Origin of the sequence: Nonomuraea sp. NPDC050556, from assembly GCF_044457355.1 — a bacterium.
Taxonomy (GTDB): domain Bacteria; phylum Actinomycetota; class Actinomycetes; order Streptosporangiales; family Streptosporangiaceae; genus Nonomuraea.
The window spans coordinates 1,576,994-1,634,537 of sequence record NZ_JBITGU010000001.1 but is presented as its reverse complement, the minus strand read 5'-3'; the positions used below and the strand labels follow the sequence as shown (position 1 = coordinate 1,634,537).

General features: G+C 71.1%; 45 protein-coding genes and 1 pseudogene (1 of these 46 only partly in view). 19 read left to right on the top strand and 27 right to left on the bottom strand.

Annotated elements, in window-relative coordinates:
- Window positions 1-24: 24 nt before the first annotated feature.
- Both ACIBG8_RS08275 and ACIBG8_RS08270 read right to left on the bottom strand, forming a co-directional pair.
- A complete protein-coding gene (locus ACIBG8_RS08275; RefSeq protein ID WP_397341903.1) occupies window positions 25-711 on the bottom strand; it encodes an alpha/beta hydrolase in 687 nt (228 codons plus the stop codon).
- A 33-nt stretch (window positions 712-744) separates the two neighbouring features.
- A complete protein-coding gene (locus ACIBG8_RS08270; protein ID WP_397341902.1) occupies window positions 745-1,476 on the bottom strand; it encodes a helix-turn-helix domain-containing protein in 732 nt (243 codons plus the stop codon).
- Window positions 1,477-1,610: 134 nt separating this feature from the next.
- On the opposite strand from ACIBG8_RS08270, the gene ACIBG8_RS08265 reads away from it, so the two are divergent.
- Window positions 1,611-2,549 carry a hypothetical protein gene (locus tag ACIBG8_RS08265; RefSeq protein WP_397341901.1) on the top strand — a complete coding sequence of 313 codons (939 nt, stop codon included), beginning with the start codon at window positions 1,611-1,613 and terminating at the stop codon, window positions 2,547-2,549.
- Here the strand turns inward: ACIBG8_RS08265 and ACIBG8_RS08260 are convergent.
- Complete coding sequence (locus ACIBG8_RS08260) at window positions 2,531-5,236, bottom strand: tetratricopeptide repeat protein (RefSeq protein ID WP_397341900.1); 2,706 nt, start codon at window positions 5,234-5,236, stop codon at window positions 2,531-2,533. The two genes, ACIBG8_RS08265 and ACIBG8_RS08260, sit on opposite strands and share 19 nt — an antisense overlap.
- A 170-nt stretch (window positions 5,237-5,406) precedes the next feature.
- On the opposite strand from ACIBG8_RS08260, the gene ACIBG8_RS08255 reads away from it, so the two are divergent.
- Complete coding sequence (locus ACIBG8_RS08255) at window positions 5,407-5,946, top strand: DoxX family protein (RefSeq protein WP_397341899.1); 540 nt, start codon at window positions 5,407-5,409, stop codon at window positions 5,944-5,946.
- A gap of 5 nt (window positions 5,947-5,951) precedes the next feature.
- On the opposite strand, the gene ACIBG8_RS08250 is transcribed toward ACIBG8_RS08255, so the two are convergent.
- The 4 genes from ACIBG8_RS08250 to ACIBG8_RS08235 all read right to left on the bottom strand — a co-directional run bounded on the left by ACIBG8_RS08250 (window position 5,952) and on the right by ACIBG8_RS08235 (window position 11,334).
- On the bottom strand, window positions 5,952-6,740 hold the full coding sequence (locus ACIBG8_RS08250; protein ID WP_397341898.1) for a type II CAAX prenyl endopeptidase Rce1 family protein: 789 nt from the start codon (window positions 6,738-6,740) through the stop codon (window positions 5,952-5,954).
- A 98-nt stretch (window positions 6,741-6,838) separates the two neighbouring features.
- Window positions 6,839-10,645 carry a HEAT repeat domain-containing protein gene (locus tag ACIBG8_RS08245; RefSeq protein WP_397341897.1) on the bottom strand — a complete coding sequence of 1,269 codons (3,807 nt, stop codon included), beginning with the start codon at window positions 10,643-10,645 and terminating at the stop codon, window positions 6,839-6,841.
- Window positions 10,627-10,941 carry a CU044_2847 family protein gene (locus ACIBG8_RS08240; RefSeq protein ID WP_397341896.1) on the bottom strand — a complete coding sequence of 105 codons (315 nt, stop codon included), beginning with the start codon at window positions 10,939-10,941 and terminating at the stop codon, window positions 10,627-10,629. Before ACIBG8_RS08240 ends, ACIBG8_RS08245 begins: the two co-directional genes overlap by 19 nt.
- Window positions 10,942-10,965: 24 nt before the next feature.
- The gene (locus ACIBG8_RS08235; RefSeq protein WP_397341895.1) at window positions 10,966-11,334 is read right to left on the bottom strand and encodes a hypothetical protein; all 369 of its coding nucleotides are present in this window, start codon (window positions 11,332-11,334) and stop codon (window positions 10,966-10,968) included.
- 137 nt (window positions 11,335-11,471) lie between these two features.
- Here ACIBG8_RS08235 and ACIBG8_RS08230 point away from each other — a divergent pair, with 137 nt between their 5' ends.
- On the top strand, window positions 11,472-11,924 hold the full coding sequence (locus tag ACIBG8_RS08230) for a hypothetical protein (protein ID WP_397341894.1): 453 nt from the start codon (window positions 11,472-11,474) through the stop codon (window positions 11,922-11,924).
- Window positions 11,925-12,087: 163 nt separating this feature from the next.
- On the opposite strand, the gene ACIBG8_RS08225 is transcribed toward ACIBG8_RS08230, so the two are convergent.
- Window positions 12,088-13,215, bottom strand: a complete 1,128-nt coding sequence (locus tag ACIBG8_RS08225; protein ID WP_397341893.1) for an MFS transporter — start codon at window positions 13,213-13,215, stop codon at window positions 12,088-12,090.
- A 32-nt stretch (window positions 13,216-13,247) separates the two neighbouring features.
- The gene (locus ACIBG8_RS08220) at window positions 13,248-14,159 is read right to left on the bottom strand and encodes an ArsR/SmtB family transcription factor (protein ID WP_397341892.1); all 912 of its coding nucleotides are present in this window, start codon (window positions 14,157-14,159) and stop codon (window positions 13,248-13,250) included.
- Between the two features lie 251 nt (window positions 14,160-14,410).
- Between ACIBG8_RS08220 and ACIBG8_RS08215 the strand changes: the two genes are divergently transcribed.
- The 5 genes from ACIBG8_RS08215 to ACIBG8_RS08195 all read left to right on the top strand — a co-directional run bounded on the left by ACIBG8_RS08215 (window position 14,411) and on the right by ACIBG8_RS08195 (window position 25,929).
- Window positions 14,411-14,794 (top strand): hypothetical protein, encoded by a 384-nt coding sequence (locus tag ACIBG8_RS08215; RefSeq protein WP_397341891.1) that lies wholly within the window; start codon window positions 14,411-14,413, stop codon window positions 14,792-14,794.
- A gap of 314 nt (window positions 14,795-15,108) precedes the next feature.
- The gene (locus tag ACIBG8_RS08210) at window positions 15,109-22,107 is read left to right on the top strand and encodes a fibronectin type III domain-containing protein (RefSeq protein ID WP_397341890.1); all 6,999 of its coding nucleotides are present in this window, start codon (window positions 15,109-15,111) and stop codon (window positions 22,105-22,107) included.
- A 165-nt stretch (window positions 22,108-22,272) separates the two neighbouring features.
- A complete protein-coding gene (gene xylB, locus ACIBG8_RS08205) occupies window positions 22,273-23,640 on the top strand; it encodes a xylulokinase (protein ID WP_397341889.1) in 1,368 nt (455 codons plus the stop codon).
- Window positions 23,641-23,642: 2 nt separating this feature from the next.
- Window positions 23,643-24,791, top strand: a complete 1,149-nt coding sequence (gene xylA, locus ACIBG8_RS08200) for a xylose isomerase (protein WP_397341888.1) — start codon at window positions 23,643-23,645, stop codon at window positions 24,789-24,791.
- Entirely contained in the window at window positions 24,778-25,929 is a 1,152-nt protein-coding gene (locus ACIBG8_RS08195; RefSeq protein ID WP_397341887.1) for an ROK family protein, read from the top strand. Before xylA ends, ACIBG8_RS08195 begins: the two co-directional genes overlap by 14 nt.
- On the opposite strand, the pseudogene ACIBG8_RS08190 reads toward ACIBG8_RS08195, so the two are convergent.
- The 10 genes and pseudogenes from ACIBG8_RS08190 to ACIBG8_RS08145 form a co-directional block, all read right to left on the bottom strand.
- Window positions 25,843-26,802: pseudogene (locus tag ACIBG8_RS08190) on the bottom strand (alkaline phosphatase family protein); the annotation flags it as partial. The gene ACIBG8_RS08195 and the pseudogene ACIBG8_RS08190 overlap by 87 nt on opposite strands.
- Window positions 26,763-26,927, bottom strand: a complete 165-nt coding sequence (locus ACIBG8_RS08185) for a hypothetical protein (protein WP_397343956.1) — start codon at window positions 26,925-26,927, stop codon at window positions 26,763-26,765. The gene ACIBG8_RS08185 and the pseudogene ACIBG8_RS08190, both read right to left, overlap by 40 nt.
- A gap of 4 nt (window positions 26,928-26,931) precedes the next feature.
- Window positions 26,932-27,225, bottom strand: coding sequence for a UbiA family prenyltransferase (locus ACIBG8_RS08180; protein WP_397341886.1), 294 nt, complete (start codon window positions 27,223-27,225; stop codon window positions 26,932-26,934).
- A 45-nt stretch (window positions 27,226-27,270) separates the two neighbouring features.
- Window positions 27,271-28,422: an inositol-3-phosphate synthase gene (locus ACIBG8_RS08175; protein WP_397341885.1), complete on the bottom strand. Its 1,152-nt coding sequence runs from the start codon at window positions 28,420-28,422 to the stop codon at window positions 27,271-27,273.
- An 8-nt stretch (window positions 28,423-28,430) separates the two neighbouring features.
- On the bottom strand, window positions 28,431-29,438 hold the full coding sequence (locus ACIBG8_RS08170) for a sugar phosphate isomerase/epimerase family protein (protein ID WP_397341883.1): 1,008 nt from the start codon (window positions 29,436-29,438) through the stop codon (window positions 28,431-28,433).
- Window positions 29,435-30,604, bottom strand: coding sequence for a Gfo/Idh/MocA family protein (locus ACIBG8_RS08165; protein WP_397341882.1), 1,170 nt, complete (start codon window positions 30,602-30,604; stop codon window positions 29,435-29,437). Before ACIBG8_RS08165 ends, ACIBG8_RS08170 begins: the two co-directional genes overlap by 4 nt.
- Window positions 30,601-31,668, bottom strand: a complete 1,068-nt coding sequence (locus ACIBG8_RS08160; protein WP_397341881.1) for an ABC transporter substrate-binding protein — start codon at window positions 31,666-31,668, stop codon at window positions 30,601-30,603. The genes ACIBG8_RS08165 and ACIBG8_RS08160 overlap by 4 nt, the downstream gene beginning before the upstream one ends.
- 26 nt (window positions 31,669-31,694) lie before the next feature.
- Window positions 31,695-32,672: an ABC transporter permease gene (locus ACIBG8_RS08155; protein ID WP_397341879.1), complete on the bottom strand. Its 978-nt coding sequence runs from the start codon at window positions 32,670-32,672 to the stop codon at window positions 31,695-31,697.
- Window positions 32,669-34,156: a sugar ABC transporter ATP-binding protein gene (locus ACIBG8_RS08150; RefSeq protein WP_397341878.1), complete on the bottom strand. Its 1,488-nt coding sequence runs from the start codon at window positions 34,154-34,156 to the stop codon at window positions 32,669-32,671. The genes ACIBG8_RS08155 and ACIBG8_RS08150 overlap by 4 nt, the downstream gene beginning before the upstream one ends.
- Before the next feature lie 252 nt (window positions 34,157-34,408).
- Window positions 34,409-35,713 carry an ROK family protein gene (locus tag ACIBG8_RS08145; protein ID WP_397341877.1) on the bottom strand — a complete coding sequence of 435 codons (1,305 nt, stop codon included), beginning with the start codon at window positions 35,711-35,713 and terminating at the stop codon, window positions 34,409-34,411.
- 356 nt (window positions 35,714-36,069) lie between these two features.
- Here ACIBG8_RS08145 and ACIBG8_RS08140 point away from each other — a divergent pair, with 356 nt between their 5' ends.
- The 6 genes from ACIBG8_RS08140 (at window position 36,070) to ACIBG8_RS08115 (ending at window position 45,732) form a co-directional block, all read left to right on the top strand.
- Window positions 36,070-37,323 carry an ROK family protein gene (locus tag ACIBG8_RS08140; RefSeq protein WP_397341876.1) on the top strand — a complete coding sequence of 418 codons (1,254 nt, stop codon included), beginning with the start codon at window positions 36,070-36,072 and terminating at the stop codon, window positions 37,321-37,323.
- Window positions 37,324-37,565: 242 nt separating this feature from the next.
- Window positions 37,566-42,710, top strand: a complete 5,145-nt coding sequence (locus ACIBG8_RS08135) for a ThuA domain-containing protein (RefSeq protein ID WP_397343910.1) — start codon at window positions 37,566-37,568, stop codon at window positions 42,708-42,710.
- Window positions 42,711-42,784: 74 nt separating this feature from the next.
- Window positions 42,785-43,420 carry a hypothetical protein gene (locus ACIBG8_RS08130; RefSeq protein WP_397341875.1) on the top strand — a complete coding sequence of 212 codons (636 nt, stop codon included), beginning with the start codon at window positions 42,785-42,787 and terminating at the stop codon, window positions 43,418-43,420.
- 58 nt (window positions 43,421-43,478) lie between these two features.
- On the top strand, window positions 43,479-44,465 hold the full coding sequence (locus ACIBG8_RS08125) for a hypothetical protein (RefSeq protein ID WP_397341874.1): 987 nt from the start codon (window positions 43,479-43,481) through the stop codon (window positions 44,463-44,465).
- Window positions 44,465-45,145, top strand: coding sequence for a hypothetical protein (locus ACIBG8_RS08120; RefSeq protein WP_397341873.1), 681 nt, complete (start codon window positions 44,465-44,467; stop codon window positions 45,143-45,145). Before ACIBG8_RS08125 ends, ACIBG8_RS08120 begins: the two co-directional genes overlap by 1 nt.
- The gene (locus ACIBG8_RS08115) at window positions 45,142-45,732 is read left to right on the top strand and encodes a hypothetical protein (protein ID WP_397341871.1); all 591 of its coding nucleotides are present in this window, start codon (window positions 45,142-45,144) and stop codon (window positions 45,730-45,732) included. The genes ACIBG8_RS08120 and ACIBG8_RS08115 overlap by 4 nt, the downstream gene beginning before the upstream one ends.
- Window positions 45,733-45,786: 54 nt before the next feature.
- Here the strand turns inward: ACIBG8_RS08115 and ACIBG8_RS08110 are convergent, their stop codons facing one another.
- Window positions 45,787-48,600, bottom strand: coding sequence for a BTAD domain-containing putative transcriptional regulator (locus ACIBG8_RS08110; protein WP_397341870.1), 2,814 nt, complete (start codon window positions 48,598-48,600; stop codon window positions 45,787-45,789).
- A gap of 55 nt (window positions 48,601-48,655) precedes the next feature.
- On the opposite strand from ACIBG8_RS08110, the gene ACIBG8_RS08105 reads away from it, so the two are divergent.
- On the top strand, window positions 48,656-49,294 hold the full coding sequence (locus tag ACIBG8_RS08105) for a DUF1345 domain-containing protein (RefSeq protein ID WP_397341869.1): 639 nt from the start codon (window positions 48,656-48,658) through the stop codon (window positions 49,292-49,294).
- 6 nt (window positions 49,295-49,300) lie between these two features.
- Here the strand turns inward: ACIBG8_RS08105 and ACIBG8_RS08100 are convergent, their stop codons facing one another.
- Together ACIBG8_RS08100 and ACIBG8_RS08095 are read right to left on the bottom strand one after the other, a co-directional pair.
- The gene (locus ACIBG8_RS08100; RefSeq protein ID WP_397341868.1) at window positions 49,301-49,669 is read right to left on the bottom strand and encodes a VOC family protein; all 369 of its coding nucleotides are present in this window, start codon (window positions 49,667-49,669) and stop codon (window positions 49,301-49,303) included.
- 83 nt (window positions 49,670-49,752) lie between these two features.
- A complete protein-coding gene (locus ACIBG8_RS08095; RefSeq protein ID WP_397341867.1) occupies window positions 49,753-50,220 on the bottom strand; it encodes a luciferase family protein in 468 nt (155 codons plus the stop codon).
- Between the two features lie 197 nt (window positions 50,221-50,417).
- Here ACIBG8_RS08095 and ACIBG8_RS08090 point away from each other — a divergent pair, with 197 nt between their 5' ends.
- Genes ACIBG8_RS08090 through ACIBG8_RS08080 form a run of 3 tightly spaced genes read left to right on the top strand, consistent with a single transcriptional unit; the run spans window position 50,418 to window position 53,093 of the window.
- The gene (locus tag ACIBG8_RS08090) at window positions 50,418-51,026 is read left to right on the top strand and encodes a TetR family transcriptional regulator (RefSeq protein WP_397341866.1); all 609 of its coding nucleotides are present in this window, start codon (window positions 50,418-50,420) and stop codon (window positions 51,024-51,026) included.
- Between the two features lie 10 nt (window positions 51,027-51,036).
- Window positions 51,037-51,891 (top strand): SGNH/GDSL hydrolase family protein, encoded by an 855-nt coding sequence (locus tag ACIBG8_RS08085; protein ID WP_397341865.1) that lies wholly within the window; start codon window positions 51,037-51,039, stop codon window positions 51,889-51,891.
- Entirely contained in the window at window positions 51,888-53,093 is a 1,206-nt protein-coding gene (locus tag ACIBG8_RS08080) for an MFS transporter (RefSeq protein ID WP_397341864.1), read from the top strand. The genes ACIBG8_RS08085 and ACIBG8_RS08080 overlap by 4 nt, the downstream gene beginning before the upstream one ends.
- Here ACIBG8_RS08080 and ACIBG8_RS08075 read toward each other — a convergent pair.
- From ACIBG8_RS08075 to ACIBG8_RS08065, 3 genes are read right to left on the bottom strand one after another with little or no spacing between them, the layout of a single operon-like run.
- Window positions 53,029-54,165, bottom strand: a complete 1,137-nt coding sequence (locus tag ACIBG8_RS08075) for an MFS transporter (RefSeq protein ID WP_397341863.1) — start codon at window positions 54,163-54,165, stop codon at window positions 53,029-53,031. The genes ACIBG8_RS08080 and ACIBG8_RS08075 overlap by 65 nt on opposite strands.
- Entirely contained in the window at window positions 54,162-55,313 is a 1,152-nt protein-coding gene (locus tag ACIBG8_RS08070; protein WP_397341862.1) for an acetyl-CoA carboxylase biotin carboxylase subunit family protein, read from the bottom strand. The genes ACIBG8_RS08075 and ACIBG8_RS08070 overlap by 4 nt, the downstream gene beginning before the upstream one ends.
- Entirely contained in the window at window positions 55,301-56,455 is a 1,155-nt protein-coding gene (locus ACIBG8_RS08065; protein ID WP_397341860.1) for an acetyl-CoA carboxylase biotin carboxylase subunit family protein, read from the bottom strand. The genes ACIBG8_RS08070 and ACIBG8_RS08065 overlap by 13 nt, the downstream gene beginning before the upstream one ends.
- Between ACIBG8_RS08065 and ACIBG8_RS08060 the strand changes: the two genes are divergently transcribed.
- Complete coding sequence (locus tag ACIBG8_RS08060) at window positions 56,436-56,900, top strand: hypothetical protein (RefSeq protein WP_397341859.1); 465 nt, start codon at window positions 56,436-56,438, stop codon at window positions 56,898-56,900. The two genes, ACIBG8_RS08065 and ACIBG8_RS08060, sit on opposite strands and share 20 nt — an antisense overlap.
- 15 nt (window positions 56,901-56,915) lie before the next feature.
- Here the strand turns inward: ACIBG8_RS08060 and ACIBG8_RS08055 are convergent, their stop codons facing one another.
- Window positions 56,916-57,425 (bottom strand): RICIN domain-containing protein, encoded by a 510-nt coding sequence (locus ACIBG8_RS08055; protein ID WP_397341858.1) that lies wholly within the window; start codon window positions 57,423-57,425, stop codon window positions 56,916-56,918.
- Window positions 57,426-57,500: 75 nt separating this feature from the next.
- Window positions 57,501-57,544, bottom strand: partial view of a hypothetical protein gene (locus tag ACIBG8_RS08050; protein ID WP_397341857.1) — the 3' end only. It continues 961 nt past the right edge of the window; only the last 44 of its 1,005 coding nucleotides appear in the window; its start codon lies beyond the right edge, outside the window; it ends in the stop codon at window positions 57,501-57,503.

The following is a 57,544-nucleotide window of genomic DNA, read 5'->3' as shown; positions in this document are numbered from 1 at the left end:
GCGGGTCAAGAGCGAGTCAAGGTTCTAGCGCAGGACACTCGTCAGGAAGTCGTCCAGCGCCTTCCTGACGCGCGCCTTGTCCGGGCCGTCGAGCAGGGACAGGGCGTGCAGCGAACCGGGCAGCATGAGCACCGTCTCTGGACCGTTGTGCGCGGCCGCGATCCTGCGGTTGGTTCCCGCGGGGAAGACCCGGTCCTCCTCGCTGCTGATCAGCAGGATCGGGCCGTCGAAGCCGCTGACGGACTCGATCGTCGCGAACCCCTCGCTGGGCGACGGGCCGCCGCTGACGGAGAAGACGCCGACGACCTCCTTCCCGAGCGTGGGGGCCACGCCGAGGCCGACCAGGGCGCCGCGGGAGAACCCGCCGAGCACCACCTTGCCCGCGCCGTCGGCGACGAGGGCCCGGGTGGCCGCGGCCATGGCCTGGTCGTAGGGCTGCTTCCAGTCGAAGACCGCGACCCGGTAGCCCTTGGCCGCCATCTCCCTGGCGAAGGGCAGCATCTGGCAGACGCCGCCGTTGGCCTGCGCTCCGGCGACGATGCCCCGGTCGCCCTTCCCGAGGATCAGTACGCCGTCGGCATAGCGGCCCTCGCCCGCCTCGACGCAGAACGGCGTGGGTACGGCAGAGGCCTTGGGGGCGGCGGCGGGAGCGGCCGGGGCGCAGCCGGACAACAGGGCGGCGGCGATGACCAGGGATGTCGTTGTTCTCACGCGGGCAAGCTAGGCGCAGGGGATCCGGGCGCTCTAGGAGAAAACTGACCGGGGCAGGCAACCGGCCAGCCGATGGAACTCCCGGTTGAGGTGCGTCTGGTCGTAGAAACCGGCCTCGGCGGCCACGGTGGAGAGCGCCGAGCCTGGTTCGCGCAGCAGGTTCACGGCGTGCTCGAAGCGCATCAGCCTGGCCAGCTCCTTCGGCGTGACGCCGATCTCCTCGCGGAACCTGGCGATCAGGTGGCGATGGCTCCACCCTGACTGGCGGACCAGTTCACTGACCGGCACCGCGCCGTTGCCCGCCCGGAGCAGGTGCCAGCACTGCAGCACCACCGGGCTGGGCCGGACGCCCTGGTCCAGAAGGCCCAGCAACGTCGTACGCAGCAGGGCGAGGCGGCTCTGCCAGGTCGCCTCGCCGTACAACCGCTCGGTCAGCGGGCCGAGCAGCTCGGACAGGTCGACCATCTCACCGGCCAGCTCGTGCATCGGCACGCCGAGGATGGCGTGCGCGGCCAGGGGAGCCAGCTCGAGGTGGATGCCGTGCTGGCGGCCGGAGCGTTCGACGAACTGCGGGCCGGACTGCAGCCCGGCGACGAAGGATCCGCCGGTCCGGCCGGACACGGCCAGCGGCGCCTCGAAATTGATCATCAGCGTGACGTTCCTGGACGGCAGCTCGCGCTGCCGGGTCGGTGTCGTGATCTCCTTGCTGAATCCCCTGCAGGTGACCACGCCCGGCACGCGCAACCCGAAGTCCTGATGAGCCACGCCCTGTAGCTTACGGATGGACGTGGTGAGGAGGCGACGGTTGACCGGACCCCCGTCGCCGTGCCGATCGACGGGGCGAGTCGTGGAAGCTCTCCCACCTGGCCGACCACGGGCTCTTCGACACGTTGTCGCAGGTGGTGGCGGTCGCGCCGGACGACCTGTGGGCCTTCGGCAGGACCGGGACGGACAGGAACGGCAGGCCGTACGCGCTCAGAGGGGACGGCGAGCACTGGACCCCGAGCCCGCTCCCCGAGCAGGCCAAAGGAGGCGTCCTGGACGCCGCGGCCTCGGGCCCCGCGGACGTCTGGCTGATCACCGGCAGCACGCGGAACCCGACCGTGTTCCGCGGGGACGGGAAGAGCTGGGCGGCACAGGACGGCCTGCCGTACGGCACGCGGATCGAAGCCCTGGACGCCACGCACGCCTGGGCGTACTGGCCCGGCGCGGTCGATCAGATCTGGTTCCACGACGGCGCGGCCTGGCGGCCGACGGCGCTCCCCGACGGGGTCGCCCTCCAGGCGTTCGACGCGACCTCGCCCGGCGACCTGTGGGCCGTGGGCTCCACCCCGACAGGCGTCTTCCGCTCCGACGGGAGCCGCTGGACCCAGGTGCGCCACCTCGACTGGGCGGCGAACGTCCTGGTCGCGGCCGCCCCCGACGACGTCTGGATCATGGGTAACCGCATCCCGCCCCCGGTGGAGGAGCGCGAGGTCGAGCCGCTCACCGTCCCGCTCGCCGCGCACTGGGACGGCCACTCCTGGCGTCAGATCGACCTGCCACAGCAGTGGCGGCCGCTGCGGGCCGTCGCAGACGGCCGCGGCGGCGTTCGCGTCCTGGTCGCACCCAACCCGCCCGACGACGACGCGGTCGCGCCCACCACGGCGATCCTCTCCCTGTCGGCCACCGGGACGGAGGAGGTGTCGGCGCCGATGATCTTCGGCGGCCGGGTCTCGCTCAACGGGCTGGCGGTGGTCGGCGACACGGTCTGGGCGGTGGGCGCGGCCTACCCCGCCTCGGTCACCCTGTCGGCGTCCACGTCCGTCGTCTACACGCGTCAGTCCAGGCGTTCGTAGAGGAGTTCCGCCTCCGCGCGCAGCGTTTCGTCGTCGAGCGTACGGCCCAGCTCCATCAGGCTGTGCGCCTGCCCGCGCGGCTCCCCGATCTTCTTGAACAGCTCCAGCGCGTCGGCCAGGTAGTGTCCCGCCCGCTCGGGCTCGCCCATCTTGCGGTGGGTCTGGCCCAGGTAGAGCAGGCAGTAGGCCAGCCCCGGCCGGTTGGCCGGTTCGGCGAAGGCCGTCCTGGCCTGGTGCAGCAACGCCAGTGCCGCCTCGTGCTCGTCCATCTGGGAGCGGACCGAGCCGAGCTCCAGCAGGCTCAGCGCCTCGCCCCTGCGATGGCCGAGCTCGCGGAAGGCGGCCAGGCTTCGCCCGTGGCAGGCCAGCGCCTCGGCGAAGCGCCGGTGACGCTGGTGCAGCAGGCCGATCTGGTTCGTGGCGGCGGCGGCCCCCGGCCGGTCGTCCAGCTTCTCGTGCAGTGCGAGGGCGCTGAGCTGGCAGTCCATCGCCTCCTCGTAGCGCCCCCGCAGCTCGTAGACGGCGCCGAGGTTGGTGAGCGTGATGGCGGCGCCCCGGTCGTCCGCAAGCTCCAGGCGGAGCGCGAGGCTCTGTTCGAGCAGGTCGCAGGCCAGGCCCGGCCGTCCCTGCCGGTGATGGGCCAGGCCCAGGTCGTTGAGCGCGCGGCCCTCCGCAGGGCGGTCGCCGAGCCGCCGGGCCACCTCCAGCAGCGCCGTACTCACCGTGCCCAGGTCCCGCCAGTGGCCGCCGATGACGAAGGGCCGGTACAGCGCCCTGGCCAGCGCGATCACGGCCGAGCCGTGCCGGACGGGGTCGGCGGACGCCTGCTCCACGGCGGCCAGCAGGTTGGCCCGCTCGTCCAGCAGCCGTCCCGGCCCGCGGGCGACGCACACGTAGTGCTCGAAGACCCTGGCCACGGCGGCTTCGCGGGCTTCGATCGGGATCGTGGTCGTGGACAGCTCGCGGGCGTACAGGCGCAGCAGGTCGTGCAGGTGGTAGCGGCCCGACGCGGGCGACTCCAGCAGGCCGATGTCGACCAGGCGCTCCAGGGCCCGGCGCGCCTCCTCCTGCGGCAGGTCCAGCAGCCGGGCGGCGGGGGCGAGGCCGAGGTCGTGCCCGTCGAGCAGCCCGACCAGGCGGAACGCCTCGTCGGCGAGCCGGTCGGTCGGGTCGGCGCCGCTCTGGAGCTCCTGGTAGGAGGCCAGAAAGCTGCCGCGGACGCTGGGCTCCAGGTCCAGCTCGTCGAGGCGGAGCCTGGCGTCGGCCAGCCGTACGCTCAGCTCGGCCAGCCGCCAGCCGGGACGGGCGGTCAGGCGCGCGCCGACGATCCGCAGCGCCAGGGGGAGATCGCCACAGAAGCGGGCCAGCTCGGCCGCTGCCTCGGGCTCGGCGGCGACCCGCTCCTGGCCCAGCAGCCCGCCCAGCAGGTCCACCGACTCGGTCGCCGACAGCGGGCGCAGGTGCAGGTGGTGGCTCGCAGGCAGGCCGGTCAGCACCTTGCGGCTGGTCACCAGCACGCCGCAGCCCGCGCCGCCCGGCAGCAGCGGCCCGACCTGCTCGACGCTGCGCGCGTTGTCGAGCACCACCAGCAGCCGCCGCGCCACCGTCGCCGACCGGAAACGCGCTGCCGCCTCCTCCACCTCGGACGGAACAGCGGCGGGCGCCATGCCCAGCGACCGCAGGAACCGGCCCAGCACCTCCAGCGGCCGCAACGCGGGCAGGTCGGGCGTGGCTCCGTGCAGGTCGACGTAGAGCTGACCGTCCGGGAAGTGCCCGGCCAGCCGGTGCGCGGCGTGCAGCGCGAAAGCGGACTTCCCGATCCCGCCCACGCCGTGCACGGCGAACAGCGGCCGGTCCTCGCCGGTCATGACGTCCTCGACCGCCCTCAGCTCCGCCGCCCGCCCGGTGAAGCGCCGCACGTCGGCGGGCAGCTCGCGCGGCTGTACGGCAGGCGTCTCCAGCCCGGGGTCGGCCCGCAGGATGGCCAGGTGCAGCTCGGCCAGGCGGCGGCCGGGATCGAGCCCGTGGTTCTCCGCCAGCCTGCCGCGCACTCCGGCGTACACCTCCAGCGCAGCGCCCGTGCGGCCCGAGCGGTGCAGGGCCAGCATGTGCAGCTCGGCCAGCCGTTCCCTGTCCGGGTGCTCGGCGGCCAGCCGCACCAGCTCGGCCAGCCGTTCCCGCTCGTGACCGAGGTCGAGCTCGGCGCTCAGCCAGTCTTCGGTCGCGGTCAGCCTGGCCTCTTCCAGCCCGGCGCAGAGCCGCTCGCGCAGGGTGGCGCTCAGGCTGTCGACCAGGACGGGGCCGCGCCACAGTCCGAGCGCCTGCTGGAGCAGCGCCGTACGTCGCTCGGCCGCCACCTCCTGACCCGCCTCGGCGACCAGCGTCTGGAAGAGGTTCGCGTCCACCTCGGCTGGCGCGGCGTCGAGCAGGTACCCGCCGCCCTTCGAGGTGATGGCGGCGTGCCCGGACAGGCTGGAGCGCAGCCGCGAGACGTGCGCGTGGATGGCCCGGTGGGCCTGGGCGGGCGGCTCGCCGTCCCACAGCAGGTCGATGAGGCGCTCGGTGGTGACGACCTTGCCGAGGGCCAGGAGGAGGATGCCCAGCACGGCCCGATCGCGTCGCCTGCCGATGGGGACGGGGCGGCCGGCGAGTTCCACCTTGAGGGGACCGAGGAGCCCGAACCACACGTGGCAACTGTACGGCAACAGCACGTGGTCAAACTGGGGCTTACCCGGAAGGTGTGGGGCAGTTCCTGAATGGGGGCACTGCCCCACATCGCCGGTGCATCGCGGATGTAGTAGCGCCGCGGGGGAGCCTTGGGACTGTCAGCACAACGGCACTCCGAAGGAGCACGGCGATGACCGTCACCCAGACCATCCAGGCCAGGACCCCGATCTTCACCCTGAACCGCGTGCTGTGGTTCCTCCAGGTGGTGTGGGGCTTCTTCTTCGCGGGCAGCGGCTTCGGCAAGGTCCTGCTGTTCGACGCCGCCCTCTACGCGGACGCGCCGCGGGCCGTCGCCTGGTACGCGGCGGTGCCGCAGCCGCTGATCGTCTTCATCGGGGTCGTCGAGGTGCTCGGCGGCATCGGGCTCATCCTCCCCGCGCTGACGGGCGTCAAGCCGAAGCTCACGCCGCTCGCGGCGGCCGGTCTGGCGCTGACGATGGTCCTCGCGTCGGGGTTCCACCTCATGCGCGGCGAGTACGCCCTGATCCCCGCCAACATCCTCCTGGGCGGCGTCGCGGCGTTCCTCGCGGTCGGACGGTGGAACCTGCGCCCGACCGCGTCTTCGCCGCTGACCACCCCGCGCCTGCTCGGCTCTCTCGCCGTGGTCGCCGTGATGGCCCTGCTGGTCTTCGCCCCGACGTGGTACACGATGACCCACGCGCAGTTCTGACCGGTTCACATGGTGTAGGCGCCGGTGGCGAGGGCGATGATGCCGACCAGGGTCATCAGCAGGGCCGAGCCGGGGTGCATGGTGATGGAGATGCGGATGTCCTTGTTCTTCCAGGCGAGCCAGACGCCGGGGTAGAGGAAGACGAGCTTGGACAGGACCGTCCAGGGGGCCCAGAAGTGGTAGACGGAGAACAGGGCGGTGTTGACGATGGGGGCCCATGTGCCGAGTTGGGGCAGGCGGGGCAGCAGGAAGCCGCGGAAGTAGTACTCCTCCAGCAGGGGCAGGGTGAAGCCGGTGAAGGGGGCGCAGATGAGCAGGGTGGTGAGCACTACCTCGTGGGGGTAGCCCAGGAGGTAGGTGGCGCCGTCGGGTCCTGCGCCCTGGTAGTTCACCCAGGTGAAGAACCAGTCGTAGACGAGGTTGTCCAGCGGGGTCAGCGCCAGGGAGACCACGGTCATCCAGACCAGGCAGGCGGCGCCGAGCCAGACGACCTTGCGGCGGGCCAGCGGTTTGTCGCGGTAGTGCACGATGCCTTGCATGGTGTAGCGGCCGGTCTTCTTCTTACCCAGCCACAGCAGGAAGAGTTGGAGCGGGAAGAGCACGATGGCCAGGGCGATGGCCCAGGCCAGAAAGATCGGGAACTCCATCGCCCGGACCAGAGGAGCGGCCAGGAAGGCGTAGACGCCGACGATGGCGGCGCCGGGCACCAGGTGCAGGGCGATGGAGAACGGAACGGAGTGACGGTCGGCGAGCAGTTTGGCGACGAAGCCCTGGGGCTGCATGGCGGTATCCATGCCGAGAATGCTCGCCGTACGCCCCTACACGGACCTGACACCACCCTGACACGGGCCCCCGCCGCCGTAACAGGCCCTGGCACCAGCGGGCCGAACACTCACCACTCGTCGAAATCCGAAGGGTAGTGGCCTGTGAGGCGGCCGCGGGCGAGCCTTCTGTAGTAGTCGTCGATCCCCGGGTCGGCCACGATGGCTGCCCAGAGCTCCGTCACCCTCGGGTGGTTGCGCTCCGCCAGCCGGTCGATCGCGTCGGTGCGTTGCTTGCCCTTTCCCGACGGGTCCTTCGCGAGGTGCACGAGGGCGTTCGGGTCGCCGAGGTCGGCCAGTTCCCTGGCGGCCCACACCCGGTGCGTCGTCTCCTGAGTGGTGTCGCCCGCGAGTCGTTGGAGCAACGCCGTACCCGTCGGGGACCCGGCGCGGCCCAGGGCCGCCGCCGCTCTGATGCGTAAGGACGGATGCAGGTCCTCGCGGGTAAATGCGGTCAGCAGGGCGGGCCCGCGGGGGTCGCCCACCTTCAGGAGCTTGGCGGCGGCGAGGACCCCCACGTGGCCGGCGTCGGTGGCCAGATCGGCGAGCAGGTCGGCCTCGTCAGGACCGGCGCGCTCGACGAAGCGTTCCGCCGCCCACGGGTGGGACTCGCGCCTGGCCGCGCCGTACAACAGCAGCATGCCCTCCGGTCGCCGCAGCCGGGCGAGCGCGTCGGCGGCATGACCGTCCTCGACCGCCAGCCCGGCCAGCAGCTCCGCGCCGCGCTCGGCGTCCAGGGCCGCCAGGGCCACGGCCGCGTTGACCCGCGTGTACGAGGCGGCCGTGCCGGCGAGGGCGGCGAGCAGCTCGACGGCGTCCCGGTCGCCGAGGTCGGCGAGCGCCTTGGCGGCGTCCAGCCGGTACCCGTCGGACACCTCGGGATCGGCCACGATCCCCTTGAGCAGGACGTTGCCGCGAGGGTCGCCGCGCCCGCCCACCTCGGCCGCCACCCGGACGACCACGTGCGGACCCAGCGCCGAGGCGTCGTCGGCGAGGGCGGACCACAGCTCGGACACGTCCAGACCGGGCACCTCGGCCAGGGCCAGCACCGCCTGGAACCGCAGCATCGGGTCGCCGGACAGATCGGCCAGAGCGGAGACGGCCTCCTCCGGAGCCAGGTCACACAGCTCGGCCAGCGCCTTCGACCGCAGGTGGTCGCGCAGGCCGGGATCGGTGACGAGCTGGGCGAGCGCCGCTGCCCCGCGCGGGTCGCCGAGCTCGACCAGCGCCGCGGCGACCGTGACGCGGGCGAGGTCGAGCTGGGGATCCGCCGCAGCGCGGGCGAGCGTGTCCCTGGGAGGGTCGCCGAGCCGGGCCAGCGCCTCGGCCGCGAAGCCCCTGGCGTGCGGATCCTCGTCGTGCAGCGCCCGATCGGTCAGGAGGGCGAGCCCGCGCGGGTCGCCCATCCCGGCCAGCCTGCCCGCGACGGAGACCGCGTCGACGTAGCGGAGGTCTCCCATGGCGAGTACGGCCAGCACGTCGGCGGCGCGCGGGTCGCCGATCTCCGCGAGCCGTTCGGCGGCGTAGCGCCTGCGACCTTCGCCGAAGGAGGCGTCGGCGCTCTGCGCTGCCCAGGCGGTGCCCGCGTCGTACGGCAGGCCCAGGTGCAGGAGCGCCTCAGCGGCGTCGGCCCTGCTCTGGTTCGCCAGGACCGGCGCCGGATCGGCGGACAGCGCGAGCAGCATCGCCACACCCCGCGCGAGGTCCAGCCTGGCGAGCGCCTCGGCGGCCAGCACCCGGTTGGAGCCGTTCATCTCGTCGGTGCGGGCCAGGGCGGCCAGGAGGTCGGCCGCCTCCGGATCACCCATCCTGACCAGGGCGAAGGCGGCCGCCAGCCGGTCGCTCTGGTAGATGGTGGTGAACTTCCGCGTGCTCGTCCGCAGGGTCGCAGTGGCGCGCGCGATCAGCCCTGGGTCGTGCACCGCGCCCTCGCCGATGAGCGCGGCCACGAACAGCGCCCCGGCCAGGCGTCCCGCGAGCTTGCGCAGCGCCTGCACCATCCGGCTGTCGTCCGCCAGAGCCCCGGCGAGGAACAGGTCCTGCGCGGTGGGCGCCTTGCGCAGACGTTTGATCTCCACCCCGCTGCGGTTCCCGTCGGCGGCGATCGCCTCGGCTGCCATGAACTCCAGGAGCGTCCGGTGCAGGAAACGGAAGTCGCCCGCCGCCTCCACCAGCAGCCCGCAGCGGCGCAGCAACTCCCTGACCAGCTCTGTCCAGTCGGCCGCGTTCAGCTGGGCGGGGCGCTGCGCGGCGGTCCAGCCCGCGATCAGGTCGGCGGCCGGGTCGCGCACGCCGTCGTGGCGAGCCAGCGCCAGCCGTCCGACGAGCTCGGGCATCCGGTCGCGCAACGCCTCGGCGCCCGCGACCGCGCCAGGCCCGAACCTGGTCACCGCGGTGACGCTCTGCTGGACGACCCCCTCGGCGCCGTCGCGGAACTGGTGCCTGTGCTGCAGCTCCACGAACTGCCGGTAGATCGCCAGGCGCCCGGCGGGCAGCGCCCGGCCCGGCCGCTCGGCGAAGAGCAGGCAGAGCATCGTGGCCATCAGCGGGGTCGCGGCCAGCTCGGTCAGGCCCGCGTCCGCGACGGCGGCGGCGAAGGCGGCCGGGTCGGCTATGCCGTACCCGGCCGAGAACGCGGCCAGCTCGCCGCTCTCGAGCGGCAGCAACGTCAGGGTGCGAACGTTCCCGTCGAGGTCGAGCGGGCGGGTCGCGACCAGGAAGCGGTGTCCTGAGGCCTGGGCGCGCAGCGCGGCCAGCGCGTCGAGCAGGTCGCGCCGCCTGTCGGGCGCCATGACCTCGTCGAGCCCGTCCACGAGCACGAGCCAGCGCACCCCGGCGACCGGCGGCTCGCGGAAGAACTCCGGCGGCGGGCTCTCCCAGCCGAGCGCCTCCGCCCTGACGGCCGCGGCGATCGCCTCCGGCAGGGATCCGCCGGTCAGGGCGGCCGCGTGGACCCGTACCGGCAGCACGTCCGCGCCGTCGCCGTCGGTCCAGCGGCGCGCCAGCGTGATCATGATGTGCCTGAGCAGGGTGGACTTGCCCGCGCCAGGCTCACCGACGAGCAGGCAGTCGTCGGGCAGCTCCATGATCGCGTCAGCTGTCAGGATCTCGCCGGTGTCGCCGAGCCTGGCCCGCTGCTCGAAGTACACCTCCGCGAGCTGGGGCGCCCGCCTGGTCCCGGCGTTCGGGTGGGTTCGCGCCGCATGCGCAGCCGTACCCAGATAAGTGCGCAGGCGCGGTCCGGCGTAGCGCAGGCCGCTCGCGCGGATCTGCTCGTCCGACAGCAGCGCGAGCCACTCCTCGTGCGCCCGCACCGGCAGCGGGCAGCACGCGAGGATCTCCCCGGCGGGCACGAGGTGGGCGCTGCCCTTGTGGTCGGACGTGCACAACATGCCGAGCACGCAGCCCGTACGGAGGTTCAGTACGGCGCTGCCGCTGAAACCGCCCGCGACCGGCGTGCCGCGGAGCCGGGGGAGCGCGGGCGAGCCGGGCTCCGCCGAGCGGAGGGACGATCCCTCGTAGCTGAAGGTCGCGGGCTGGCCGGCGCGGAAGGCCCCCTTGGGATGGCCGTAGGTCCACAGCGGATCGCCGACCTCGGCGGCCCCGCACAGCGTGACGGGCGTCACCCGCGGCGGCTCGCCCACGACGGTGAGGAAGGCCAGGTCCAGCCCGGAGGCGTCCCTGAAGTAGTGGCCGGGCTCGCAGGTGAACTCCAGCGCGACGCCGCCCAGGGTCCCCTCGATCGCCAGACCGGGCTCCAGGACGTGGGCGCACGTGGCGACCACGCCAGGAGCCACGAAGAACCCGGTGCCCAGGCTCGACAGCGACGGCACCGCGATGGCCACCGTCGCCGCGGGAACTAGGGCTTCGGCGCCCATTCCAGCCCGACCTTGAAGGTGGACTTGCCGCTCGCCTTGCCGATGACGGCGACGAACGAGCCGGACTCCAGAGCGAACTCGCAGCCGAACTCCACGGTCACCTTGCTCGCGTCGGTCTCCCGCAGCCTTTCGCCCATCACCTGGGCCAGGTTGGCGAGCCCGTCGAGCGCCTGCTCCAGCGTGGGGACGCGGGCGCCGATCTCCTTCTCCTCACCGTCGACCGGGTTCAGCTCGGTGACGGACAGGTAGATGCGCCGGCCTCCCGCGTCGAGTGGTACCAGGAGTTCGTTGTCCAAGGGTCCGCCTCTCCTCGTGGTTGTTCAGGATGCGTGATGCAGCAGCCAGGCAGCTCGCTGGGCCAGGGGCCACAGCAGGTGGTGGTCCATGGCGGGGTCGTCGTCGGCTGCGCGGCGATGCACCGAGTAGACGTTGCGCACGCCCGCGTCGAGGAGCACGCCGAGCGAGGGGCCGCCGGCGATGAGCGGGTCGCAGGCGACGTCGCGCACCACCATCGGCGCACCGCGCCGCAGGGCCTGCCCGCACACCGACGACTCCTCGCTGGAGACGACCTCGAAGTGGCGCAGGAAGCGGGGGCCGAAACCGAACTGGGTGGCGTCGAGCAGTTGGGTGTTGCCCCTGTCGGGGTGGCGCTGTGGACCCGTACGGCGCGCCGACTGGATCCAGGTCATGCCTCATTTTCCCACCCCGGCCATCTCCTGCTGGTGATGTTGCGCATCAAAGCAGCAACATCTCCGGCCGTGACACGGCAGATCGGGCCGCCTCACTCTGAGGTCCGTCCGTTCGTCGATCACAGGAGAGGCCCGGAATGCGTACCCTCGCGAGAATCGCGGTCACCGTGCTGGCCGGTGGAGCGCTCGCCACGACCGCCGCCCTGCCGGCCCACGCCAACCAAGCCGCCACCGCCCAGGCGTACAACCACTGCAACGGGAAGATGAGCTACAACAAGCCCGGCCGGAGCGCGGCGGTCCCGGTCTTCTACTACGGCTTCAGCCCCGTCATCGACTGCGTCCTGGGCGTGGGCAGGGGCGGCGGCGGAGGCTCGATCGAGGCGCTGCAGGCGTCGCTCAAGTACTGCAACAACGCCCCCACGATGGTCATCAACGGCGTCTACACACAGCACGTCGTGGACGTCATCACGTGGATCCAGGCCGCCAGCGGGGTCAAGGCCGACGGCGTCTACGGACCCGTCACCCGCGGCCTGCTGAGGTGGGCCTTCTACAACGAGCTGTCGGGCAAGCGCACCTGCGAACACCTGTAACCCCAAGTTCCGTAGGTCCAGTCCATGGCCGTTACGTGTGTTGCGAAGTTGGCGTTCTAGGTACATCGGGCACCGCTTCCGCCTCCGGCAGTTGGACCTACGGCTCTTCCCCTGCACGACCGAGATCTACGACCCTGCCACGTGCCGGAGGTAGTACCGCACATCAGAGTTCGACGCGGCGGAAGATCCGCCACAGGGTCAGGTCATAGAGGGTCTTGGCCGTTCCCGCGATGAGGAACGGCCAGGCCAGGCCGAGGGGCGTCAGCAGCCCGGCCAGCGCGGGGCCGATCGGCCGGGTCAGGTACCTGGCGGTGTTGGTGACGGCCGCCGCGGTGGTGCGCTCGCCGGGCGGGACCATGGCCATGACGTACGCCTGGCGGGTCGGCACGTCCATCGAGGACAGGCAGGCGCGGGCCAGCAGCAGCCCGGCGGCCACCGCGAACCCCGGGGCGAAGGCGACGCCGATGAGCAGCAGGTTGCTCGGCAGGTGGGTGAAGACCATGGTGTTCAGCAGTCCGAACCTGCCCGCGATGACCGGCGCGAGCAGGAACGACGCGGTCTGCAGTACGGCGCAGCCGGCGAACAGCAGCCCGATGCCCGCCGTACCGGTCTGGTAGTGCACGCCCAGCCAGTACGCCAGGTAGGCCTGCACGACGAACCCCCCGGCCAGGCTGTCCACGGCGAACAGCGCCGCCAGCCGTACCACGACCGGGCGGGGACGGACCGGCGCGGCGACCCGGACCGCGGCCACCTCCAGCGAGGCGGGCAGCCGCAGGGCCAGCAGCGCGCCGCTCACGCCCACGGCCACCAGCACCCCGCCGAGCAGCCAGCGCGACAGCGGCAGCGCGCCCAGCAGCGCTCCGGCGGTCCCGGCGATGGCGGCGACGGCGTTGTAGAGGCCGAAGCCGCGTACGGCGACGCCGCTGCCGTCCAGCATGACCTGCTCCACCGTGGTGAACGGCCCGGACTCGACCACCTCGACCGACAGCGCGCCGGACAGCGCGGCGAGGCTCAGCAGCCACACCGGCGCGCCGGCCGCGATCAGCGACCCGCACAGGGCGAGGGCCAGGTACAGCACGGCGTAGGAGCGGCGGCGGCCGAACCGGTCACCCCAGCGGGCCAGGGCGACGCTGGCCAGCGCACCTCCCGCCATGACGGCAGCCAGCACGAGCCCGACCCCGACGGCCCCCAGCCCGCCGGCCTGGAGCAGGGCGGCGAGCTGGACGGCTGCCAGGCCGTACGCGAGCCCGCGTAAGGCCTGCGCAGCGAAGATCAACTGAGCGGCACGCACATTCGATCTTGTCCTCCTTGTGGAGTGCGCGTTCAGGCTCGCCCCCGCGAAGTGCCGAGCAAGGTATGGCCGAGCGAGGTGAGGCTGTGCAGGACCTGCTGGCCGTGGCGGTCGCTGGTGGTCAGCCCTGACTGGCGCAGGACAGTCAGGTGCTGGCTGGCTGAGGGAATGGAGATGCCGGTGCGGCGGGCCAGCTGGGTGGTGTTGCACTCCTGCTCGTTGGCGAGGCAGTGGAGTACGGCGGCGCGGGTGGCGCCGAGCAGGGCCTCCAGCCGCCCGTGAGGTGTTGGCTGATCGGGGGTCGCGGGTGTGGCCCAGCCGGGTTGGTGCTGGACGGGGAGGACCAGGACCGGGGGGAGGTCGGGATCGCGCAGGGTCAGCGGGTCTGGCCAGCAGAAGAACGACGAGCGCACCAGCAGCCCGCGCCCGTCGAGATGGACGTCCCGGTCCGGCACCCGGGGCGAGGAGTAGTCGATGGTCAGGATCGGAGACTCCCATCGGATGCGGGGATGCAGGGTGGACAGGAGATGTTCAACGCCGCCGGTCACCATGGCGCCGACGCGTTTGGCCCGGTCGGCGCGTACCTGCGCGTTGATCTGCTCCTGATAGGGCGCGATCGCGGTGTGATGGAAGGCTCGCAGCTCCCCCTCCAGCTGATTCAAGGCCATACGGTCGCCGTCGGCGAGAGGGCGAGCCCAGCCGGGCAGCGGCCGTTCCGCGTGCAGCCGTCCCACGTCTGTCCGCAGCCGGTGCCGTGGGGTTGAGAGGACGGCGTCGATGCCGTCGTCCAGGTCGCCGGTGCTGCGGGTCGGGGTGAGGAAGTCGGCCAGGTATCCGCGAGGCGGAGCCAGCCGCCGCAGCATCGGGAAATCCTGTACGGCTCGCCGTCCTGTTCCGCGCCTCCAGGTGTCGAACAACCAGGAGCCGTCGCTTTTTCCGAGCATGCTGGCACCCGACAGGATTTCCCATAAGGAATCAGGTCCATCGGCCAGCCGTACCCGCCCCAGGTCGTCGGCTGTGAAGTGAATCCGCTGCATTCACACCCCCGGGCAATGGTCCCAGAAGCGGTGCCAGGAGTGCCATACCGCGGCTAATTCTGCTATTTGGTCGTGACCAAAAGGTATTCACCACATCCGAGCGGCCCGGCTAGGTTCCGGCTGCCTTGGCACGTCGGGACTAACCAGAAGGAGTAATCATGCGTAAACGCCTGTTTGCCATGCTCATTGCCGCTGCCACCGCCGTGGTGGCGAGCGTCTCCCCGGCGGCGGCTGATGTGGCTCCGCCGCCAGGGTGTTCACGCGGGTTCTTCTGCGTCTCACCCACCTATAACACGAACGCCATCTGGGGCACCGACACCGGGTGGGGGCCGTACCCGCGTGGCCAGGGCATCGTCGGTCGCTACTGGTTCAACAACGGCAGTCCCGACCCTGGGCAGGATCACGTGGACGTCACCTACTACACGCAGTCAGGTGCGAAGTACGTGAAGTGCGTGCACTACTACCCGGGTCCCGGCCAGTACTCGGTGTCCTTCTCTGACGCGGTCGAGGTCGTCCAGGTGAGGTGGCGTGGCGAATGCTGACCGCCCGATTAAGAACTGTGACCGCAGGCATGGTCGTGGTCCTGGCCTTGAGCCCGGTATCGGCGCAAGCAGTTCCTCCGAAACAGACTCAGGCCCCAGCCGCCGCACAAACCGATCCAGCTCAGCCGCCCGCAGCCGGAGTGATCAAAAGAACGGAATGGACCGACCTCATTCAACGTCCCGACGGCAGCCAGAGCCTGCGCATCGGATCTTTACCACTGAACGCCACAGGCGCCGACGGTGTGTGGCGGCCGATCGATACCCGCGTGCGCCTGGAGGGTCCCACCGGGCAGTTGCGAACCGGGAACCACGCCATGGCGCCCGTCTTCACCGATCGAGGGATGCTGAGGGCCAAGCTCGGCGACCACGAGGTCGTCATGGCTGCGCTGGACGCGCGCCCGGCGAAGGCGACGATCGACACCAAAGATCGCGACCTCGTCAGGTACGCGGGAATCACCGGCGCCACCGATCTTGAATACGAAGTCGAGCCGAACGCGATCAAAGAGACGATCGTCCTGCGCAAGCCGTCGGCCAGAGGCGATGGCATGTGGCGGTTTCGGCTGACCACCGGCGCGCTGACCCCGGCGGTGGAAGGCGATCGCGTCCTGCTCAAGGATCAAGGCGGGGCCGTAGCCGGGTTCTTCCCGCCCATTCAGGTCTGGGACTCCTCCGGAGGGGAGAGCAAGGCTCCGGCCAGGATTGGCGGCGCCTACCGAGTCGAACGGTCCGAGGATGGCTGGCTGCTGACAGTCGCGGTAGATTCCGCGTGGCTGGCGGACCCGGCCCGGGTCTACCCCGTGTCGGTGGATCCCACCCTCGTGATCGGACAGAGCAGCTCGGTGACCTACATGCACAGGTCGCCCGCCGACGTCTTCCTGAACGACGGGTACGTCAACACCGGCAACAGCCAGTACGGCGGCGGAGACTCCTACCTGCGCTCGGTGGTCAGGTGGAACACCAGCGCTCTGGTCGGCAAGCGCATCGCCAAGGCCTGGGTCCAGGGCAACCGGATCTCCGGCGACTCCAGCCAGAAGCCCTGGGTCCAGGACATCCACAGCGTCCTGAGCGACAACTTCGGCGGGAAAGGCACCAAGCTTGCCACCGGTACGGTCGCCCTGACCGGGGAGATCACCGGTGACGCTCTCAAGGCCTCCCTGCAGACGCTGGCAGACACGGGCAAGACCGAAGCCAAGGTCATGTTGGCCGGCCCGGAACTGGCCGCGACCTACACGTACAAGAAGTTCAACGCCATCCTCAACGTCGACCTGGCCACGGTTCCTGGAGCGCCCACCGGAGTGAGTGCTGCACCCGGCGACCGGCAGGCCACTGTCAGCTGGACGGCTCCGGCCGACGGTGGTTCACCCATCACCGCCTACGCCGTGACGACCAATCCCGCTGGTGGGACCGTCGCCATCTCCGGCACCACGGCTACGGTGACCGGGCTGACGAATGGCGTCGCCTACACCTTCACGGTGAAGGCCTCGAATGCCGTCGGCGCCGGACCGGTCTCCAGCCCGTCACTTCCGGTCACCCCCCGGACCATTCCCGCCACCCCCACGGGTGTGCGTGTCGTCCCCGGCGACGCGAGCGCGACCGTCAGCTGGTCCGCTCCCGCTGACGGCGGGTCGCCGATCACCGCATACACCGTGCGAGCCGATCCCGGCGACATCAAGGTCACCGCCGATGGCACTGCCACCTCGGTCGTGGTGTCCGGCCTGGTCAACGGCCGGCCGTACACCTTCACCGTCCAGGCGAGCAATGCCGCGGGCACCTCGCCCGCCTCGGCGCCGGTGGCCGCGACTCCGGCGGCCCCACCCGGCCCACCGGCCGAGGTGAGCGCGGTCGCCGGTGACCGGCAAGTCACGGTGAGCTGGCACGCGCCCGCTTCCGACGGCGGTTCGCCGATCACCGGATACACGGTCATCCCCTCCCACGGGCAGCCGGTCCCAGCCCCCGCCACGGCCACCTCGGCCGTAGTGCCGGGTCTGACCAACGGCACGGCGTACACCTTCACCGTGAAGGCTGCCAACGCGGCCGGGCTCGGCGTGGCGTCGCAGGAGTCCGCTCCGGTGACGCCGGTCGGCCCGCCGGGCGTCCCCGTCAACGTGCGGGCAGCGAGCGCCTCTGCCAAGGCCATCCTGGTCACCTGGGAGGCGCCCGCCTCCGACGGCGGTTCACCGATCACCGGGTACACGGTCATCCCCTCGGAGGGCGAGGCCGTACCGGCCACCCAGACCACGGTCCTGGTGACAGGCCTGGAGGAGAGCAAGACCTACACCTTCAGGGTCAACGCGACCAACCGGCTCGGCACAGGCCCGGCCTCCGAGCCATCCAACGGCGTCAGTCCTGGCCAGACCGCCCGTCCGGGGCCGCCAACCAACGTCAGAGCCGTCTCGGGGGACGGCAAGGCCACCGTCACCTGGGACGCGCCTTCGGAAACGGGCGACTCGGCCATCGTGGGCTACACCGTCACGTCCCAGCCGGACGGCAAGACCGTCACCGTCTCCGGCACGACGGCTGTGGTGCCGGGTCTGACCAACGGCACGCCGTACACCTTCACCGTGGTCGCCACCAACGGCAACGGTGACTCCGCGCCGTCGACGCCCTCCACAGCGGTCACCCCTCAGCCCGTCCCGGGCGCCCCCGTCGATGTGCGGGCGCAGCCGGGCAACGGGAAGATCGACCTGTTCTGGGGCAAGCCTGATGGCGCGACGGTCAAGGAGTACCGGATCACCGTACGGCCAGGGGACCAGACGATCACCGTCGCCGGTGACAAACTCTCGGCAGAGATCCCAGGGCTGACCAACGGTATTGCCTACCGGCTGTCGATCATGGCGGCTAACGACGCGGGCTCCGGCCCCGCGGCCAACCCTGGCTCTCCGATCACCCCTTCGGCCTACGCCCGCCTCGGCACGCCCACCATCGAGCAGGTGCTGCCCCGCTTCGAGGCGGCCAAGGTGTCGTGGGTGGCCCCGGTCGCGGGGGAGGAACCGGTGACCGGCTACACCGTCACCGCCACTCCGCTGACGGAGAACCGCCAACCGGTGACCGCGACGGTGCCCGCCGCGACCACCAGCACGGAACTGGGCGGGCTGGTGAACGACGAGCCCTACATGGTGGCGGTGACCGCCACCTACTCCGGCGGCAACGGCGTGCCCGCCCTGTACCCCGGGCTCGTCCTGCCGGTCGCGGGAGCCGTACCCCAGAAGCCCGTGATCATCGCGAGCGGCACCAGGAACGGCAGCTTGGCCGTGCGCTGGGGCGCACCTGCCGACGGCGGCGCGCCGATCACCGGCTACGTGGTGCGAATCTCGGGAGGCATCCCCGAGCAGCGCCTGGGCGCGACCGTCAACACGACCGAGTTCACCGGCCTGACCAACGGTACGGCCTACACGGTGAGCATCGCGGCCACCAACCGCAACGGCGACGGCGAGCCGGTCGGAATCGACCTCACTCCAGCCACCCTGCGCGTCCCCGGCCTGTCCCGGGACGTCGCCGCCACAGCCGAGACCCAGGGCAAGATCCGCGTGACCTGGACCAAGCCGGCCGACGACGGCGGCGACGCCATCGATGGCTACCGGGTCAAGGTGACTCCAGGCGACCAGACAGTCGACGTGAACACCACCGAAGCGATCATCGCCGACCTCGACCCCGCCACCGGCTACACCTTCTCCATTCAGGCTCACAACAGTGAGGGGTACGGCGGCGCCGTCACGACCAAGGAGCCGGTCAAGGCTGCGATGAAGCTGGTCGGAACCCCCATCGTCCTCAACGCGGCCACGTTGTCCGCGTTGAACTCGATCAGCGGCAACGGCGTGCTGGACTTCGCCGGGGTTCCGGCGCAGCTGGCCTCGGTGCGGCCGGGCGCGATCCTGGTCGCCGACGTGCACGCCAAGACACCGAACGGGCTGTTACGCAAGGTGACATGGGTGGAGCAGACGGGTGGCAACCTGCGCCTGGCCACCGACGCGGGCAACCTCTCCGACATCTTCGGAGCCGCCGGATTCAGCTCCAGCCAACTCCTGTCCGATGCCGCCGCCGACCTGGCCGGGTCCGCCCCCACCGGGGTGGAGGTGACCAGCCTGGGCGCGACTCACGGGGTCACCGTGAGCCGGGCGGGCGCCGCCGCGACAGCCGACGACGCTCCTCCCCTCGACGTGCGGTACGGCTTCGGCGACGGAAAGTTCGCGCTCACCCTGGACATGCGGTTCGGTGAAGGCAAGAACGTGCTGGCCCTCGCCGTAGCGGGCGAACACCTCAAGGGCGGTGCCGAGTTCGGCGGGCATCTCAGAGCCACCTTCGCGGCCGGGCCGTACCTCGATCTGGACGGAGGGCTGGGTTGGGGCAACCCCTGGATCCGCGCGGAAGCGGGTCTCGACACCTCCCTCGAAGCCGACGTGGACATGAAGGCGGTGCTGAAGAGCAGCTTCAAGCAGGAGATCGGTCGAGTCGAGAAGAAGCGGCGGTTCACCATCGGCGGCGTACCCGTCGTCCTGATCGTGGCCGTGGAACTCGCCGTCGAGGTCGAAGCCAAGGGCGCCGTGAAGATGAAGGCCAAGGTCACCCAGAAGCGCCGCATCGGCGTCGGGGTCAGGGCAAGCCTGAGAGACATCGACATCTATCAGGTCCGAGACTCCCAGGGGTCCGAGCCGACCACCATGGACGTGGACGGCGAGCTGAAGGCGGCCATCAGTCTGCCCATCGAGGCCTCAGTTTCGCTGTTCGACATCACGGAAGAAGTCGGCGGCGGCTTCAAGGCGACGCTCAAGCCCCAGATCGAGTTCGAGGCCAGCACCGAAGCCCCAGAACCGGGAAAGGAGGCCGATCCCTGGTGGAAGATCGAGGGCGGGCTCATCATCGAGCTGGCGGCCAGCTTCGCGGCCTTCGGCTTCGAGGCGGAGAAGATCTGCGAAGACTGCTTCGAGCTCGCCGAATGGCCCATAGCCGAGGCCGACGGCCCCTTCCGGGGGTTGAGGATCGACCCGGATCAGGCAGAGACACGGCACGGGCAACCGGTGTCCTTCACAGCCACCCGCGTGGGCCTCGACGGTTCCACCATCGGTCCGATCACCTGGTCGGTGGAGGGCTCGGGCAAGATCGACGACAACGGTGACTACACCCCTGATCAGGAGGGACCCTCGCTGATCAAGGCCGAGGGGGTCGCCGCCGGGCGGACGTACGAGGCCACGGCCGCCGTCCACGTCGGCGCCGTGCCACCCGGTGCGCCGCGCAACGTCCGTGCGGAACCGGCCGTCCACGGCATCGCCGTGGCCTGGGAGCCACCTGCTGACAACGGCGGATCCCCGGTCACCCGCTACCGGGTGACCGCCGGAGGCGTGACCGTCACGGTCGCTGCCACCGAGCGGGGGACCGTGGTGCCCGGTCTCTCCCCGGGCAGTGACCATCAGGTCACGGTCTACGCCGAGAACCGGGCCGGTCAGGGTGATGGCGCGGGACCGAGCGGTTCGGTGCAGGTCCAGGGGCTCTACTCCGCGGTCGGAGCGATGAGCAGGGTGGACGTGAACGAGTGGGGTCGTCCTGATCCCCACTACCGCAACGCCACCAAGGTGCTGCTGTCCGGGGATGGCCGATACGCCGTTATGGCGGTGGACCCGGACAGCACGCTGGTCCCGTTGCGCTACCGCGATTGGTGCGCCCCGCAGTTCGCCTACTGTCTGATCCGTAAGGAGATCGACACAGGCAGAATCGAACCCGTCGGCCTCACGGAGAGCGGCTCCTACACAGCCACGGCGCATGCGGGTGCCTTCTACGGCGGTGGCATCTCCCATGACGGGAACACGGTCGCCTACCTCAGCGCCGCCAAGACGATCACCGTGGCCACGGTGGACGCCCGGAAGGTCGTCCAGGTCTCCTCACCGGATCTGACGGGCTACTTCGAACTGGCGGCCAACGGGAGCGTGCTGTTCTACAAGGCCGGCCAGGACCAGAATTCCCAGCTCCACCGGAAGGACCTGCGAACCGGAGCGGACACGATCGTCGCCACGTCAAGCACCTATTGGCTGGCCGCCGGGTTCTCGGTTTCGGCCCAAGGCGATCGGGTGCTACTCAACGACCAGGTCGGGACTCAGAACGGGTCTCCCTGTCCTGGCCTGGTCCTGCTCGACCTCGTCAGGAACACCAGGTCGGTCGTGGCCGATGGCTGCTCCACCGGGCAGGTCCTGCCGAGCTCGTTTCTGCTGACCGCCGACGGGCGGCAGGTCTTCGCGGTCGCCCGCCGGGAAACCGCGCCAGGCTCTGGCACCTACCGGACCGATCTCTACAAAGCGCCGGTCGACGGCGTGATCACCACAGAACGCGCCATCGAGAGCTGGCCGGAGCTGGAGGCGCTGAGCCCGGACACGTTCGCCACCACCGCGAATGGTGACACCTTCGCCAGCCCGCGAATGTACTGGACAGGCAACGCGACCGGCTACACCGACCTCCTGGTGCGCAACCTCGGCGTAGGCGGCACCACCAGCCTGGGCACCGATTACTGGGAGAGTCCGGCAGCCAAAGCCGTGGTTCCCGTGGAGAAGCGGCCAATGCTCACTGCTGACGGGAGCCGGATGCTGGTCCAGCGGAGGAAGGAACTGCGTGTGCAGGTACAACCCCCGTGGCCGTGGTTCCGACCCGACCTGACAGCGGGCGACGTCCTCGTCTACCGGGCCAACGCGGTGAGCGACGAGGGACGCAGGGCCCTGGTCCGCAAGCGGATCATGGACTACGTGAGCAACCCCACCTTCAGTCAACGCTTCGGTACCGGCTGGCGCCTGACGGAGGCGATGGCCGACGTCGCGGCAGGCACCTGCCTCACCATGACGGCCAAGGCAGGGTTGCCCGCGGACACGTGTATGAGCACGCCGATCTACTTCCCGACCAACAAGGAGACCTGGAAGAGCGCGAGCAACGCCGACCAGGCCATCGAGAAGACACCGGCCTGGGTCAGGACGCACTACGTGAGCGACAGCGAGAAGCAGAAGGTGCTCGCGCCCGATTGGTTCGACCAGCTCCAGTACCAGCCCAACCCCTGCAAGGACCGGGACAGGAGTGCCGAGTCCTGCCAGAGCTATCCGTTCTACGGAACGGAGGAAGGAGGCTCGTGGTGGGGGCCTGCCAGTAAGCTGGCCGTCATCTCCAAGGCGGAGTCCACCGCCGAGGCCTACGATCGCGGGGCCATGGCGGATGCCTGCCAGATGGTCTCGGCCAGATACTCCGACGGCGGCACGCCGACACTGACCTCGCACGGCACGCCGTACCTCACCATCCCCCTGATCTATGGGGAGAGCTATCCCGAGAGCTTCTTCGTCTGTTGACCGTACGGCGGAGCCCGGGCGACCGGGCTCCGCCGTCCTCGCGGGACATGCCGATCTTCACCATGCATGCGCGCACCGTGTCTCAGGTGTCCCATGGCTCCGCCGGGGAAATCCGGGGGATCGCAGGGATTGACACTAAGTTCAGGTGGTGAACAAAATAGGGGCATGCTGGTAGCAGGCGTGGATTCGAGCACGCAGAGCACCAAGGTCGTCCTGTGCGACGCCGCCACGGGCGAGGTCGTGGAGAGCGCCTCCGCCCCCCATCCCGACGGCACCTCCTGCCCTCCGCAAGCCTGGTGGCGTGCGCTCCAGGCAGCCGGTGACGGTCTGCTGGAACGTGCCGCCGCCGTCTCGGTCGCCGGACAGCAGCACGGCATGGTGGCCCTCGACGGTGACGGGGAGGTCGTCCGCGACGCCCTCCTGTGGAACGACACCCGTTCCGCCGCCGCCGCCCGGTCGCTGGTCGCCGAGCTGGGCGGGCCGGAGGTCTGGGCCCGTACGGCTGGCAGCGTCCCGACGGCGTCCTTCACCGTCACCAAGCTTCGCTGGCTCGCCGAGCACGAGCCAGACCATGCCGCCCGCACCGAGTCGGTCCTGCTGCCGCACGACTGGCTGACCTGGCGGCTCGGCGCGACCGTCCCGGCCACCGACAGGGGTGACGCCTCGGGAACCGGCTACTTCTCACCCGCCGCCGGGGCCTGGCTGCCGGACTACGTGAAGGCGGCCATCGGGCGGGAGCTGGCGCTGCCGCGCGTCGCCGGGCCCGGCGAGGTCGTCGGGGAGACGCCGTGGGGCGCGGTGCTCGGCGCGGGGACGGGCGACAACATGGCGGCCGCGGTCGGGCTCGGCCTGCGCCCCGGCGACGTGGTCGTCTCCCTCGGCACCTCGGGGACCGCCTTCACCGTCAGCGACACCCCCGCCGCCGATCCCAGCGGCGCCGTCGCCGGGTTCGCCGACGCGACCGGCCGCTTCCTGCCGCTGGTCTGCACGCTCAACGCGGCCCGGGTGCTGACCTCGATGGCCGCCATGACCGGCGCCACCCTCGAGGAGCTGTCGGCGCTGGCGCTGCGGGCGGAGCCGGGCGCGGGCGGGCTGACCCTGTTGCCCTATCTGGACGGCGAGCGGACGCCGAACCGCCCCGGCGCGGACGGCGTGCTGCGCGGCCTGACCACCGGGAACGCCACGCGGGAGAACATGGCGCGCGCCGCCGTGGAGGGCATGCTGGCAGGCCTCGCTGAGGCCGCATCCCGCCTGGGCGCGGCACCGGAGCGGATCGTGCTGATCGGCGGGGCCGCCTCCAGCGAAGCCGTACGCCGGATCGCACCCACCGTGTTCGGGCTGCCCGTCGCGGTGCCGGAACCGGCTGAGTACGTGGCCCTGGGAGCGGCCCGCCAGGCGGCCTGGGCGCTGACGGGAACGCCGCCCGTCTGGCCGGAAGCCCCCTACAAGATCTTCACCGGCGATGAGCAGCCGGTGATCCGCCGCCGGCATGCCGAGCTTCGCGATGCCACCCTCTCCTGGAATGAGGACTGACCATGACCTACGACCCGACCCCCGAGGACCGGTTCTCCTTCGGCATCTGGACGGTCGGCTGGGCCGCGCAGGACGTGTTCGGCTCCGCGACGCGCGCGCCGATGCCGGCCGAGCGTGCCGTGCACAAGCTCGCCGAGATCGGCGCCTACGGCGTCAACTTCCACGACAACGACGTGTTCGCCTTCGACGAGTCCGACCGCGACGAGCGGGTGGGTGCCTTCCGCAAGGCGCTGGAGGAGACGGGCCTGGTGGTCACGACCGCCACCACCAACCTGTTCGCCCACCCGGTCTTCAAGGACGGCGGCTTCACCTCCAACGACCGCGAGGTGCGCCGGTACGCGATCGCCAAGGTCCTCCGCAACATCGACCTCGCGGCCGAGCTCGGCGCGCGCACCTACGTGTGCTGGGGCGGCCGCGAGGGCGCGGAGTCCGGCGCGTCCAAGGACATCAGGGCCGCTCTCGACCGGTACAAGGAGGCCTTCGACATCCTCGGCTCCTATGTCCTGGAGAAGGGCTACGATCTGCGCTTCGCCATCGAGCCGAAGCCGAACGAGCCGCGCGGCGACATCATCCTGCCGACCATCGGCCACGCCCTGGCCTTCATCAACGAGCTGGAGCACCCCGAGCTGGTCGGACTCAACCCGGAGGTCGGGCACGAGGAGATGGCCGGGCTGAACTTCGCCCACGGCATCAGGCAGGCGCTGTGGCACGGCAAGCTCTTCCACATCGACCTGAACGGCCAGCACGGCCCCCGCTACGACCAGGACCTGCGGTTCGGCGCGGGGAACGTCGAGGGCGCCTTCTGGACGGTCGACGCCCTGGAGTCCAGCGACTACGACGGCCCCATCCACTTCGACTTCAAGCCGCCGCGCACCGAGGACGACGAGGGCGTGTGGGAGTCGGCACGCGGATGCATGCGCAACTACCTGATCCTCAGGGGCAAGGTCAGGGCGTTCCGCGCCGACCCGGAGGTCGTCGAGGCGCTGGCCGCGGCGCGGGTGGACGAGCTGGCCGTTCCGACGCTGGCCGAGGGGGAGGATTGGCGTACCCTGCGTGCTATGACTCCAGACCTGGACGCCCTCGCCGCCCGCGGCATGGCGTTCGAGCGGCTCGACCAGCTCGCCATCGAGCACCTGTATGGCGTTCGCTGACGGTCACGCGACCTCGGCGACCGTACGCAGGCACAACGCGAGCCTCGTCCTGGCGCAGGTCAGGGAGCACGGCACCCGCTCGCGAGCCGACCTGGCCCGCGACACCGGGCTGGTCAAGGCCGCCATCACGAGCATCGTCGCGGATCTGATCGAGGCCGGTCTCCTCACCGAGACCGGCCTGGCCCCCGCCAACGGCAGGGGCCGCCCGATGATGTTGCTGACCCTGGACGGCGGGCCGGCCGTGGCGCTGGGCATCGAGGTCAACGTGGACTTCCTCAACGCGGTGGCCGTCACGCTGGGTGGCGAGGTCGTGCTGAGCGAACGGCTGGCCGTACGGTCACCGACGCCCGTGGAGGCCCGCGCGGCGATCGTGGCGATCGCCGAGGGGCTGGGCCGCCCGCTGCTCGGGGCGTGCATCGCGGTCCCCGGGCTGGTGGACCCGGACACCGCGACCGTACGGCACGCGCCCAACCTGCACTGGCGCGACGTCCGCGTCGCCGACTGGCTGCCCGGCGGCGTGGCATGTGACAACGACGCCAACCTGGCCGTCGTCGCCGAGCACCGCAGGGGCGCGCCCGCCGACTCCGCCTATCTCACCGGCACGGTCGGCGTCGGCGCCGGGCTCCTCCTGGACGGCCGCGTCTACCGTGGCGGTTTCGGCTACGCGGGCGAGATCGGCCACATGCGGATCGCCGGGAACGACGCCTTGTGCGGCTGCGGCCGTACGGGCTGCTGGGAGGCCGTCGTCGGCCTGGAGACGCTGCACGGCCGGGTCGCCCCAGGAGAGCGCGGCACCTACGACGAGAAGGTCGCGCTGCTGCTGGCCCGCGCCACGTCGGGCGACCCCGCCACCCTCGCAGCGCTGCGCGACCACGGCACGTGGCTCGGCCGGGGCGCTGCCGCGCTGCTCAACCTGCTCAACCCGCGCGCGCTCATCCTCGGCGGCTTCTTCGCCGTCCTGGCCCCCTGGTTCCTGGAGACCCTGCGCGCCGAGCTGGACGCGCACGTCCTCGCCGCCGATCTCGCACCCTGCGACCTGCGCCTGTCGACCCTAGGCGTCACCGCCGCCTCCCTGGGCGCGGCCGACCTGGTGCTCAACCAGGTCTTCGCCGACCCCCTCCGCTTCCTGACCGCCTGACAGGGCGAGATCCAGCAGGAAGTCCTTGATCTCCAGCGCCTCGAACCGCTCCCTGACCGCCGAGGGGTCGGAGCAGAGCAGGACGGGGGCGTCCCGGGGCTCGGCGGGCAGGAGCCCGTGCGAGCCGCGGATCGCCGCGGCCCCCGCGTCCAGGCCGACGACGTTCATGACGTAGCGCAGACCGGCCTTCTTGCGCGCGAGCGCCCACGCGGCGCGGGCCTTGGCGGCTCCGGGAGCCGCGGGATCGAACAGGAGCTCGGCCGGGTCGTAGCCGGGTTTCCTGTGGATCTCCACCACGCGGGCGAAGTCGGGCGCCATGGCGTCGTCGAGCCAGTAGTAGTAGGTGAACCAGGCGTCGGGCTCGGCCAGCAGGACCAGCTCGCCGGAGCGGGGATGGTCCAGGCCGTACGCCCGCTTGCCCTCCTCGCCGAGCACCTCGCCCACGCCGGGAACCGACCGGCACACCTCGGCGACGGCCGCGACGTCGGCGGGGTCGCGCACGTAGACGTGGGCCACCTGGTGGTCGGCGACGGCGAAGGCGCGGGAGGTCCAGGGGTCGAGGTATTCCATGCCGTCCTGGGTGTGCACGCGCAGGAGCCCGGCGGTACGCAGGGCCCGGTTGACGTCGACGGGGCGTGACACGTCGGTGATGCCGTACTCGGACAGGACGACCACGGTCCTGCCTTGGGCAGCGGCCGCGTCCAGGAGCGGCGCGAGGACGGCGTCGAGTTCCGCGGCGGCGGCGGCGGAGCGCGGGTCGGAGGGGCCGTAGCGCTGCAGGTCGTAGTCGAGGTGGGGGATGTAGGCGAGGGTGAGGTCGGGGTCGCGGGTGGTCATGACGTGCTGGGTGGCGCGGCAGATCCGGTCAGGAGATAGGTGTGGGCGGCGACCGTCGAGGCAGCGGGAAGAGCGGCGGACACCGAGCGAGCCCCCAGGAGCACGTCGAGACCGCGGCACAGCGCCATCGCGCCCGGCCCGGCGGCGGTGTTCTTGGCCACCAGGTCATAGGCCCAGACCGCGGCGGCGAGCGTCCCGGCGACCGCCAGCGATCGGCGCCCCCCCGGACAGCCAGGCCGCACCCAGCCCGGCCGCGGTGAGACCGGCCGCGATCCCCAGGGCGGCGGACGCCGGGATCCGGCCGGACGGGATGGGCCGTTCCGGCCGCTCGACGGCGTCGAGGTCGCGGTCGGCCCAGTCGTTGGCGGCCATACCGGCCCAGTAGAGGCAGACGGAGGAACACGCGAGCCCGAGCGTGCGCGGGCCGAGCGACCCGCTCGCCGCGGCCCCGGCCAGCACGTCGCCGGGAACGGAGAGCGCGGACGAGTTCCAGCACGTCGCGGATCATCGGGAGGCGTCCGGCTGGGCCACAGAAGCGGCGAAGGCGAGCAGCTCGCGCCACTGGTCGGCGAGCGCGTGCGGCACCTCGCCGAGCGGATCCTTGAAGAAGAACGCCAGCTCGCCCAGCTCCCCGACCCGGCCCGCTCGGTGGGCGGCCGACGTCAGCCGGGCGAGGTCGAGGATCAGCGGGGCGGCGAGCGCCGAGTCGCACCCGTGCCAGGTGAACTCCATGCGCATCGAAGTGCCGAGGAACCCTTCGAAGGTGACGAGGTCCCAGGCGGTCTTGAAGTCCCCGAGCTCCTCCAGGTAGTCGATGCGGGTGTCTCCCTGCGGGGTGTAGCCGAGCGTCTCGGCCAGCACCCGCTGCTTGCTCCGCGCCTTGGCGGCGTTGGCGTCCGGGTGCGCGAGGTTGGCCCCGTCGCCCCCGCCGAGCAGGTTGACCCCGGACCAGGACCTCACCTTCAGATGCCGCTGGGCGAACATCGGCGCGAGCACCGACTTGACGAGCGTCTCGCCCGTCTTGCCGTCATGCCCGCCGTACGGCAGGCCGCGTTCCCGCGCCAGCGCGGCCAGCGCGGGCAGGCGGGCGCCGGTCGACGGCGTGAAGTCGACGTACGGGCATCCGGCGAGGAAGGCGGCGTAGGCCGCCAGCGAGCTGGCGGGCAGGACCGGTTCAGGACAGGCCAGCGCGTCCCGCAGCACGTCGAGGTCGTGATGGGCCGGGTGCGGCGGCGGCGCCGGCTCGGTGGTCGACACGTTGATGACCACGACGCGGTCCAGGGAGTGCCGCTCGCGGAAGGCGTCGAGGTCAGCGGCGATCGCCAGGGCCGTGTCCGCCTGGGTGCCGCCCTCCGGCAACGGCAGGACGTCCGCCTCGATCGCGGCGAGCTCGTCCTCCACGGCCCGCACGACGGCCGCAGGGACGATCCCCGCCTCGGCCAGGGCGGCCGCCTTCTTGGCGAGCGTGAGCACGCAGACGTCGTGCCCGCCGAAGGTCAGGTCGCCCAGGCCGGGAAGAGCGTGGTGGCGCAGGGCGGGTGACTCCAGCACGCAGCCGGTCGGCTCGGCGATCCCGGCGCGTGTCGCGAGCGCTCCGATCATGCTGGTGACGGCGACCGAGCCTCGTGCCCCGATCAACCACACTCCGGTACTCATGTGGGCTCCTATTCGGCGGAGAAGGCCGCGTCGAAGGACGCGGCGGGCGGGGTGATCGCGTTGAGGCGCTGGATGAAGGCCAGGGCCTCCGGCGCGCCGTCGAGGCGGTCCATCCCCGCGTCCTCCCACTCGATGGAGATGGGGCCCGCGTAGCCGATGGCGTTGAGCGCGCGGAAGCAGTCCTCCCAGGGCACGTCGCCGTGGCCCGTAGACACGAAGTCCCAGCCGCGCCGCAGGTCCGCCCACGGCAGATGGGACGACAGGCGGCCACGCCGCCCGTTGCCCGTGCGGACCTTGGCGTCCTTGCAGTCCACGTGGTAGATCCGGTCGGCGAAGTCGAGGATGAACCCCGCCGGATCCAGGTCCTGCCACACCATGTGGGAGGGGTCCCAGTTCAGGCCGAACGCCGCCCGGTGGCCGATGGCCTCCAGGGTGCGGACGGTGGTGTGGTAGTCGTAGGCGATCTCGCTCGGGTGGACCTCGTGGGCGAACCGGACCCCTTCGGCGTCGAAGACGTCCAGGATGGGGTTCCAGCGGTCGGCGAAGTCCTGGTAGCCGGCGTCGATCATCGACTCGGGCGCGGGCGGGAACATCGCGACGGCCTTCCAGATCGAGGAGCCGGTGAACCCGATCACGGTGTCCACGCCGAGGAGGCGGGCCGCGCGGGCGGTGTCCTTGACCTCCTCCGCAGCCGCCCGCCGTACCTCCTCAGGGTCACCCGTGCCCCACAGGCGCGCGGGAAGGATGCCCTGGTGGCGCACGTCGATCGGATCGTCGCAGACGGCCTGGCCGACCAGGTGCGTGGAGATGGCCCACACCTTCAGGTCGTGCTTGGCCAGCGTCTCCAGCTTGCGCGGGACGTAGCCGGGATCGGCGAGGGCCAGGCCCACGTCGAAGTGGTCGCCCCAGCACGCGATCTCCAGCCCGTCGTATCCCCACTGGGACGCCAGGCGGCAGACCTCTTCGAACGGCAGATCGGCCCACTGGCCGGTGAAAAGGGTGATCGGACGGGTCATCGGTCCCTCACGGTGACGTATCGGCTGTCGGATGCCGCGCTGGCCTCGACGGCGGCGAGAACCTGCTGGACGGCGAGGCCGTCGGCGAACGACGGGGGCGGGTCCACGCCCTCCGCGACGGCGACGAGGAAGTCGCGTACCTCGTGGACGAAGGAGTGCTCGTAGCCGAGCCCGTGCCCCGGCGGCCACCAGGCTCCTGCGTAGGGGTGGTCGGCCTCGGTGACGATGATCCTGCGGAACCCGCCCTCGGCCGCCGGAAGCGTGTGGTCGTGGAACCACAGGTCGTTCATCGCCTCGAAGTCGAAGAAGAGGCTGCCGTCCGAGCCGTTGACCTCCAGGCGCAGCGCGTTCTTCCGCCCCGAGGCGAAGCGGGTGGCCTCGAAGGAGCCCAGCGCCCCGCCGCGGAACCGCCCGGTGAACAGCGCGGCGTCGTCCACCGTCACCGGGCCGGTCCCGGCCGAGGTCGTCCCGCCCGTCAGGCCGGAGGACGTCTCGGCCAGAGGCCGCTCCTTGACGAACGTCTCGGTCATCCCGGACACCCCGGCCAGCAGGTCGCCGACGACGAACTGGGCGGTGTCGATGATGTGCGCGCCGATGTCGCCGAGCGCGCCCGATCCCGCCCTGTCCTTCTGCAACCTCCAGACGAGGGGGAAGGCGGGATCGACGATCCAGTCCTGGAGGTACTGCCCGCGCACGTGGTGGATGGTCCCCAGCCGCCCCTGCTCGACGAAGCGCCGGGCGAGGGCGACGGCGGGAACGCGCCGGTAGTTGAAGGCGACCATGGCCCGCACCCCGGACTGGGCGGCCTTGGCCGCGGCGGCGGCCATGGCCTCCGCCTCCTCCACGGTGTTGGCCAGGGGCTTCTCGCAGATCACGTGCTTGCCCGCGTCCAGAGCCGCGATCGCGATCTCGGCGTGCGAGTCGCCTGGCGTGCAGATGTCGATGATGTGGATGTCGTCGCGCTCCAGCAGGCGCCGCCAGTCGGTCTCGCTGGAGGCCCAGCCGAGCCGCCGGGCGGCGGCCTCGGTCCTGACCGGGTCCCGTCCGGCGATTGCCGCCATGACAGGAGTTACCGGAAGGTCGAAGAAGGCGGCGACGCTCCGCCACGCCTGGGAGTGGGCCCGCCCCATGAAGGCGGAACCCACCAGGCCCACTCCCAAGGTCATGATTCGAACCCCAGCGGCAGGTACTCGTCGGCGTTGTCCTTGGTGACGGTCTCCGAGGCGAGCGTGATGGACTGGGGCACCTGCTGCTCGACCAGGTCGCTCATACCCTTGCCCTGGGCGATCAGGCGGGCCAGCTTGATCGCCGAAGAGGCCATGGTCGGGCTGTAGGTGACGGTCGCCTCCAGCACCGAGGTTCCGGCCTTGATGTCGCGCATCGCGTTGGCCGAGCCCGCACCGCCGACCATGAAGAACTCCTTGCGCCCCGCCTCGTTGATCGCGGCCAGCACGCCGATGCCCTGGTCGTCGTCGTGGTTCCAGATGGCGTCGATCTTCTTGTGCGCCTGGAGGAGGTTGACGGCGACCTTGCTGCCCGACTCCACGGTGAAGGCGGCGTCCTGCTGCGCGGTGACGGTGAAACCGTACGTCTTCAGCGCGTCGGCGAAGCCCTTGCTGCGGTCCTGGGTCAGCGGCAGCGTGGCGATTCCCTGGATCTCCAGGATGACCGGGCTGGCGACGCCCTTGTCCTTGAGCTTCTTGCCGATGTAGTGGCCCGCGGCCACACCCATGCCGTAGTTGTCGCCGCCGATCCAGGTCCGGTAGGACAGCTTGTCGGGGAAGACCCGGTCGAGGTTGATGACCGGGATCCCGGCGTCGGTGGCCTTGCGCGCCACCTGGTTGAGCTGCTCGCCGTCGTTGGGCAGGATCACCAGCGCGGCGACCTTCTGCTGGATCAGCGACTCGACGGCCGAGATCTGCTGGTTGATGTCGTTGGTCGGCTCGACGGCCTTGAACTCCACGTCGCTGTACTGCTGCGCCGTCGCTGTGGCGTTCTTCGCGATCGCGGAGATCCAGCCGTGGTCGGCGGCCGGTGCGGAGAAACCGATGACGACCTTGGTGCCTGGCTTGTCGTTGTCCCCGCCTGCGGCGGCCGCGACCGGAGCGGCGGACTTGGCGGTCTCGGAAGGGGTGTTGCTGGTGCAGGCCGCGGTGAGCAGGCCCGCGCCGACCACGGCGCTGCCGAACAGGAAGCCGCGCCTGGCCAGCGGGTCGGGCTTGGAGGACATGTCTTCTCCTTGGGGTTGGGTGGTGCTCAGGCCGTCGATGTGCGCTGCTGGAGCAGCACGGCCGCGACGATGATGAGGCCCTTGGCGATCAGCTGCGCGCTGGTGTCCAGGCCGTTGAGAATGAACAGGTTGGTGATGACGGTGAGGATCACCAGGCCGAGGATCGAGCCCATGAGGGTGCCCCGGCCGCCGGACAGCAGGGTGCCGCCGATGATGACCGCGGCGATGGCGTCGAGCTCGTACAGGTCGCCGTGGGTGGAGGAACCCGTGGTGGTGCGGGCCATGATGATGACCGCGGCGACCCCGCAGCAGAACCCGGACAGCGCGTACAGCAGCGCACGGTGGCGGCGCACGTTGATGCCCGCCAGCCGCGCTGCCTCCGGGCTGCCGCCCACGGCGTACGTGCGACGGCCGAAGGTCGTCCGGTTGAGCAGCACCCAGCCGGCGGCCACGATCGCCGCGAACAGGAAGACCAGCAGCGGCACGCCGAGGATGTGGGTCGTGGACAGGTCCACCAGGGCGGTGTTGTCGCCCGTGACGAGCTGGGTCCTGCGGTCCGACAGCCGCTGGGCGAGCCCGCGCGCGGCGACCAGCATGGCCAGGGTCGCGATGAAGGGGACGATCTTCCCGTAGGCGATGAGCAGCCCGTTGACCAGGCCGGCCCCGGTGCCCACGAGGATCGCGCAGACCGCCATGACGACGGGGCCGAACTCCTGCGTCGCCACCGTGGTGGCCCACACCGAGGCCAGCGCCATGACGGCGCCCACCGACAGGTCGATGCCGCCGCCGATGATGACGAAGGTCGCCCCGACGGTGATGACGCCGATCGTCGAGGCCAGCGCCAGCACGCTGATGAGGTTGGACGAGGTCGCGAAGGTGTCCGGGGCGCTGATCGTCCCGATCGCCAGCAGGATGACCAGCCCGGCGACGAGCCCGCTGTGCGGGAAGGCACGCAGGATCGCCAGGGGTGCGCGTCGGGGCTCGGCGGTCGCCGTGTCACTCATGCCGCTCGCCTTCCTTCCATGATCATGTCGAGGATCGCGTGCTCGTCGAGGTCCTCGGAGTGGGCTGCGTGGATGACCTCGCCCTCGCGGATCACCAGGACGCGGTCGGCCAGGCCGAGCACCTCCGGTATCTCGCTGGAGACGAGGAGGACGGCGACGCCGGTGTCGGCCAGCCGCCTGATCACGGCGTAGAGCTCGGCGCGCGCGCCGATGTCGACGCCGCGGGTCGGCTCGTCCAGGATCAGGAGCTTGCGGCCGTCGATGAGCCAGCGCGCGATGACGGCCTTCTGCTGGTTGCCGCCCGACAGCGTGCGTATCGTGCGCTGCGGGTCGGGAGGACGGATGTCGAAGTCCCTGACCAGCTGCTCCGCGTCGCGGCGCTCGGCGGCCCGGTCGATCCAGCCGAAGCGGGCGTAGCGGTGCAGGGACGGCAGGGTGATGTTGCGCAGGACGCTCTGGTCGAGCAGCAGCCCCTGGGTCTTGCGCTCCTCGGGGGCCAGCCCCATCCCGAGCCTGACCGCCTGGTCGGGGCCGCCGCGCACCTTCGCGCCCTCGAGCTCGACGGTGCCGGACGCCCGCCGCGCCCCGTAGACCGCTTCGAGGATCTCCGAGCGGCCGGATCCGACCAGCCCCGCCAGCCCGACGATCTCCCCGGCCCGGACGTCGAAGGAGACGTCGCGGAAGTGCCCGGCCAGGGACAGGCCGCTCACGCTCAGGACCGTGGGCCGGTCGTCGAAGGTGTCCCTGCCCGGTTTCCGGGGGAAGACGTGCTCCACCGAGCGGCCGGTCATCAGCGACACCAGCTGCGAGGTGGGCGTGGCGCGGGCGTCGAGGCCGGTCGCGACCGTCCGCCCGTCCTTGAGTACGGTCACCCGGTCGCCGATCGCGCGGATCTCCTCCAGCCGGTGGGAGATGTAGACGACGGCGACGCCCTGCGCGGTGAGCTCGCGGATGATCCGGAACAGGTTGTCGGTCTCGTCCTGGGCGAGGGCCGCCGACGGCTCGTCCATGATGATCAGCCGGGTGGAGTAGGACAGCGCGCGGGCCATGCTCACGATCTGCTGGGCGGCGGCGGGCAGCGAGCCGACCGTCGCCGACGGCCGGAGTTCCGGATGGCCGAGCCGCGAGAGCAGGTCGTGGGCCGCGCCCTCGGCGCTGGAGGGCCGGGTGAACCCGAAGCGCGCCCGCTCGTGGCCGAGGTAGATGTTCTCGGCGACGCTGAGCCCGTGCACGAGGTCGAGCTCCTGGTAGATGGTGGCGATCCCCAGCCGCAGCGCCGCGATGGGCGAGCCGAGCGTCACCTCCTGCCCGGCGAACTCGATCGTGCCCTCGTCGGGCCGGTGCGCCCCGGCGAGCGTCTTGATCAGGGTGGACTTGCCGGCTCCGTTCTGGCCCAGCAGGCAGTGCACCTCACCGGCGCGGACATCGAGGTCGACGCCGTCCAGGGCGCGCACTCCGGGGAACTGCTTGACGATTCCCCTCATGACCAGAAGGCCCGGGGAGGGTGGGGTTGGCTGCGGCACGGAAGGCTCCAGGGTTGTGTTGCCGGCCGGGGGAGATCCCGTCCGTCTGACGCGGCCGGTTTGGCACCGCGGCGCCGGCATCGAAGTCGGCGGGAACGATGTCGGCGCTGCGCCGGATGGTCAGACGGACGGGACGTGGGGGGCTGCCCGGTTTTTGGCAGCGCTGAATACAGCGATTGGCTCTACGGCCAGGGAAGGGCGATTTCTACGGCGTCATCGCAGTTCGTCTTCTTTGGTGTGCAGGTGAGCGATGGAAGTGGGGTCGGACAGGACGCGGTCGACGCTGAGGCCGGCCGCGCCGCGGGAAGCGGCGCCGAATCCGAGGTCGGATGCCATGAAATGGCAGCGGCCCGCGGTTTCCGCGATGCAGAGCCTGTTCAGTTCCGCTTCGGCGACCGGGATGATCTGGTCGCCGAAGCGGGCGAAATAGCCGCCGAGCACGATCACTCGCGGGTTGAAGAGGTTGACGAGCAGCGCGGCGCCGCGCCCGAGCCACGTGCCCACCTCGGCGACGGCGGCGTCGACCCGGGGGTCGCCGTCGTCGCGGCGCTGTTCTATCTCGGCGAGCCGTTCCTCCGGGTCGCGCACGATGTGCTGGTGCGTTCCATAGGCCCGCTCCGGGGTGACCATGCGCACCAGCGCCGCGAGGCCCACCTTGGTCTCCCAGCAGCCGATGCGGCCGCAGCCGCACCGCACGCCGTCCGGGTCGACCCTGATGTGGCCGAGCTCGCCGGCGAAGCCGTCCGCCCCGCTGATGAGCTGGCCGTTGGAGATGATGCCGCCGCCGACACCCACCTCGCCGGTCAGGTAGACCAGGTCTCCCGTGCCCGCCGCCACTCCCGAGGTGTACTCGGCCATCGCGGCGAGGTTGGCGTCGTTGTCCACGGCGAAGGGCGCGGTCGTGGGGATGCCGGCCTCCCGCAGGCGTTCGACCAGCGGGACGTCGCGCCACCCCAGGTTCGGGGCGAAGACGACGGTGCCGGTGGCGGTGTTGATGAGGCCGGGGACCGCGACCGTGACGCCGGCGGGTGACGCCCCGAGACGGTCGAGGTCGGTCACGGCCCGTCCGATCATCCTCACCAGCTCGTCGAGCGACCGTTCCGGGCCTGAGCCCATGGCGTCGAAGCTGATCCTGCGGTCGATGAGGATGCGGCCCGCCAGGTCGGTGGCGATGGCGGCGATGTAGTCGACGTTGACCTCCAGGCCGAGCGCGCCGACCTTCGAGCCGTCGAGGGTCAGGGCGAGGCTGGGGCGCCCGACGGCGCCGGCGTGCTGGGGGCCGGTCTCCTTGATGAGGCCGCGGGACTGGAGCTCGCTCACGAGGCTGGTGACGGTCGTCTTGTTCAGGCCGGTGTGCATCGCGAGGACGGAGCGCGAGCACGGCCCGTGGTCGGAGATGTGGCGGAGCACGAGGGAGAGGTTGGACCGGCGCACCGTGGCCTGGTCCGAGGGGGCAGGCGCGGAACGCCAGGAACCCGTCGGGCCGGAGGCGCGGGTGCCGGGCCAGCTGTGCTTCACGCTTCTCCCTCATTAGTTTGTACGGCTGGCCGAACTAAACACGCGGAAGTTGTTTCGAGCAAGACCCAGAACGCCTCTCCGCGTGTAACGTTCTCGTAACTTGATGATCTTGAATGGCGACCTGCGAATACTTTGTCTTTTTCGCCGGGAAATCGGATGAGTCTGTGCAGCAAATGACGGCTGTGTTAAGAATCCGATTAGTCGACGGCAGCGACAAAAGGGACGAACGTCCCTGGTCTGCTGAGTTCGGGAGATGCCAACTCGTTACGGACTCCAGGAGTGCAGGGTCGGACATCTCCGTGCTACAACATCGATTAGTTGATCGCGAAGACAAACAAAGGGAGGGGTGACGGCACGTGAAGCACAGTCCTGCTCCGGTGGGTCAAGCGGCGCTGCGCCGGGCGAACCTCTCGCTCGTGCTGCGCGAGCTGCGGGACCACCCGTCCCTGTCCCGCGCCCACATCGCCGAGGTGACCGGGCTGCACCGGGCCACCGTCTCCAACCTCATGGCCGAGCTCCTGGAACGGCGGCTCGTGCGGGAGGTCGGCGTCGAGCACGTCGGGGCGATCGGACGTCCCAGGCGGGCGGTCGCGCTGTACGGCGAGCACGTCGGCGCCCTCGGCATGGAGATCAACGTCGACTACATCGCGGTTCACGGCACCGACCTCAGCGGCCGGGTCCTGGTCGAGCGCCGGGTGGCCTACGACGCCATGGGCAGCGGCCAGGACAGCGCCGTGCGCCGCCTCGGGCTCGCGGCCAGGGAGGCCGTGGAGGCGATGCGGCGCGCCGGAGCCGTCCCCGCCGGCATCGCGGTGGCGGTCCCCGGGCTGGTGGACGTGACGCGCGGCACCGTGACCCTCGCGCCGAACCTCTACTGGCACGACGTGCCCCTGGCCGACCAGCTGAGCACCATGCTCGGCCCGCTGGGCGCGCCGGTGTGGGTGGACAACGACGCGAACCTCTCCGCGCTGGCCGAGTACACCTCCGGTGTCGCCGCCGGCACGCCGTACCTGGTCTATCTCACCGGCGAGGTGGGCGTCGGCGGCGGCATCATCCTGGGCGGCGAGCTCCTGCGTGGAGCCGACGGGTACTCGGGTGAGGTCGGGCATCTGCAGGTGGACCCCAACGGCGACCAGTGCGGCTGCGGCCGCCTCGGCTGCTGGGAGACCAAGGTCGGCCTGGCAGCGCTCGTCCGCGCGGCCATGCCCGAGCAGGCCTACGGGTTGCCCGGCATGCCGGTGTCCGACCCCGACGAGCGGGTGGCCGACATCGCCAAGGGCCTGGCGGCGGGCGACCAGCGGATGGCGAGGGCGGTGGCGCAGGTGGGCGAGTGGCTCGGCCTCGGCGGCTCGATCCTGGCCAACCTGTTCAACCCGCGCGTGATCGTCATCGGCGGCTATTTCGCCTCCCTGGCCGAGTGGCTGCTGCCACACGCGCAGGACCAGCTGCGACGGCTCGTCGTGTCGGCGCCCATCGCCCAGTGCCGGTTCGTCGCCTCCACCCTCGGTTTCGGCGCCGCCTCGCGCGGCGCGGCGAACATGGTGGTCAACCACATCATCGACGACCCGGCGATGATCCTCGATCCACCGCCAGGACCGGCACTTCGCTGACGGTCCCCACAGACCTGGAGACGGCACCCTCCAGCAACCGCACCATCCCCGTACCACCCAGTGGCAACAAGCGCGGCGGCGCGCGCCTTGCCTGACATCTCCCCGGTCAGGAAGGTCCCCCCATGTCACCACGTCATCGAACGTGGGCCAGGCTGCTCGACGCGGCCTCCCCATCCAGCAGACGACGTCCCAGGCGTCGAACCGCGGCCACGATGGCCTTAGCCATCGTGGTCCCCTTGACCGTGCTCCTCGGGGCGCCGGCGAGCGTCGAGGCCGCCGCGGAGCCCGCGTTCAAGGTGCTCGTCTTCTCCAAAACGACCGGTTTCCGTCACGACTCCATCCCCGAGGGCATCGCGGCCGTGCAGAAGCTCGGCCAGGACAACAACTTCGCGGTCGACGCGACCGAGGACAGCACCCTGTTCACCGACGAGAACCTGGCGAAGTACCAGGCCGTGGTCTTCATGTCGACCACGGGCGACCCGCTGGGCACGCAGGAGCAGAAGGACGCCTTCCAGCGCTACATCCAGCGCGGCGGCGGCTTCGCCGGCGTCCACGCGGCGGCCGACAGCGGCTACTCGTGGGCCTGGTACGGCAAGCTGGTCGGGGCCTACTTCAAGCAGCACCCCGCGATCCAGCAGGCCACCGTCAAGGTCGAGGACCCGGCGCACCCCTCGACCAAGGACCTGCCGACCACCTGGACCCGCACCGACGAGTGGTACGACTACCAGGCGAACCCCCGTGGCACGGTCCACGTGCTGACCTCGATGGACGAGAAGTCCTACAGCGGCGCCACCATGGGCGCCGACCACCCGAACACCTGGTGCCAGGACTTCGACGGCGGCCGCTCGTGGTACACCGGGCTCGGTCACCTCAAGGAGAACTACAGCGAGCCCAACTTCCTGAAGCTGCTGCTCGGCGGCATCCAGACCGCCGCGGGTGCGGTCAAGGCCGACTGCTCGGCCTCGCAGAGCGCGAGCTTCCAAAAGGTCACGCTCGACGACAGCACCTCCAACCCGATGATGGTGGACGTCGCCAAGGACGGCCGGGTCTTCTACATCGACCGGCTCGGCGAGGTAAAGATCATCAAGCCCGCCGGTGGCACGGTGACCGCGGCCAAGCTCAACGTCTTCACCGCCAACGAGAGCGGGCTGCTCGGCCTGGCCCTCGACCCCGGCTTCGACACCAGCCACCAGGTGTACCTCTACTACTCGCCCACCGGGACGAACGTCGACCGGCTGAGCCGGTTCACCGTCACCGGCGACACCGTCGACCTGGCGAGCGAGAAGAAGATCCTCGACGTGCCCGTGCAGCGCGCCGAGTGCTGCCATCACGGCGGCGGCCTGGTGATGGACCCCAAGACCGGCAACCTGTGGCTGGGCACGGGCGACAACACCAACCCGTTCGCCTCCGACGGCTACTCGCCGCTCGACGAGCAGTCCGGCCGCGCCAGCTGGGACGCCCAGCGCACCGCGGGCAACACCAACAGCCTGAGCGGCAAGCTGCTGCGGATCCACCCCGAGGCCGACGGCACCTACACCATCCCGTCCGGCAACCTGTTCGCTCCGGGCACGGCGAAGACCAAGCCGGAGATCTACGGCATGGGCTTCCGCAACCCGTTCCGCATGGGCGTCGACCCCAAGACGGGCAACATCATGCTCGGCGAGTACGGTCCCGACGCCAACGCCGCGAGCTCCACCCGGGGCCCGCAGAACACCGTCGAGTGGAACCTGGTCTCCAAGCCGGGCAACTACGGCTGGCCGTACTGCGTCGGCAACAACACCCCCTACGTCGACTACAACTTCGCCACCAAGACGTCGGGGTCGCCGTTCAACTGCGCGGCGCCGGTCAACGAGTCGCCGAACAACGACGGCCTGACCAGCCTGCCGCCGGTGGTGCCCGCGACGATCTGGTACCACTACGCGGCGGACGCGCAGAACTTCCCCGAGCTGAGCGGGGGCGCGCCGATGGGCGGCCCGGTCTACCGCGCGGATCAGAACCTGCAGTCGGACGTGAAGTGGCCGGCCTACTGGGACGGCAAGGCCGTCTTCGGCGAGTGGAACAACGACAAGGTGTGGTCGTTCCAGCTCGACGAGAGCGGCGCCAAGCTCGTCGAGATGAACCCGATCCTCGGCTCCCTGACGTTCAAGAAGCCGATGGACATGAAGTTCGGCCCCGACGGGGCGCTGTACATGATCGAGTGGGGCTCCGGCTTCGGCGGTGACAACGCCGACTCCGGCGTCTACCGCATCGAGTACACCAAGGGCACCCGCCCGCCCATCGCCCGCGCCACGGCCGACAAGACCGACGGGCCCCTGCCGCTGGCCGTCACGTTCTCCAGCGAGGGCAGCAGGGACCCCGAGGGCAAGGCGCTCACCTACGCCTGGGACCTCGACGGCGACGGCGACACCGACTCCACCGACCCCGACCCCGCCTTCACCTACGACAGGGCCGGCACGTACGGCGTGGTCCTGACCGTCACGAACACCGACGGCAAGACCGCCACCGCCAGCCTGTCGATCAGCGCGGGCAACACCCGCCCCACCGTCACGGTGAACGTCCCGCCGAACGGCGCGTTCTTCGACTTCGGCGACCAGGTGAAGTTCAAGGTCACCGTCACCGACCCCGAGGACGGCACGATCGACTGCGACAAGGTCCAGATCCAGGCCATCCTCGGCCACGACAGCCACGGCCACCCGCTCGACCAGCTCAAGGGCTGCGAGGGCGTCCTGCAGACCCAGCAGGCGGGACACGGCGAGTACGACAACCTCTTCTACGCCATCGAGGCCAGCTACACCGACGCGGGAGCGGGCGACGCCAAGCCCCTGACCGGCCGGGGCCAGGTCATCCTGGAGCCCAAGCGCAAGCAGGCCGAGCACTTCACCCAGACCGGCCGGGTGGCCGACGGCAAGGGCACCGACGCGGCGGGCGTCCAGGCGGAGACCACCACCGACCCGAGTGGCGGTAACCAGCACGTCGCGTTCGTTCAGGACGGCGACTGGTGGTCGTTCGACCCGGTGAGCCTGTCGAACGTCACCGCGATCCGGTTCAGGGCCTCGGCGGGCGGCCCCGGCGCGACCATCCAGGTCCGTGCGGGCAACCCAGAGACCGGCGCGCTGGTCGGCTCGGCCGCTGTGGCGCCCACCGGCGGCTGGCAGACGTTCACCGACGTCACGCTCAACCTGACCAGCCCGCCTGCCGCGAGCGGGCCGCTGTACTTCGTCGTGCGCAAGCCGGCGAGCGCCGCCGACAACGCCTACCTGGCCAACGTCAACTGGGTCGACTTCGTCGGCAAGGGCGCCACGGAGAACCAGCGTCCCGTCGTCACCGCGACGGCGACCCCGACGGCGGGCGTCGCCCCGCTGAAGGTCGACTTCAAGACGACGGCCACCGACCCGGAGGGCGACCCGGTCACCTACAAGTGGAACTTCGGGGTCACCGGCGCACCGCAGCCCACCACCGCCGACGCGAGCTACACCTACACCGCGCCGGGCAACTACACCGCCGTGGTGACCGTGACCGACGACAAGGGCTCCTCGGCCACCGCCCAGGTCCCGATCAAGGTGGACGCGCCGGCCACGGTGTGCTTCACCGGCCGCTCCGACGACTTCCTGGGCGACCAGCTCAACCGCGACCGCTGGTCGGTCATCAGGGAGAACCAGGACCTCAAGGTCGCGGACGGCAAGCTCGTGATCCCGACCTCGACCACCGACATCTACAGCACGGGCGGCAACACGACCAACATCGTCGTGCAGCCCGCGCCGTCCGGGGCCTGGACCGCAACCGCCAAGCTCACGCTGGACGCGCGTGACGCCTACCAGCAGGCGGGCCTGGTCATCTACGGCAACGACGACAACTACGCCAAGATGGTGCTCCAGGCGCGGTCGACCTCGGGCTCGAACCACGCCAGCCGCATCTTCCAGTTCATCAGGGAGGAGAACGGCGCCCCGAACGAGGTGTCGCAGAGCAACACGGCCAACCTCGGGGACGCCTACCCCGACACGGTCTACGTGCGCTTCGTCAGCGACGGCACCAACATCACCGCCCACTACTCCTCCGACGGCACCACGTTCACCGCGATGCCGGAGACCAAGGCGCTCGCCGGGATCACCAACCCGAAGATCGGCTTCCTCTCGCTGGCCGGGTCCAACCACCCGGTGGTGAACGCCTCCTTCGACTGGTTCCACATCACGCCGGACGACAAGGCCACGGCCCCGGACCCGAACGACGAGTTCGACGGCACGGCCCTGGACTCCTGCCGCTGGAACGCGATCGTGCGCCCCGACGCCACGGCGGCGCGCGTGAGCGGCGGCAAGCTGGAGCTCGACACCACCAAGGGCGACATCTACGGGACCGACAACAGCGGCCCGAAGAACTTCATCCTGCAGAAGGCGCCGGACGGCGACTGGACGCTGGAGACCAAGGTGGACGGCTCGGCCCTCAGCGAGCAGTACCAGCAGGGCGGCCTGATGGTGTACGCCGGGGACGACGACTACGTGAAGCTCGACTTCCTCACCACCAACGCCGCCGGCTCGGCGCCGGCCCGGACCATCGAGCTGCGCAGCGAGGTCGGCGGAACCGTGCAGAACCCGCAGCCGCAGGTGAACAACCTCACCACCGGCGTGTGGTGGCTGCGCCTGAAGAAGGACGGCGGCAGCTTCACCGGCTCCTACTCCTCCGACGGCACCACCTGGACCGACCTGGCGTCCCCGGTGACGAACAGCGCGGTCGCGACCGGCTCGAAGGCGGGCGTGTTCACCGTCGGCACCAACCAGGCGGCGTCGAAGACGGTCGTGTTCGACTACTTCCACCTGGCCAAGGGCGGCGCCGACCGGACCGCCCCGGTGACGACGGCGACGACGGATCCCGAGAGCGGCCCGTTCACCGGTCCTGTCTCGGTCACGCTGAAGGCCGTCGACGAGAGCGGCGGCAGCGGGGTCGGCAGGACCGAGTACCAGCTCGACGGCGGCGCGTGGACCGCCTACACGGCGCCGGTCGCCGTCACCGGCGACGGGCAGCACGCGCTGCTCTACCGCTCGGCCGACAGGGCGGGCAACGTCGAGGAGACCAAGACGCTCACGCTGACCATCTCCTCGGCGCAGGTCAAGCTGACGGTCACCGCGTCCTCCCGCTGCATCGGCACCTCGGCGTACGTGGCGGTCACGGCCGTCAACGGCTCCGACGTCCCGGCGACGGTGACGCTGACCACCCCGTACGGCTCGAAGACCGTGGCCGACGTGGCCCCGGGCAAGCAGGCGTACCAGTCCTTCAACAGCCGGGCCGGGCAGATCGCCGCGGGCACGGTAAGCGTCAAGGGGACGGCGACGATCGGCGGGCGGCCGGTCACCACGTCCTACGACGCCGCCTACCCGGCGCTCAGCTGCCGCTGACCGCACCAGCAGAACCGGGGCCGGCCGTACGTCTCGTCGGTCGGCCCCGTTCCCCCCATCGATGGAGCAATCACATGAAACTCACCAGGACTTCGCGGACCCTCGCCGTGGCGGTGATGGGTGCCGCGCTCGTCGGCGTCGCCGTCGCCGGGCCCGCAGCGGCGGACGACGACCCGCCGAACGGCATCGACGTGTCGGTGACGATCGAGCCCAACACCACCCCGGGCGAGGTGTCCATGACCGTCGCGGACAACGACGGCGTGGCGCTGGCGGAGGAGGGCTCCAACGCCGCCGCCCGCCAGTTCGTCGGCGCGCTGCCGACGGTCACGGTGACCGACAGCCGCCGTCCGGAGGACATCCCCGCAGGTGACTTCTGGGCGGTCGTCGGCCAGGCGAGCGAGTTCACCGCGACGGGCACTGCCGCACCGCCCATCGGCCCGCAGTACCTGGGCTGGAAGCCGCGCCTGCTGAGCGACTCGCCCACCGGGGCCGTCCAGGCAGGCGAGCCCGTCTCCAGCGTCATCTCCGACGGCACGGGAGCGCCCAACGTCGGTCTGCAGGGCCAGGAACTGCTGGTGTCGACGGCGAACTCCGCCGAGGAGATCGGCAGCTGGCAGGTCAACGCAGACCTGGCCCTGCGAACCCCCGTCGACGTCGCGGCGGGCGAGTACCACTCGACGCTGACGCTGTCGCTGTTCAACCAGTCCTGACGCCATGTGGGCGTCCGGGACGCGTTCCGGACGCCCACGACGAGACCGGAGACCTCCGTTGTCCAGAAGCCGTTCACTCGCCGTGGGCGCGATCCTCCTGTTCGCCACGGTCGCGTTCGCCACCCCGTCCCACGCAGACACCACGTGGTCGGTGGTGCCCTCCAGCGCCGACGGTCCCGACGGGCGCGGCGTCATCGACCTCGAGCTCGCCGGTGGGCAGCAGGTGGTCGAGCACGTGGCGGTCGTCAACCGCTCCACCCAGCCGGTCGAGTTCGCGATCGACGCCAACGACGGTTACCTGACCGCCAAGGGCTACTTCGACATGCGGGTCTCGGACGCCGCTCCTACCGACGGGGGCGCGTGGGTGGAGGTTCCCGACAAGGTGATGATCGCCGCCGGAGCCACCTCCGTGGTGCCGGTGACGGTGTCGATCCCGCGGAACGCGACGCCGGGGGACCATCCCGTGGGCGTGACCGCGTCCCTGGACACCGTCTCCGGCCAGGTGCGGGTCCAGAACCGGGTGGGTGTCCGGATGAACATCCGCGTCACCGGCGAGTACGTGGCCAAGCTGACGGTTTCCGGCGTGCGGGCCGAGTACACGGGGTCGTGGAACCCGTTCGCGGCGGGGTCGGTCGAGGTGACGTACACCGTGACCAACGCGGGCAACGTGCGGGTGGTCACGGACAACAGCATCCTGACGTCCACGATCGCGGGGGACAGCCGCCAGGCTGACACGTCGGCGGTCAGGGCCAGGGAGATCATGCCCGGCGCCAGCCGTACGTTTTCCGCACAGGTGCACGGGGCTTGGCCGCTGGGGCCGATCGGGGCGACGATCTCGGCGGTACCGTCGCTCGCGGGCAAGCCGCTCCCGGGCGTCACCGCCCAGCGGGCGGCGGCCGTCGTCACTCTTTGGGCGCTGCCATGGTCGCAGCTCGCGCTGGTCGCGCTGCTCGTTCTCGCCTTCTTCGCCGTCCGGGGGATCCCCGCCTGGCGGCGCAGGCGCATCGAGAAGCTCATCCTGCGCCACCGGCCTCAGGAGGCGTGATGACGACCATCAGCAGGTCCAGGCAGCCGACGCCCGTACGGCGGGCGTCCCGTGACCGCGTGCTCGCCCTCCTGGCCGCGTTCGCGCTCGGCGCGGGTGGTGCGGTCTTCTGGATGACCCGGCCCGACTCGATCGAGCAGATGGCCGACAGGCTGCGCGCAGAGTCCGCCCTTCGGGACAAGGCGCAGATCAGGGCGCTCACGGAGGTGGCCCGCACCACGAGGGACCAGCTCATCCCCGTCCTCGACGGCCTGACCCGCGCCCTGCCAGCCGTCTCCACTGATGGTGTCGCTGGGCCGGGGGTCGTGTCCGTCGATGATGTCGCGGGCTGGCAGAAGGCCGCCGACGCGGCGGTCGAGGGCTTCGCTGACCCGCCGTCGGGGGAGACCGGCACCAACGTCGCGCGGTCGGGTCTCGCCTCGGCGGTGCGGCAGGTCGCCACGGCCGTCGACCTGTACGCAGCTGCGCGGACCATGACCGGATCGGCCCGCACCGCCGTCACCGACCTGGCTGTACGGCAACGCGCCGACGCGCTCTTCGCCTGGTCGGTCGGAGCCACAGCGCTCGACGCACTGAACGTCGAGGCGGGCTACGGCCACCAGCACGTGTTCCTACCGACAACACCCGGCGAAGGGGCGCTCACCCCGGACACCGAACCCGAGGGGAGTCACCACCCGTGAACAAAGCAGCCGCACATGTCGTCACCGTCCTGCTGGCCGGGCTCGCGCTGGTGCTCGGCGCACCGGCGGCCTCCGCCCACGGCGGGCCGATCGAGCTGGAGGTGACAGGGGACGGCGCCGACAACGTCAACGTGCTGGTGACGTACAAGAAGGACGGCCATCCCGTCACGGAGATCGTCGAGGCGACGCTGACCGCGACCTCGGCCGACGGCCGGTCCTTCGGCCCGGTGCCGCTCAGGTCGGCGCCGGAGGGCCAGAACCTCTACCGTGCGGCCGAACCGTTGCCGAGCGGGGAGTGGCGGGTCACCGTGAAGGCGACCGAGCCCGCGAAGGCGAAGAAGACGGTGAAGGTGACGGCGGGCGAGATCGCCTCCGCGCCCGCACCGACCCAGACCCCGACGCCGACCCAGGCCCAGGCACCGACAAAGGCCCCGACGTCGGGTAAGGCCGCCGCGGCCGTGGTGGACGACCCGGGCGCGACGGGCGCCCCCCTCAAGATCGGCATCATCGTCTTCGTAGCGCTCGCCGCTCTCACCGCCTGGATCGCCCTCGCCCGCCGCCACCACCGCGCGGTAACCCGGCGCTGAGAGCAGCTCCTTCGCGCCAAACTGCGCGGTACCCCGGCGCTGGGAGGAGCTCGTTCAGGCCAGAGTGCCGCAACCGGTCTTCAGTAGCTGCCGGGCGGTTTCCGCCTCTGCCAGGCCGAGGTGGTCGAAGACGGTCACCGCCTCGGACAGGCAGTGCTCGGCCCGTTCCGGTCGTTCCAGGGCGAACAACGCCTGGCCCATCGTCATCAGCGCCATCCCGCGCCCCCAGTCGTCACCACACTCGACCAGGTTCGCCAGCCCGCGTTCCGCGCTGGACAGCGCCCGTTCGGGCGCCCCCGCCCGCAGATGCGCCTCGGCGATGCGCACCAGCGCCATCCCCGCCCACTCCAGCCATCCCATCTGCGCGAACTCCCGCCACGCGCCGTCCAGCACCTCGAGCGCCTCGCCGTACTCACCGGCAGCGGCCAGGGTGACGCCCAGCTTGTACCGGGTGCGCGGCTCGGGCACGCCGCCGTGCAGCTCCGCCTTGATGGCATATCCGGCCTTCGCCGCGGAAGCCGCCGCGCCCACGTCGCCCAGCCGCAGATGGACCATGGCGAGGTTGCCCAGCAGGGTGGCCTCGTCCTCCTGGAACCCGAGCTCGCGCGTGATGACCCGGGCCCGCTCGTACAGGTCGAGGGCGCCCGCGTTGTCCCCGTCACGGCTCTCGACCAGGAACGCGAGCCCCGCCAGGGCGCTCGCCTCCAGGTACCGGTCGCCGCTGGCGGCGCCCAGCTCCATGGCCCGGTGCGCGTCACGCCGGGCCGTCTCGGTGCCGGTGGTGAACCGGCACGCGCGCAGCACGCGGGCGAGCCCTTCAGCGGCGCGCTCGTCCCTGCGTTGCGCCTGCTCGATCAGCAGGTCGAGGCCGTCGCGGATGGTTCTGGAGGGGCTGGCCATGCTGATGATCATTTCGGCCAGCTGGGCGACCTGGTACAGGTCGCTGTCCTCCTGACGGATCCGCTGGATCACGGTGAGGAGCACGGTGTCGTCGATCCAGGCGACACCCTCGGCCGCGTCGGCGAAGGACGCCCCGTCAGCGGCGGCGATCGCCATCCGGTCGGGCAGCGAGTCGCCTGGATTGTGCAGGCGGTAGGCGTTGACCACGCTTGCCACGAGGAACCGCCACAGCCGCTCCGCCGCCGCCTGCCGTACCCCCTGCGCCTCCTCCCGCCCGCGGGCGAAGACCTTGAGCAGGTCGTGGAGCCGGTAGCGGCCCGGCACCATCGACTCCAGCAGGCTGAGGTCGACGAGCGTCTCGCACAGCTCCTCCGCCTCCGGCTCGGGCAGGCCGAGCAGGCGGGCGGCCATCGCCAGGTGCAGGTCACCGGCGTCCGGTACGGCCAGCAGCCGGAACGCGCGGGCCAGCTCGGGGGAGACCTGCTCGTACCCGAGCGCGAAACACGCCTCCATCGCCAGGCTGCCCACCCGCAGCTCGGCCAGGCGGCGCTGCTCGTCGGCCAGCCTGTCGCGCAGGTGCGCCACACTCCACCCCGGCCGCGCCGCCAGCCGCGCACCGGCGATCCTGACGGCCAGCGGCAGGAAACCGCAGGCCGACACCAGGTCGAGCGCGGCAGCGCGTTCGGCGGAGATCCGCTCGGCGCCGACGATCGCCTCCAGCAGCCGCAGCGCGTCCTGCGGCTCGGCCACGTCCAGGTCGAGGTGGACGGCCCCGCCCAGCACGCCGATGCGCGCCCGGCTGGTGACCAGCACCGCGCAGCCCTTCGTGCCGGGCAGGAGGGGGCGGATCTGGTCGGCCGTGGCCGCGTTGTCGAGCACCACGAGCACCCGCCGGCCGGCCAGCGCCGTGCGGAACGAGGCGGCCAGCTCCTCCAGCGCCTCGGGCACGTCGCGCTGCCCCAGCGCCATGAGGAACGTGTGGAGCGCCGCCTCCGGCCGCATCGGATCGTCCCCCGCGCCACGCAGGTCGAGGAAGAGCTGCCCGTCGGGGAAGGCGGACGCGACCCGGTGGGCCACGTGCACGGCCAGCGTCGTCTTGCCCACGCCGCCCAGCCCGGAGACCGCGGAGATCAGCACCGCCTCGGCCGGGTCCTCCGCCAGCCGGTCGACGAGCGACGCGACCTCCCGCCCGCGGCCGGTGAAGTCGACGAGATCCGGAGGAAGCTGGCGCGGCACGGGCACGGCGACCGGCTGAGGGGCGGCTGTGGCCGTACCGGCGACGATCTCGTCGAAGATCCGCGTCAGCTCCCGCGACGGGTCGACGCCGAACTCCTCGCTCAGCAGCTCGCTGGTCTCGGCGTAGACGGCCAGCGCCTCGGCCTGCCTGCCCGCGCGGAACAGCGCCCGCATCAGCAGCCCGCGCAGGTGCTCGCGCGTGGGGTGGGCGGCGCACAGGGAGGTGAGCTCGCCGACGATCTCCTGGTGGCGGCCGAGCTCGAGGTCGGCTTCGAGCCTGGCGGACAGGGCAGCCAGCCGGAGTTCCGCCAGCCGTACCCGCTCGGCCTCGGCCCACGCGCCAGGGAGACCGGCCAGCGGTTCGCCCCGCCAGAGGTCGAGCGCCTGGCCGAGCAGGAGCCTGGCCTGGTCCGGCGCCTCGGCCCTGGACCTGGCGACCAGGTCGGAGAAGGCGGCCAGGTCGAGGTCGCCCGCGCAGTGGTAGTTCGATCCCGCGCTGATCAGGACGTCGTCGCTGAGCGCGATGCGCAACCTGGAGAGGTACGTGCGGATGGTGGCCACGGCGGTTTTGGGCGGTTCGTGATCCCAGACGATGTGCACCAGCTGGTCGACGGTGAGCGGTCCAGGGGCGAGTAGCAGCGCGGCCAGGACGAGCTGCTGCTGTGGAGTGCCCAGGGCGACCTCGCCCCCTTCGTCGCGAGCGAGAAGGGGTCCGAGCAGATGAAAATGCACGCACGAATAGTACGGTCCCGTATCCGGAGATCGAAAAATTGGTAGCGTCTGCCCCGTGTTGTGGTGGATGCGGGAAATCTCCCGTCAGGTGCTGGCGATGCCGCTGGCCGTGGCCGCGTTCTTCCTCGCTGACGACTTCCTGGTCTCGGTCATGGCCTTCTGGGACGTCTACGCCACGACCTACCTGGTCCTCACCTGGCTGGCGTACAGGAACCGGACGCTCCAGGAGCTCCACGCCCTGGCGAAGACGTCGAGGCTGCGAGGGATGAACCGGTTTCTCGCGTTCGAGCCCCTCCGCCTCTCCCAGGGCGCCGCGCTCCTGGCCTTCGGCGTGACGATCGCGGCCATGCCGCAGGCCGACCAGACCGGCGCGGGCGCGCTGGTCATCGTGCTGAGCGCGGTCGCCGTCGTCACCTCGTGGATGATCCTGCAGGCCGGCTTCGTCACGCACTACCTGGCCCTGCACGCCGAGCACGGCGGGCTGGACTTCCCCGGCGACGAGGAGCCGGGGGCCGCGGACTTCGCCTACTTCGCCTTCTCCGTGGGCACCACGTTCGGCACCACGGACGTGACGGTGACCGGCCGCCGCATCCGCCGCCAGGTGCTGGTCCACGGCGTGCTGGCGTTCCTGTTCAACACGCTCATCCTGGCGGTGGCGATCACCTTCGTGACCTCGTACGTCAGCGGCTCCTGACGGGGTTCAGAGGGGCACTTCGGCGAGGATGATCTGGTTGCCCTCCGGGTCGGTGACCATGGCGAACGGTCCCCAGGGGGCGGCGACGGGCTCGCTGATCTCGACGCCGCGCCCGACGAGTTCGGCGCGGGTCCTGGCGAGGTCGGTGGTGTGGAGGGTGGCCCAGGTGGTCATGGGCGGCTTGTCGGGGTTGGCGGCAGCGGACAGGATGCCGACGGTGGCGTGCTGGCCGGGCAGCCCGACCTCGATCCAGCGGACGCCAGGGGCCACCTCGCTGTCGAAGCGCTGCTCGAAGCCGAGCTTGTTCACGTAGAAGTCCACGTACACGTCCTGGTCCTGGACGTAGAGGGGGACGACGCCAATACTGTCGATCATGAGGGGCCCTTCGATGCCTGGATGAGGCTTCGAGCATGCCCCGCGGTCTGTATGCGGCTGGTATCCGGCGCGTATGCCGGGTCTCAGCCGTGGTGGGACGCCTGCTCCCAGGAGGCGCGCAGGGCCGCGACGGCGATCGCGAGCTCGGCCTCGTCGCGCGGGGCGTACAGCATCACGATCGTGTCCGGCCACTGCGGGCGCAGGCTGATCGGATGCGCCTCGACCCAGCCCGCCTCGGTCAGGGGGCCGATGAGGGGAGCGGGCAGCGTGAGGTGCATGAACCCGGCCCGGTGGATGTGCCCGAACTCGTCGCGGCTGGGATGCAGGAACGCCTCCCACGGACCGCTCGGCTCATGGAGGCGCAGGGCGAGCGACGAGGGCTCGGACACCTGGCTGGGGCCGGTGAAGACGCCCGGCAACGACTCCGCCTCCTTGACCAGGGCCGCCCGGATCTCCGGCGGGGAGAACTGGTCCAGCTGGTCATGCGGGATCTCCAGGCCGCTGGTGGTCGGGCGGGTGCCGACTCGGCGGGTGAGAGTGCTGACGTCCATGGAGGCACCGTACTTTCTGTGCGCTGGTTACTTCCTGTTCGCTCCATGAGCTTGCCCGACCATGGCCGGATGGCGGAAGAAGGCACTTTGCCCCGCGTACCGAACACAGATGTGCGCCCGAAAAATCGTGACACAGTGAGACGTTTTTCGCTGGGTGACCTATGTACCGGTGGGACATTCTCGGTTACGTTCCGGTCATGCAGGACGGTCTACGCCAGCGCAAGCAAGCCCACACGCGCAAATCCCTGACAGAAGCCGCTGTCCGGCTGTTCGAGGAGCAGGGGTTCGACGACACCACGGTCGAGCAGATCGCCGAGGCGGTCATGGTGTCGCGCAGGACCTTCCACCGCTACTTCGGCTCCAAGGACGAGGTGATCCTGGCCCACGAGGACGAGCAGTTCGAGCTCGTCCTCACCGCCCTGCGCGCCCGGCCCCCGCACGAGTCGGCGCTCCAGGCGCTCCAGAAGGCGCTCACCGCGCCGGGAGGGTTCGGGCTGCGGCGCAACCAGCGGATCCAGCGGCTGATCAACGGCAACCCCGCGCTGCTCGCCGCCAACACCCACCGCTTCCTGCTGCGCGAGCAGGCCCTGGCCGGTTGCTTCGCCGTACGGGCCGGGGTCGATCCGGAGCGGGACCCGCGGCCACGGATGCTGGCCGCGCTCGCGCTCACCGCGCTGCGCGTCGCGCTGCAGGAGTGGATCTCCGGCGGCGAGCTGACCATGTCCGGCTACGTCACCCGCGTCGGCCAGGCCCTCGGCCTCCTGGGCCGGGGCCTGGACCTGCCAGGCACCACCCCCCACAGGTAAGGAGCACGCCGTGTCCCGCAAACACCTGCTGTTAGCCCTGCCTCTGCTCGCCACCCTCCTGGCGCCCCAGCCCGCCCGAGCCGCCGCCCAGCGCTACGTGGCGCTGGGCGACTCGTACGTGGCGGGCGCGCTGATCGGCCACCCCGTCGGCAGTCCCGCCCTGTGCCTGCGCACCGACGGCAACTACCCGCACCGCCTGGCGCGCGCGCTCGGCATCGGCGACCTGGCCGACGCCAGTTGCAGCAGCGCGGAAACCATCCACCTGACCCAGCCGCAGCCCATGCCGGGCGGTCTCGGCCAGGCGCCACCGCAGTTCGACGCGCTCGACGAGGCCACCACGCTGGTGACGATCGGCATCGGCGCCAACGACATCAAGCTGCTCGACGTGATCTCCACCTGCGCCACCCTCAGCGCGCTGGACGCGCTCGGCTCCCCGTGCACCAAGCACTTCACCTCCGGCGGCGTCGACCAGCTCCAGCAGCGCATCGACGCGATGGCGCCGAAGATCGGCGCGGCGCTCCAGGAGATCCACGCGCGGGCGCCGGGCGCGCGGGTGCTGGTGGTGGGCTACCTCACCGTCTTCCCGCCGCGTTACGGCTGCTGGCCCGCCGTACCCGTCGCCGTCGGCGACATTCCCTACCTGTACGGCAAGCAGGCCGCGATGAACGACCTGCTGGCCGCCCAGGCGGCCGCGAACGGCGCCGGTTTCGTCGACGTGGACGCCGCCAGGCGCGACGTCTGCCAGATGCCGTGGCGGCGCTGGGTGGAACCGGTCGTCCCCGTCAGCCCGGCCACGCCGTTCCACCCCAACGGGGCGGGCATGCAGGCGGTCACCGACCGGATCCTCGCCGGGCTCGCCGCGTGACCACCGGCACCAGGAACATGGCGCCCCTGCTGGGCGCCATGTTCGCCACCAACCTCGCGGCCTACGTGGCGTTCGTCGGCGCGGCCCAGATCCTGCTGCCCGCGCAGGTCCAGGCGCTCGATCCGCAGGGCAAGGTCGCGGCGCTGGGCCTGGTCACCGGGGTCGCCGCCATCGCGTCGGTGGCGGTGCCCCCGGTCGTGGGCGCGCTGTCCGACCGGACCTCGTCCAGGTACGGCAGGCGCAGCCCGTGGATCCTGTACGGCGGAGCCGCCTCGCTGGCCGCGCTCGCGTTCACCGGAGTGGCCTCCAGCATCCCCGCGCTGCTCGTGGCGTACTTCCTGGTCTCGGCCACCGTCAACGTCGTGCTCAACACCCTGTACGCCGTGCTCGCCGACCGGGTGCCCGCCTCCAGGCTCGGACTCGCCTCGACCGTGGCGGGGCTCGGCCTCCCGATCGGCGGCCTGGTCGGCGTCGTGATGGCCGGGGCGCTGGTCGGCGCGATCCCGGTGGCGTACCTGATCACCGGGGCGCTCGTGCTGCTCGCCTCGATCCCGCTGGCGATCACCGCCCGCGAGCAGCGCCCTCCGGCCGCCCCGGCCCGCGGCCACCTGGGCGCGCTGCCGGCCGCGTTCCGCTCGCGCGACTTCACCTGGGTGTTCGCCTCGCGCAGCGTGCTGTTCCTCGGCTACTACTGCGTGGTCAACTTCACCCTCTACATCCTGACCGACTACATCGTCCTGCCAGCCGGGCTCACCCCGGTCGAGGCCACCACCACGCTCGGGGTGATCTCGCTGCTCTGCCTGACGGCGGGCACCGCCGTGGCCGGGCCGCTGGCCGACCGGCTGGACCGCCGCCGCCTGTTCGTGCTGATCTCCTCGCTGCTGACCACCGCCTCGGTGGCGCTGCCGCTGCTCTCGCCCACCTGGACCGTCGAACTGGTCGCCGGGGTGGTCGGCGGGCTCGGCTTCGGCGCCTACCTGGCGGTCGACCAGGCGCTGGCCACCCTGGTCCTGCCCGCCTCCGGCGCGGCCGGCCGCGACCTGGGCATCTTCCACATCGCGCTCAACGCCCCGCAGGTCGTCGGCCCGCTCATCGGGTCGGCCGCCATCGGGGTGGGCGGCTACCGGGCGCTGTTCGTCATCGGTGGCGTCCTCGCGCTGCTCGGATCCGTGGCCATCCTGCAGGTGAAGAGCGTCCGCTGAGCCCCAGGCCGAAGGCCGCCACCCCCAGCACCATGGCCGCGGCGACCAGGGTGAAGGCCGCGCCAGGCGCGAGTGTGTGGACGGCCACGCCCAGCACCGGCCCCAGCATCACCCCCGCGCCGGAGAACAGCCCGAACATCCCCCAGGCCCGGCCCGTGACGGCCGGGTCCTGACTCATGCACTCCCTGATCACCAGGTAGCAGTGCGCGAGGCACAGGTTGAGCAGCGCGAACGCGACCACTCCCGGCATCAGGAGCACGACGCACGCCCCGCACAGCATCGAGGCGAGCGCGAACCCCGGGTGCAGGAACCGCCGGGGCAGCCGTCCACCGGCGAGCACCCCCACCACGTAGGCGGCCGTCCCCACGGTCAGGACGAGGGACGCGGCGCCCGGCGTGCCGAGCGTGAGCGGCACCAGCGGCTCCATCGCGGTCTCCACGACGACGATCAGCAGGTCGAATCCGCCGAACAGGATCACCGGGCGGACCCAGCCGGACGACGGCCCCTTGTCCTCGGGCTCGGGTTCCGGATTGGGTACGGCACGCAGGCCGTACCAGCCGATCACCGCGGCCGTGACGGTGCAGGCGGCGATGACGGCGAGGATGCCGCGGAAGGACATCACCGGGTGGAGCAGCCCCGCCAGCAGCGGCCCGACGCCGAGCGAGGCCATGAGCGCCGCACCGGCGACGGAGAAGACCCGGGCGGCGGGCACGCCGGAGCGGGCGGCCACCGCCGCGGCGAGCTGGTTGTAGGGGGCGATCTGCAGCCCGGCGCCGACGCCCCACAACACCCGCCCCGCGATGGCGGCCACGGGACCGTCGGCCACGGCGACGCAGCCCATGCCCACCGCGCCGCAGGCCACCGCCAGCGGCAGCACCACGGCCGCGCCGTACCGGTCGGACAACCAGCCGCCGACGGGGCCCATGACCAGCATCGCCACGGCGTAGGCCGACAGGAACACCGCGAGCTGCCCCGCGTCCAGCCCGAGCCCCGCCTGCGCCTCGCCCAGGACGGGGAACAGGGCGCTGTAGGCCACGTTGCCCCCGGCCATCAGCAGGATGAGCAGCGTCATCGCAGGCTCACCCCGGCCACGGCGAGACTCCGCTCGATCGCCTCCCGCACCTGGCCGGGCGAGTCGGCGCGGAAATGGTAGGTGGCCGCGATGTCCATGTCGGGGGAGCCGGTGAACACGTGACCGGGTGGGGACAGGCGCTCGAAGTACAGGTGGGGGATCCGGCCGAGCAGGCTTGTCACCTCGGCGACCTCGGCGCCGGGGACGCCGGGCAGCTCCAGGTAGCCGACGTGCCCGCCGTACTCGCCCGGCAGCGTGCTCGGCTCGCCGAGCTCGATCGCGATCCACTCCTTGACCAGGTCGACCCCGTACGCGTCGAGGAACAGGTCCGGCGTCGGGCCGCCGCCCACCCGCGCGCCGACCTCCAGGAACACCGGGCCGTCGGGCGTCTGGATGGCCTCCAGGTGGAACAACCCGTCGGTCAGGTCCAGCGCCTTGAGGCACAACTCGGTGAAACGGGTCATCTCCTCGGCCGCCGCCCCGTCCTGCGTCAGCGACCCCAGCGGTTGGCCGCGGTGGAAGTCGTAGCAGTTCCCGACGTACGCCGAGGCTCGCGCGAAGGGCACCGATCCATCGCGGACCACGCCGTCGACGTGCCAGATCGGCCCGGTGACGAACTCCTCGACCTGCAGATCCTCGAACGACCCCGCGATGTCGAGGCCCCGGCCGAGCACCTGGGTGCCCTGACTGCCCATCCCGGCGCGCGGCTTGACGATGACGTCCCCGCGCGCCGCCTCGGCGAAGGCGGCCAGCTCCTCGGCCGAGTGCACGATCTGGAAGGCGGGTACGGCCAGCCCGGCCGCGGCGACGGCCTGCTTCATGGTCGGCTTGTCACGAAATTTCAGGAGATCGTGGGGGCGCGCGCCCGGGACGTCCAGCAGGTCGCGGATCCGCCCGCCGGTGAGCAGGTCGGCCTCGGAGAACGCCAGCACCCGGTCCACGCCGCCGAGGTGCCTCGCGCACTCCCGAGCCGCCTCCACGACGGCGTCAGCGTCGTTCATGTCGTGCGGTACGACCGCGTGTCGGGCGCCCTCGGGGACCTGCCAGCCGTCCACGGTCACGTAGGCGACCTGGTGCAGCCGGTGGTCGATGTCGCGGCCGTAGCTGGCGAAGGCGTCGGTCCAGCGGTTGACGATCAGGATGCGCATGCTTCCTCCAGCCGCACCTCGACGAGCTCCAGCGCGCGCTCCATGGCCTGCCGTACCTCGTGCTCGGTCGGGGCGGCGAAGTAGTAGGCGGCCGCCAGGTCCAGGTCGGGCGGGCCGGTGAACAGGTGCCCTGCGGGGGCCAGCTCCTGGTGGTGGGCGCCGGGCAGGCTGGTGACGTCGGCCACCCGGCGGCCTGGACTGCCCGGGAACAGCAGCGAACCGGCAGCGCCGGAGCGGGGGAGGGGGGAGGGCGGCTCGCCGAGCTGGATCCTGATCCACTCGGCGAGCAGGTCGACGCCGTGCGCTGCGTGCATCAGCCGCACCACGGGGCCGCCGCCGACCCTGGCGCCGACCTCCAGGAACACCGGGCCGTCAGGGGTGTCGATGGCCTCCAGGTGGAAGGCGCCGTCGTGCAGGTCCAGGGCCTTGACGCACTGCTCGGCGAAGTGGGCCATCTCCTGGGCCGGGCCGTCCGACCTGGTGAGGGAGCCGACCGGGGCGCCGCGCAGGAAGTCGTAGCAGGTGCCGAGGTAGGAGGAGGCCTGGACGAAGGCCATCGTGCCCTCGCGGACCAGGCCGTCGACGTGCCAGATGGGTCCGGTGACGAACTCCTCGACCTCCAGGTCGGCGAAGTCGGCTCCGTCGAGGAGGGCCGCCGCGTCCTCGCCGCGGCGGATGAGCCGGCAGCCCTCGCTGCCCGCACCGGACCGAGGCTTGGCGATCACGTCACCGCCGGTCTCCGCCTGGAACCGGACGACTTCTTCCACAGTGGAGACCACCGCGAACCGCGGCACACGCAGCCCCGCCGCCGCGACGGCCTCCTTCATCACCGGTTTATCCCGAAATTTCAGGAGATCGCTGGGCCGGGCGCCCGGGATGTCCAGCAGCTCCCGGATCCGGGCGGCCACCAGGAGGTCCATCTCGTAGAAGGCCAGGACCGCGTCGAACCGCCCCCTGCCCATAGCCGCCCTGACCACGGCCTCGTGATCGTCCAGGTCAGGCAGGCGAACGACGAGCGACGCACCGGCGGGCGCCGCCCAGTCGGGGGTCGTGAGATAGACGACCTGGTGGACCTCGTGGTCCAGGTGCTGGTCGTAGGCGGAGAACTCGTCCGCTCGCCGGTTGATGATCAGAACGCGCATGGTCATGAACCATGCGGTGCCTCAGTCGACAACCGATAGACGACTCGTTGAACACCTGCGCGGCCGTGCCCACCGGCTGTCGCTGGAGGGCGCGCTCCAGGACATGGAGGCCGATGAAGGCCACCCCGCCACCGGCGGGCAGCGGGCCCCGCCCTTGAAGGAGGTGCCGAGCGCCGCGTTGAGGTCACGCGCCCACGCGTCGGTCAGGCTCAGCTCCACCCTCTTCGGGCCGACGCCGCCGTTGCGCGGGCCGAAGTCGCCCGTCAGGAACGGCGGTGACGATGCCCTGCTACTTCAGCCCGGCGAGGAAGGCGGCGAAGGGCGCCTCGCCGCCGCTGGACAGGTAGCTGCCGACCTCTCCCGGGGCCGGGCAGCCCTTGACGGCCTGAGCCGACGCCGCCCGGTCACGTCCATGGAAGATCCCAAGATTCTCTCCAGGACCTGAAGGCTCCTCCGTGGGTCAGATCGCTTCCCAGAGCTGGGCCTTGTTGTTCAACCCGGGCGAGCAGGTGAAGATCTTGACGAAGGAGGCGAAGGTGTCGAGGCAGCTGTTGCCGTCCAGCGCCGACCTGATCTGGTTGAACCCGGACCCCTTCTGGAACGGCACGCCGCCCAGGGTGAACCACCTGACGCCGGGGTTGGAGGTGTCACACACCCGCTCCACCACCTGAGCGCCGAAGTCCGCCGTGTCGGTCGCGACGCAGAGCTGCGTCGCCGGGTTGCGCAGCACGAACGAGTCGCTGCCGAGCGGGATGATCTCCCAGTTCTGCTCCCTGACGTTGTGGCAGTCGAAGCGCTGCAGCCGGGCGCCGGGGTTGAAGATGCCGTCCTGGGTGCGGATGTCCAGGCACCTGTTCTGCTCGGCCTCCTTGATGTGCACGGGCGTGGCGGCGTGCGCCGCGCCGGGCATGAGGGCCGTGACGATCGCGAACGCGCCGATGACGCTCGCGAGGCGGGAAAGACGTTTCATCGTGGGGTTCTCCCTGATCGACGGGCTGGTTCCCTACGAGTACGGCGTTCCGCCGGGTTCCATCCCGTTCCGGTCTCAGCCCTTGAGCCGGAAGACGGCCGAGGTGTGGTCGTCCTCGG

What these genes read in the sequence shown, in the direction of transcription:
- ACIBG8_RS08255 (WP_397341899.1), top strand. Translation starts at nt 5,407, where the DNA reads ATGACCGTCACCCAGACCATCCAGGCCAGGACCCCGATCTTCACCCTG.
- ACIBG8_RS08250 (WP_397341898.1), bottom strand. Translation starts at nt 6,740, where the DNA reads ATGGATACCGCCATGCAGCCCCAGGGCTTCGTCGCCAAACTGCTCGCC.
- ACIBG8_RS08245 (WP_397341897.1), bottom strand. Translation starts at nt 10,645, where the DNA reads ATGGGCGCCGAAGCCCTAGTTCCCGCGGCGACGGTGGCCATCGCGGTG.
- ACIBG8_RS08235 (WP_397341895.1), bottom strand. Translation starts at nt 11,334, where the DNA reads ATGACCTGGATCCAGTCGGCGCGCCGTACGGGTCCACAGCGCCACCCC.
- ACIBG8_RS08230 (WP_397341894.1), top strand. Translation starts at nt 11,472, where the DNA reads ATGCGTACCCTCGCGAGAATCGCGGTCACCGTGCTGGCCGGTGGAGCG.
- ACIBG8_RS08220 (WP_397341892.1), bottom strand. Translation starts at nt 14,159, where the DNA reads ATGCTCGGAAAAAGCGACGGCTCCTGGTTGTTCGACACCTGGAGGCGC.
- ACIBG8_RS08215 (WP_397341891.1), top strand. Translation starts at nt 14,411, where the DNA reads ATGCGTAAACGCCTGTTTGCCATGCTCATTGCCGCTGCCACCGCCGTG.
- ACIBG8_RS08210 (WP_397341890.1), top strand. Translation starts at nt 15,109, where the DNA reads ATGGCGCCCGTCTTCACCGATCGAGGGATGCTGAGGGCCAAGCTCGGC.
- xylB (WP_397341889.1), top strand. Translation starts at nt 22,273, where the DNA reads ATGCTGGTAGCAGGCGTGGATTCGAGCACGCAGAGCACCAAGGTCGTC.
- xylA (WP_397341888.1), top strand. Translation starts at nt 23,643, where the DNA reads ATGACCTACGACCCGACCCCCGAGGACCGGTTCTCCTTCGGCATCTGG.
- ACIBG8_RS08195 (WP_397341887.1), top strand. Translation starts at nt 24,778, where the DNA reads ATGGCGTTCGCTGACGGTCACGCGACCTCGGCGACCGTACGCAGGCAC.
- ACIBG8_RS08175 (WP_397341885.1), bottom strand. Translation starts at nt 28,422, where the DNA reads ATGAGTACCGGAGTGTGGTTGATCGGGGCACGAGGCTCGGTCGCCGTC.
- ACIBG8_RS08170 (WP_397341883.1), bottom strand. Translation starts at nt 29,438, where the DNA reads ATGACCCGTCCGATCACCCTTTTCACCGGCCAGTGGGCCGATCTGCCG.
- ACIBG8_RS08165 (WP_397341882.1), bottom strand. Translation starts at nt 30,604, where the DNA reads ATGACCTTGGGAGTGGGCCTGGTGGGTTCCGCCTTCATGGGGCGGGCC.
- ACIBG8_RS08160 (WP_397341881.1), bottom strand. Translation starts at nt 31,668, where the DNA reads ATGTCCTCCAAGCCCGACCCGCTGGCCAGGCGCGGCTTCCTGTTCGGC.
- ACIBG8_RS08155 (WP_397341879.1), bottom strand. Translation starts at nt 32,672, where the DNA reads ATGAGTGACACGGCGACCGCCGAGCCCCGACGCGCACCCCTGGCGATC.
- ACIBG8_RS08150 (WP_397341878.1), bottom strand. Translation starts at nt 34,156, where the DNA reads ATGAGGGGAATCGTCAAGCAGTTCCCCGGAGTGCGCGCCCTGGACGGC.
- ACIBG8_RS08130 (WP_397341875.1), top strand. Translation starts at nt 42,785, where the DNA reads ATGAAACTCACCAGGACTTCGCGGACCCTCGCCGTGGCGGTGATGGGT.
- ACIBG8_RS08120 (WP_397341873.1), top strand. Translation starts at nt 44,465, where the DNA reads ATGACGACCATCAGCAGGTCCAGGCAGCCGACGCCCGTACGGCGGGCG.
- ACIBG8_RS08100 (WP_397341868.1), bottom strand. Translation starts at nt 49,669, where the DNA reads ATGATCGACAGTATTGGCGTCGTCCCCCTCTACGTCCAGGACCAGGAC.
- ACIBG8_RS08095 (WP_397341867.1), bottom strand. Translation starts at nt 50,220, where the DNA reads ATGGACGTCAGCACTCTCACCCGCCGAGTCGGCACCCGCCCGACCACC.
- ACIBG8_RS08090 (WP_397341866.1), top strand. Translation starts at nt 50,418, where the DNA reads ATGCAGGACGGTCTACGCCAGCGCAAGCAAGCCCACACGCGCAAATCC.
- ACIBG8_RS08075 (WP_397341863.1), bottom strand. Translation starts at nt 54,165, where the DNA reads ATGACGCTGCTCATCCTGCTGATGGCCGGGGGCAACGTGGCCTACAGC.
- ACIBG8_RS08070 (WP_397341862.1), bottom strand. Translation starts at nt 55,313, where the DNA reads ATGCGCATCCTGATCGTCAACCGCTGGACCGACGCCTTCGCCAGCTAC.
- ACIBG8_RS08065 (WP_397341860.1), bottom strand. Translation starts at nt 56,455, where the DNA reads ATGCGCGTTCTGATCATCAACCGGCGAGCGGACGAGTTCTCCGCCTAC.
- ACIBG8_RS08055 (WP_397341858.1), bottom strand. Translation starts at nt 57,425, where the DNA reads ATGAAACGTCTTTCCCGCCTCGCGAGCGTCATCGGCGCGTTCGCGATC.